The sequence below is a fragment of the Streptomyces sp. NPDC046215 genome (assembly GCF_040646215.1).
Taxonomy (GTDB): domain Bacteria; phylum Actinomycetota; class Actinomycetes; order Streptomycetales; family Streptomycetaceae; genus Streptomyces; species Streptomyces stramineus.
Window position 1 is genome coordinate 1 of record NZ_JBEYZW010000017.1, and the last position, 56,606, is coordinate 56,606.

Annotated in this window: 52 protein-coding genes (1 of these 52 running past the window's edge); 23 read left to right on the top strand and 29 right to left on the bottom strand. The window is 72.2% G+C overall.

All coding sequences use genetic code 11. The annotated features are described in order from the left end of the window. Window positions 1-156: 156 nt before the first annotated feature. The 3 genes from xseA (at window position 157) to ABZ951_RS10220 (ending at window position 2,380) form a co-directional block, all read left to right on the top strand. Window positions 157-1,392, top strand: a complete 1,236-nt coding sequence (xseA, locus tag ABZ951_RS10210; protein ID WP_344095536.1) for an exodeoxyribonuclease VII large subunit — start codon at window positions 157-159, stop codon at window positions 1,390-1,392. A gap of 10 nt (window positions 1,393-1,402) precedes the next feature. Beyond that, window positions 1,403-1,654, top strand: coding sequence for an exodeoxyribonuclease VII small subunit (locus ABZ951_RS10215; protein ID WP_344095534.1), 252 nt, complete (start codon window positions 1,403-1,405; stop codon window positions 1,652-1,654). Between the two features lie 135 nt (window positions 1,655-1,789). Then, a complete protein-coding gene (locus ABZ951_RS10220; protein WP_344095532.1) occupies window positions 1,790-2,380 on the top strand; it encodes a malonic semialdehyde reductase in 591 nt (196 codons plus the stop codon). Between the two features lie 45 nt (window positions 2,381-2,425). Here the strand turns inward: ABZ951_RS10220 and ABZ951_RS10225 are convergent, their stop codons facing one another. Further along, window positions 2,426-3,106 (bottom strand): DUF4245 domain-containing protein, encoded by a 681-nt coding sequence (locus tag ABZ951_RS10225; RefSeq protein WP_344095530.1) that lies wholly within the window; start codon window positions 3,104-3,106, stop codon window positions 2,426-2,428. A 75-nt stretch (window positions 3,107-3,181) separates the two neighbouring features. Between ABZ951_RS10225 and glpX the strand changes: the two genes are divergently transcribed. Beyond that, on the top strand, window positions 3,182-4,213 hold the full coding sequence (glpX, locus tag ABZ951_RS10230) for a class II fructose-bisphosphatase (protein WP_344095528.1): 1,032 nt from the start codon (window positions 3,182-3,184) through the stop codon (window positions 4,211-4,213). 92 nt (window positions 4,214-4,305) lie between these two features. Here the strand turns inward: glpX and ABZ951_RS10235 are convergent, their stop codons facing one another. Together ABZ951_RS10235 and ABZ951_RS10240 are read right to left on the bottom strand one after the other, a co-directional pair. After that, window positions 4,306-4,662 (bottom strand): WhiB family transcriptional regulator, encoded by a 357-nt coding sequence (locus ABZ951_RS10235; RefSeq protein WP_344095526.1) that lies wholly within the window; start codon window positions 4,660-4,662, stop codon window positions 4,306-4,308. Window positions 4,663-4,833: 171 nt separating this feature from the next. Beyond that, window positions 4,834-5,493 (bottom strand): DUF1707 domain-containing protein, encoded by a 660-nt coding sequence (locus tag ABZ951_RS10240; RefSeq protein ID WP_344095524.1) that lies wholly within the window; start codon window positions 5,491-5,493, stop codon window positions 4,834-4,836. 157 nt (window positions 5,494-5,650) lie between these two features. Here ABZ951_RS10240 and ABZ951_RS10245 point away from each other — a divergent pair, with 157 nt between their 5' ends. Beyond that, complete coding sequence (locus ABZ951_RS10245) at window positions 5,651-7,318, top strand: fumarate hydratase (protein WP_344095522.1); 1,668 nt, start codon at window positions 5,651-5,653, stop codon at window positions 7,316-7,318. Window positions 7,319-7,424: 106 nt separating this feature from the next. Here ABZ951_RS10245 and ABZ951_RS10250 read toward each other — a convergent pair whose 3' ends face one another. Beyond that, window positions 7,425-8,960: a ricin-type beta-trefoil lectin domain protein gene (locus ABZ951_RS10250; protein ID WP_344095520.1), complete on the bottom strand. Its 1,536-nt coding sequence runs from the start codon at window positions 8,958-8,960 to the stop codon at window positions 7,425-7,427. Window positions 8,961-9,067: 107 nt separating this feature from the next. Between ABZ951_RS10250 and ABZ951_RS10255 the strand changes: the two genes are divergently transcribed. From ABZ951_RS10255 to ABZ951_RS10275, 5 genes are all read left to right on the top strand, one after another. Next, window positions 9,068-10,462, top strand: a complete 1,395-nt coding sequence (locus ABZ951_RS10255; RefSeq protein WP_344095518.1) for a class II fumarate hydratase — start codon at window positions 9,068-9,070, stop codon at window positions 10,460-10,462. 131 nt (window positions 10,463-10,593) lie between these two features. Continuing rightward, window positions 10,594-11,313: a DUF402 domain-containing protein gene (locus ABZ951_RS10260; RefSeq protein WP_344095516.1), complete on the top strand. Its 720-nt coding sequence runs from the start codon at window positions 10,594-10,596 to the stop codon at window positions 11,311-11,313. A gap of 147 nt (window positions 11,314-11,460) precedes the next feature. Continuing rightward, window positions 11,461-12,135: a class I SAM-dependent methyltransferase gene (locus ABZ951_RS10265; protein WP_361279603.1), complete on the top strand. Its 675-nt coding sequence runs from the start codon at window positions 11,461-11,463 to the stop codon at window positions 12,133-12,135. Window positions 12,136-12,191: 56 nt separating this feature from the next. Beyond that, a complete protein-coding gene (locus ABZ951_RS10270; RefSeq protein WP_361279605.1) occupies window positions 12,192-14,327 on the top strand; it encodes an ATP-binding SpoIIE family protein phosphatase in 2,136 nt (711 codons plus the stop codon). A 186-nt stretch (window positions 14,328-14,513) separates the two neighbouring features. Then, window positions 14,514-15,977, top strand: a complete 1,464-nt coding sequence (locus tag ABZ951_RS10275; RefSeq protein ID WP_344095084.1) for a catalase — start codon at window positions 14,514-14,516, stop codon at window positions 15,975-15,977. A gap of 119 nt (window positions 15,978-16,096) precedes the next feature. On the opposite strand, the gene ABZ951_RS10280 is transcribed toward ABZ951_RS10275, so the two are convergent. After that, a complete protein-coding gene (locus ABZ951_RS10280; RefSeq protein WP_344095086.1) occupies window positions 16,097-18,367 on the bottom strand; it encodes a transglycosylase domain-containing protein in 2,271 nt (756 codons plus the stop codon). Window positions 18,368-18,605: 238 nt separating this feature from the next. Between ABZ951_RS10280 and ABZ951_RS10285 the strand changes: the two genes are divergently transcribed. The 5 genes from ABZ951_RS10285 to ABZ951_RS10305 all read left to right on the top strand — a co-directional run bounded on the left by ABZ951_RS10285 (window position 18,606) and on the right by ABZ951_RS10305 (window position 23,507). Then, window positions 18,606-19,562, top strand: a complete 957-nt coding sequence (locus ABZ951_RS10285; RefSeq protein ID WP_344095088.1) for an SPFH domain-containing protein — start codon at window positions 18,606-18,608, stop codon at window positions 19,560-19,562. After that, a complete protein-coding gene (locus tag ABZ951_RS10290; protein WP_344095090.1) occupies window positions 19,559-19,804 on the top strand; it encodes a hypothetical protein in 246 nt (81 codons plus the stop codon). The genes ABZ951_RS10285 and ABZ951_RS10290 overlap by 4 nt, the downstream gene beginning before the upstream one ends. A 96-nt stretch (window positions 19,805-19,900) precedes the next feature. Then, the gene (locus ABZ951_RS10295) at window positions 19,901-20,425 is read left to right on the top strand and encodes a PadR family transcriptional regulator (protein ID WP_344095092.1); all 525 of its coding nucleotides are present in this window, start codon (window positions 19,901-19,903) and stop codon (window positions 20,423-20,425) included. Continuing rightward, window positions 20,422-21,108 carry an ABC transporter ATP-binding protein gene (locus tag ABZ951_RS10300; RefSeq protein WP_344095094.1) on the top strand — a complete coding sequence of 229 codons (687 nt, stop codon included), beginning with the start codon at window positions 20,422-20,424 and terminating at the stop codon, window positions 21,106-21,108. Before ABZ951_RS10295 ends, ABZ951_RS10300 begins: the two co-directional genes overlap by 4 nt. After that, window positions 21,105-23,507, top strand: a complete 2,403-nt coding sequence (locus ABZ951_RS10305) for an FtsX-like permease family protein (protein ID WP_344095096.1) — start codon at window positions 21,105-21,107, stop codon at window positions 23,505-23,507. Before ABZ951_RS10300 ends, ABZ951_RS10305 begins: the two co-directional genes overlap by 4 nt. A 121-nt stretch (window positions 23,508-23,628) precedes the next feature. On the opposite strand, the gene ABZ951_RS10310 is transcribed toward ABZ951_RS10305, so the two are convergent. Then, on the bottom strand, window positions 23,629-24,663 hold the full coding sequence (locus ABZ951_RS10310; RefSeq protein ID WP_344095098.1) for a hydrogen peroxide-inducible genes activator: 1,035 nt from the start codon (window positions 24,661-24,663) through the stop codon (window positions 23,629-23,631). Window positions 24,664-24,796: 133 nt separating this feature from the next. On the opposite strand from ABZ951_RS10310, the gene ABZ951_RS10315 reads away from it, so the two are divergent. After that, a complete protein-coding gene (locus ABZ951_RS10315) occupies window positions 24,797-25,351 on the top strand; it encodes a peroxiredoxin (protein ID WP_344095100.1) in 555 nt (184 codons plus the stop codon). A gap of 6 nt (window positions 25,352-25,357) precedes the next feature. Further along, window positions 25,358-25,891 carry an alkyl hydroperoxide reductase gene (locus tag ABZ951_RS10320; protein WP_344095102.1) on the top strand — a complete coding sequence of 178 codons (534 nt, stop codon included), beginning with the start codon at window positions 25,358-25,360 and terminating at the stop codon, window positions 25,889-25,891. Between the two features lie 178 nt (window positions 25,892-26,069). On the opposite strand, the gene ABZ951_RS10325 is transcribed toward ABZ951_RS10320, so the two are convergent. From ABZ951_RS10325 to ABZ951_RS10340, 4 genes are all read right to left on the bottom strand, one after another. Then, on the bottom strand, window positions 26,070-27,497 hold the full coding sequence (locus tag ABZ951_RS10325; protein ID WP_344095104.1) for an AI-2E family transporter: 1,428 nt from the start codon (window positions 27,495-27,497) through the stop codon (window positions 26,070-26,072). Between the two features lie 169 nt (window positions 27,498-27,666). Continuing rightward, complete coding sequence (locus ABZ951_RS10330; protein WP_344095106.1) at window positions 27,667-28,392, bottom strand: transglycosylase SLT domain-containing protein; 726 nt, start codon at window positions 28,390-28,392, stop codon at window positions 27,667-27,669. A 487-nt stretch (window positions 28,393-28,879) separates the two neighbouring features. Then, window positions 28,880-30,202 carry a PhoH family protein gene (locus tag ABZ951_RS10335; RefSeq protein ID WP_344095108.1) on the bottom strand — a complete coding sequence of 441 codons (1,323 nt, stop codon included), beginning with the start codon at window positions 30,200-30,202 and terminating at the stop codon, window positions 28,880-28,882. A gap of 481 nt (window positions 30,203-30,683) precedes the next feature. Further along, the gene (locus tag ABZ951_RS10340; protein ID WP_344095132.1) at window positions 30,684-31,445 is read right to left on the bottom strand and encodes an isoprenyl transferase; all 762 of its coding nucleotides are present in this window, start codon (window positions 31,443-31,445) and stop codon (window positions 30,684-30,686) included. Window positions 31,446-31,556: 111 nt separating this feature from the next. On the opposite strand from ABZ951_RS10340, the gene mgrA reads away from it, so the two are divergent. Further along, window positions 31,557-32,603: an L-glyceraldehyde 3-phosphate reductase gene (gene mgrA / locus ABZ951_RS10345; protein WP_344095110.1), complete on the top strand. Its 1,047-nt coding sequence runs from the start codon at window positions 31,557-31,559 to the stop codon at window positions 32,601-32,603. Between the two features lie 409 nt (window positions 32,604-33,012). On the opposite strand, the gene ABZ951_RS10350 is transcribed toward mgrA, so the two are convergent. The 3 genes from ABZ951_RS10350 to ABZ951_RS10360 all read right to left on the bottom strand — a co-directional run bounded on the left by ABZ951_RS10350 (window position 33,013) and on the right by ABZ951_RS10360 (window position 35,761). Then, complete coding sequence (locus tag ABZ951_RS10350) at window positions 33,013-34,233, bottom strand: MFS transporter (RefSeq protein ID WP_344095112.1); 1,221 nt, start codon at window positions 34,231-34,233, stop codon at window positions 33,013-33,015. Between the two features lie 156 nt (window positions 34,234-34,389). After that, complete coding sequence (locus ABZ951_RS10355) at window positions 34,390-34,971, bottom strand: TetR/AcrR family transcriptional regulator (protein WP_344095114.1); 582 nt, start codon at window positions 34,969-34,971, stop codon at window positions 34,390-34,392. 76 nt (window positions 34,972-35,047) lie between these two features. Further along, complete coding sequence (locus ABZ951_RS10360; protein ID WP_361279611.1) at window positions 35,048-35,761, bottom strand: A24 family peptidase; 714 nt, start codon at window positions 35,759-35,761, stop codon at window positions 35,048-35,050. 113 nt (window positions 35,762-35,874) lie between these two features. On the opposite strand from ABZ951_RS10360, the gene ABZ951_RS10365 reads away from it, so the two are divergent. After that, a complete protein-coding gene (locus ABZ951_RS10365; protein ID WP_344095118.1) occupies window positions 35,875-36,237 on the top strand; it encodes a DUF192 domain-containing protein in 363 nt (120 codons plus the stop codon). Window positions 36,238-36,331: 94 nt separating this feature from the next. On the opposite strand, the gene ABZ951_RS10370 is transcribed toward ABZ951_RS10365, so the two are convergent. From ABZ951_RS10370 to ABZ951_RS10425, 12 genes are all read right to left on the bottom strand, one after another. After that, window positions 36,332-37,573, bottom strand: coding sequence for a hypothetical protein (locus tag ABZ951_RS10370; RefSeq protein WP_361279614.1), 1,242 nt, complete (start codon window positions 37,571-37,573; stop codon window positions 36,332-36,334). 99 nt (window positions 37,574-37,672) lie between these two features. After that, a complete protein-coding gene (locus ABZ951_RS10375) occupies window positions 37,673-38,290 on the bottom strand; it encodes an OmpA family protein (protein ID WP_344095122.1) in 618 nt (205 codons plus the stop codon). 9 nt (window positions 38,291-38,299) lie between these two features. Beyond that, the gene (locus tag ABZ951_RS10380; RefSeq protein ID WP_344095124.1) at window positions 38,300-38,884 is read right to left on the bottom strand and encodes a hypothetical protein; all 585 of its coding nucleotides are present in this window, start codon (window positions 38,882-38,884) and stop codon (window positions 38,300-38,302) included. Window positions 38,885-39,000: 116 nt separating this feature from the next. Then, complete coding sequence (locus tag ABZ951_RS10385) at window positions 39,001-39,681, bottom strand: pilus assembly protein TadG-related protein (protein ID WP_344095134.1); 681 nt, start codon at window positions 39,679-39,681, stop codon at window positions 39,001-39,003. Then, window positions 39,678-39,857 (bottom strand): hypothetical protein, encoded by a 180-nt coding sequence (locus tag ABZ951_RS10390; protein ID WP_344095137.1) that lies wholly within the window; start codon window positions 39,855-39,857, stop codon window positions 39,678-39,680. Before ABZ951_RS10390 ends, ABZ951_RS10385 begins: the two co-directional genes overlap by 4 nt. A gap of 279 nt (window positions 39,858-40,136) precedes the next feature. Beyond that, on the bottom strand, window positions 40,137-41,024 hold the full coding sequence (locus tag ABZ951_RS10395; protein WP_344095126.1) for a DUF5936 domain-containing protein: 888 nt from the start codon (window positions 41,022-41,024) through the stop codon (window positions 40,137-40,139). A gap of 9 nt (window positions 41,025-41,033) precedes the next feature. After that, on the bottom strand, window positions 41,034-41,972 hold the full coding sequence (locus tag ABZ951_RS10400) for a type II secretion system F family protein (protein ID WP_344095128.1): 939 nt from the start codon (window positions 41,970-41,972) through the stop codon (window positions 41,034-41,036). Between the two features lie 6 nt (window positions 41,973-41,978). Then, complete coding sequence (locus tag ABZ951_RS10405; RefSeq protein ID WP_344095130.1) at window positions 41,979-43,322, bottom strand: CpaF family protein; 1,344 nt, start codon at window positions 43,320-43,322, stop codon at window positions 41,979-41,981. Further along, window positions 43,319-43,849 carry a TadE/TadG family type IV pilus assembly protein gene (locus tag ABZ951_RS10410; protein ID WP_361279617.1) on the bottom strand — a complete coding sequence of 177 codons (531 nt, stop codon included), beginning with the start codon at window positions 43,847-43,849 and terminating at the stop codon, window positions 43,319-43,321. Before ABZ951_RS10410 ends, ABZ951_RS10405 begins: the two co-directional genes overlap by 4 nt. Window positions 43,850-43,852: 3 nt before the next feature. Further along, entirely contained in the window at window positions 43,853-45,502 is a 1,650-nt protein-coding gene (locus ABZ951_RS10415) for an AAA family ATPase (RefSeq protein WP_361279619.1), read from the bottom strand. Window positions 45,503-45,514: 12 nt separating this feature from the next. Beyond that, a complete protein-coding gene (gene cpaB, locus ABZ951_RS10420) occupies window positions 45,515-46,234 on the bottom strand; it encodes a Flp pilus assembly protein CpaB (protein ID WP_344089198.1) in 720 nt (239 codons plus the stop codon). A gap of 40 nt (window positions 46,235-46,274) precedes the next feature. Further along, the gene (locus tag ABZ951_RS10425; protein ID WP_344089195.1) at window positions 46,275-47,204 is read right to left on the bottom strand and encodes a hypothetical protein; all 930 of its coding nucleotides are present in this window, start codon (window positions 47,202-47,204) and stop codon (window positions 46,275-46,277) included. Between the two features lie 401 nt (window positions 47,205-47,605). On the opposite strand from ABZ951_RS10425, the gene ABZ951_RS10430 reads away from it, so the two are divergent. Next, a complete protein-coding gene (locus ABZ951_RS10430) occupies window positions 47,606-49,219 on the top strand; it encodes a glycoside hydrolase family 18 protein (protein ID WP_344089228.1) in 1,614 nt (537 codons plus the stop codon). A gap of 102 nt (window positions 49,220-49,321) precedes the next feature. Here the strand turns inward: ABZ951_RS10430 and ABZ951_RS10435 are convergent, their stop codons facing one another. Further along, on the bottom strand, window positions 49,322-50,209 hold the full coding sequence (locus tag ABZ951_RS10435) for a serine protease (protein ID WP_344089192.1): 888 nt from the start codon (window positions 50,207-50,209) through the stop codon (window positions 49,322-49,324). A gap of 223 nt (window positions 50,210-50,432) precedes the next feature. On the opposite strand from ABZ951_RS10435, the gene ABZ951_RS10440 reads away from it, so the two are divergent. Next, on the top strand, window positions 50,433-51,728 hold the full coding sequence (locus ABZ951_RS10440; protein WP_344089189.1) for a M14 family metallopeptidase: 1,296 nt from the start codon (window positions 50,433-50,435) through the stop codon (window positions 51,726-51,728). A gap of 92 nt (window positions 51,729-51,820) precedes the next feature. Here the strand turns inward: ABZ951_RS10440 and ABZ951_RS10445 are convergent, their stop codons facing one another. From ABZ951_RS10445 to ABZ951_RS10455, 3 genes are read right to left on the bottom strand one after another with little or no spacing between them, the layout of a single operon-like run. Further along, window positions 51,821-52,225, bottom strand: coding sequence for a RidA family protein (locus ABZ951_RS10445; protein ID WP_344089187.1), 405 nt, complete (start codon window positions 52,223-52,225; stop codon window positions 51,821-51,823). Beyond that, window positions 52,222-52,986: an IclR family transcriptional regulator gene (locus ABZ951_RS10450; RefSeq protein ID WP_344089185.1), complete on the bottom strand. Its 765-nt coding sequence runs from the start codon at window positions 52,984-52,986 to the stop codon at window positions 52,222-52,224. Before ABZ951_RS10450 ends, ABZ951_RS10445 begins: the two co-directional genes overlap by 4 nt. 43 nt (window positions 52,987-53,029) lie before the next feature. Next, window positions 53,030-54,133 (bottom strand): sugar kinase, encoded by a 1,104-nt coding sequence (locus ABZ951_RS10455; RefSeq protein ID WP_344089183.1) that lies wholly within the window; start codon window positions 54,131-54,133, stop codon window positions 53,030-53,032. A 165-nt stretch (window positions 54,134-54,298) separates the two neighbouring features. On the opposite strand from ABZ951_RS10455, the gene ABZ951_RS10460 reads away from it, so the two are divergent. Next, window positions 54,299-55,588 carry an alanine racemase gene (locus ABZ951_RS10460; protein WP_344089180.1) on the top strand — a complete coding sequence of 430 codons (1,290 nt, stop codon included), beginning with the start codon at window positions 54,299-54,301 and terminating at the stop codon, window positions 55,586-55,588. Window positions 55,589-55,681: 93 nt separating this feature from the next. Next, on the top strand, window positions 55,682-56,606 hold the 5' portion of the coding sequence (locus tag ABZ951_RS10465; protein ID WP_344089177.1) for a D-aminoacylase. The gene runs 677 nt beyond the window's last position; only the first 925 of its 1,602 coding nucleotides appear in the window; it begins with the start codon at window positions 55,682-55,684; its stop codon lies off the right edge, out of view.

Genomic DNA, 56,606 nt, shown 5'->3' on the forward strand with positions numbered 1-56,606 from the left:
GGGTTTGCTCGTGCCCCCGAGGGCCGCGGCGCGCCGTGGGGGCGCGACCACAACGGCGGGACGGGCTGATTCTGGCTGAGCTCGGCCAGGATCAGCCCGTCCGGCGTTTAGGGGGGCACCCCCAAACCAAGGCCGCCAGGCCCTAGGCTCCCTGCCATGGCTCTCCACACGTCCCCCGACGCGCCGATCCCCGTAGGGCAGGTGTCCCGGCTGATCGGCGGGTGGATCGACCGGCTGGGCGCGGTCTGGGTCGAGGGGCAGATCACCCAGCTGTCGCGGCGGCCCGGCGCCGGCGTGGTGTTCCTGACGCTGCGCGACCCGTCGCACGACATCTCCCTGTCCGTCACCTGCTACCGCGCGGTCTTCGACCAGGTCGCCGACGTGGTCTCCGAGGGAGCCCGGGTCGTCGTGCAGGCCAAGCCCGAGTGGTATGCGCCGCGCGGCTCGCTGTCGCTGCGGGCCACCGAGATCAAGCCGGTGGGCGTCGGCGAGCTGCTGGCGCGGCTGGAGCAGCTGAAGAAGTCGCTCGCGGCGGAGGGTCTGTTCGCCGCGGACCGCAAGCGGCCGCTGCCGTTCCTCCCCCAGCTCATCGGGCTGGTCTGCGGGCGCGCCTCGGCCGCCGAACGGGACGTGCTGGAGAACGCCCGGCACCGCTGGCCGGCGGTCCGCTTCGAGGTCCGCAACGTCCCCGTTCAGGGCGTGCACGCGGTCCCGCAGGTCATCGAGGCGGTCACGGAGCTGGACGCCGCCCCGGAGGTGGACGTGATCATCGTGGCGCGCGGCGGCGGCAGCGTGGAGGACCTGCTGCCGTTCTCGGACGAGCGGCTCGTCCGGGCGGTGGCCGGCTGCCGGACGCCGGTGGTGTCGGCGATCGGGCACGAGCCGGACTCCCCGCTGCTCGACCTCGTGGCCGACCTGCGCGCCTCCACCCCGACGGACGCCGCGAAGCGGGTGGTGCCGGACGTCGGCGAGGAGCTGGTGCGGGTCCGGCAGCTGCGCGAGCGGGGGCTGCGCTGCGTCACGGCCCACGTCGAGCGCGAGGAGCGCGGCCTGGCGGCGCTGCGGGCGCGCCCGAGCGTGGAGCGGCCGCAGCGGATGGTCGAGGAGCGGGAGGCCCAGGTGGCCGCGCTCGCCGACCGGGGGCGGCGCACGCTCGGCCACCTGCTGGACCGGGCGGAGTCGGAGCTGACGCACACCCGCGCGCGCGTGGTGGCCCTGTCCCCCGCGGCGACGCTGCGCCGCGGCTACGCGGTCCTCCAGCGCGCGGACGGGTCGGTGGTGCGGGTGCCCGGCGAGGTGGCGCCGGAGGAGGAGCTGCGGGCGCGGGTCGCGGAGGGCGAGTTCACGGTGCGGGCCGTCGCCGCGCCGCCGGCTGTCCCACCCCCCGCATAGGCTGGGTGCCATGGCGAAGACGGATGCGACGGCCGAGAGCAACGGCGCCGGCGAGAGCGTTCTGGGGTACGAGCAGGCGCGGGACGAGCTGATCGACGTGGTGCGCCGCCTGGAGGCGGGGGGCACCACGCTGGAGGAGTCGCTGGCGCTGTGGGAGCGCGGCGAGGAGCTGTCGAAGGTCTGCCGGCACTGGCTGGAGGGCGCGCGGGCGCGGCTGGACGCGGCGCTGGCGGAGTCCGGGGGCGGCGAGGGGACGGGCTGACCGCCCGTCGGAAGCCCCCTTACGTGAGTCGCGTCACAAGGATTTCATTTTAGTTGAAACTTCACACACTTCGCGTAGAGTGGTGTCATCACCATGACCATCCGCACGCAAAATACGCAAAAGAAGGTGTTCTCGATGACTCTCGCCCTCGACTCCGCAGCCCAGGACCTGCTCTTCCGTGAGGCGCGCACCGCCAACGCCTTCTCCGACGAGCCGGTGACCGACGAGCAGATGCAGGCCGTCTACGACCTGGTCAAGTACGCCCCCACCGCGTTCAACCAGACGCCCCTGCGCGTCGTCCTGGTCCGCTCCGAGGAGGCCCGTGAGCGCCTCGTGGCGCACATGGCCGAGGGCAACCGGCCCAAGACCCGCACCGCGCCGCTCGTCGCCATCCTCGCCGCGGACAACGAGTTCCACGAGGAGCTGCCGACGCTCTTCCCGCACTTCCCGCAGGCCAAGGACATGTTCTTCGCCGAGCGCCCGGCCCGTGAGAAGTCGGCCGCGCTCAACGGCGCCCTGCAGGCCGCGTACTTCATCGTCGGCATCCGCGCCGCCGGTCTGGCCGCCGGCCCGATGACGGGCTTCGACGCCGCGGGCGTGCAGAAGGAGTTCCTCGACGACGACCACACCCCGCTGATGGTCGTCAACATCGGCAAGCCGGGCGAGAACGCCTCGTACCCGCGCTCGCCGCGCCTGTCCTACGAGGACGTCGTCACGACCGTCTGACCGCCCCGTCCCCCATGGGGGACCAGGCGGCCCCGGCCGTCGCACTCAGGATCCGTTCCCGGCCTTCGCGGCCTTCTCGGCCTTGAGCGCGGCGGCCATTTCCGTGAGCCGCTCGAACGAGGCGGTACCGGTGACCACCGTCGTCACCCCGCGCTCCTCGCGCACCAGGGCGTCGTACTTCTCGCCCTCGTAGCGCTGCCAGGCGGCGCCGCCGATCTGCTGCGTCTGCTTCGTCTTCACCGCGCCCCGGCTCACGCTGTCGACGAAGGCGGCCACCGGGCCGTCGCTCTGCTCGACCGCGACGTACTGCCGCTGCGGGTCGAGGAAGCCCAGGTGCCAGGCGGAGCCGTCCTTGCTGCCCGGCGTGTACGAGACCGACGTCGCGCGCCAGCCCTCGCCCAGACCCTCGGGCGCCGCCACGGCGTACGGCGCGGCGCGCCGCACCGCGTCGAGCTCCACGCGGTAGCTGACGGTCCGCACCGGATCCTTGCCGCTGTCGTGCGGGATGAAGAAATAGCCGACGAAGGCGACGGGGATCACCACCGCCATCGAGAGCAACATGTTCCGTACGGTCTGCGTCTTGCCGTTCCTACCTGCCACGCCCCTATAGTCCCCCACGCCCCCGGAGATCTTGACGGCGGTGGTCCCCTGCGGTCGCGCCGCGACCTTGACGCCGCTCATGCGTGGGGCGCTCTGCTCACTCTCGCAGTAAACAGATAAAGTCATCAGCACCCTCACCCTCTGCCCCCTTCGGGGGACGAGAGGCTCCACGGCCGTCGCCGTACAGAAAGGTGCGCTCCGATGACCGATCATCATCTGCCGTCTCCGCTCGAGGTCAGCCCCGAGGCCCCCGACCGCAACCTCGCCCTGGAGCTCGTCCGGGTCACCGAGGCCGGCGCCATGGCGTCGGGCCGCTGGGTCGGCCGTGGCGACAAGGACGGCGCGGACGGCGCCGCGGTCAAGGCCATGCGCGCCCTCATCAACACCGTCTCCATGAACGGCGTGGTCGTCATCGGTGAGGGCGAGAAGGACAACGCGCCCATGCTGTACAACGGCGAGCGCGTGGGCGACGGGACCGGCGCCGAGTGCGACGTCGCCGTGGACCCCGTGGACGGCACCACCCTGACCGCCAAGGGCATGGCCAACGCGGTCTCCGTCATGGCCGTCGCCGACCGCGGCTCCATGTTCGACCCGTCCGCCGTCTTCTACATGGACAAGCTGGTCACCGGCCCCGAGGCGGCCGACTACGTCGACATCAACGCGCCCGTGGCCGTCAACATCCGCCGCGTCGCGAAGGCGAAGCACTCCTCCCCCGAGGACGTGACGGTCGTCGTCCTGGACCGCCCCCGCCACGACGGCATCGTCCGGGAGATCCGCGAGGCCGGCGCCCGCATCAAGTTCATCTCCGACGGCGACGTGGCCGGCGCGATCATGGCCGTGCGCGAGGGCACGGGCGTCGACATGCTGCTGGGCATCGGCGGCACGCCGGAGGGCATCATCGCGGCCTGTGCGATCAAGTGCCTCGGCGGCACGATCCAGACGAAGCTGTGGCCCAAGGACGCCGAGGAGCGTCAGCGGGCGCTGGACGCGGGCCACGACCTGGAGAAGGTCCTGCACACCCACGACCTCGTCAGCGGCGAGAACGTCTTCTTCGTCGCCACCGGTATCACCGACGGCGAGCTGCTGCGCGGGGTGCGCTACCGCGCGGAGACCGCGACGACGCAGTCGCTCGTCATGCGGTCGAAGTCGGGCACCATCCGGCAGATCGACTCCACGCACCGGCTGTCGAAGCTGCGCGCCTACAGCACGGTGGACTTCGAGCGCCCCAGCTGAGCCCCGGCGGCCCGGCGCCGCTCACACCACGGGCCGGGCCCCGCCGCATTGTCCGGCGGGGCCCGGCCCGGCCCGTGAAAAAGTGCGCCCGCTCAGCCGGCGGCCGCGATGTGCTGGGAGCGCTGCAGCTCCGCCTCGCGCCGGCGCCTGCGGGCCAGGACCACCCGGCGCTCGGCCGCGGTCAGCCCGCCCCACACCCCGTAGGGCTCCGGCTGGAGCAGCGCGTGCTCGCGGCATTCGACCATCACCGGGCAGCGGGCGCAGACCCGCTTGGCGGCCTCCTCGCGGGAGAGCCGCGCGGCCGTGGGTTCCTTGGATGGTGCGAAGAAGAGCCCGGCTTCATCCCGGCGGCACACCGCCTCCGAATGCCAGGGGCCGGCCTGATCCCGGGCGGCAATCCGCTGGGACGGTACGGCGGCTTCCTGCAGGGGCTGATGCGGTAGCAGCACGGTCTACTCCTGACGACGGCTTAGCTGGCCGATTGAGTCACCTTTGCCCGTCTCCACTGCGCACGGCCATTCGCACCGGCAGCCGTACGAGAGACGATGCACCAAGCTTTACCCGCTGTGCGCGCGCTTATTCACACCGTTGCCATGACCGGAACGCCGCAGGCCGCCGGGTCAGCCGCCCGCGCGGAGGTTCTTGAGCCGCTTGCCCTTCCGCGGCTTGGCCTCCACCCCGCCGAAAGCAGCGAAACCCGTGACCGAGACGACCGGGGCGTCCGGGTCGTCGGCCTCGTGGACCGCCACGTCGAAACCGCCGAAGACGCCGGTTCCGGAGCAGCGCAGGGTGACGTTCTCCGGGACCTTGACGGTGACGCCGCCGAAGAGGGCGAGGACGTTGACGACGACCTCCCGCTGTTCGAAGATCGCCTCGCTCAGGTCGATCTCCACTCCGCCGAACACCGCGAACGCGTTGGTCCGCCGCGTCACGCGCCGGCGGCCCCGGCGGACGGCGCCGCCGAAGACGGCGACCAGGTTCTCGGAGTTCTCCAGGGGCGGGCCCGAGGGGCGCACCGAGGCGTCGTACGGGCGCGCGGGCGCGCCGCCGGAGAGGGCCGTTCCGTGCGGGAGCGCGGGCGGCAGATCGCGGACGAGCGGCTCCAGCTCGCCGACCGTCCGGGCCGCGTAGACCCGGCCGACCCGCTCGGCGTGCTCCTCCGCGGTGAGGCGCCCCTCACCCAGGGCCTCGCGCAGGACGTCGGCGATCCGGTCGCGGTCGGCGTCGGAGGCGCGCAACGCGGCCTCCGGGGGGCGTTTTTCCCAGGTCTGCTCTTCCACGGACAGCAGCGTAGCGACACGCGATAGATCGCGACCAGGGGTGAGTCGAGAGGTACTGAGCCTTACCTCACATACGGGGGCCCGGGCCCGAGCCCTACGCTGTTCCTGTGCTGCCGCAGATGTCAGCCGAAGCCCAGCCGAGTGAGGAATCGCCGCAATGTCTGCCCCCTCTGAGTTCGCCTATACCGACCTCCTGCCCCTGGGCGAGGACACCACCCCGTACCGCCTGGTCACCTCCGAGGGCGTGTCGACCTTCGAGGCCGACGGCCGTACGTTCCTCAAGGTCGAGCCCGAGGCGCTGCGGAAGCTGGCCGCCGAGGCGATGCACGACATCTCGCACTACCTGCGCCCCGCCCACCTCGCTCAGCTGCGCCGGATCCTCGACGACCCCGAGGCGTCGCCGAACGACAAGTTCGTCGCCCTCGACCTGCTGAAGAACGCCAACATCGCGGCAGCCGGCGTGCTGCCGATGTGCCAGGACACCGGCACGGCGATCGTCATGGGCAAGCGCGGCCAGAACGTCCTGACGCGGGGCGAGGACGAGAAGGCCCTCTCGCACGGCATCTTCGACGCGTACACGAAGCTGAACCTGCGGTACTCGCAGATGGCCCCGCTGACGATGTGGGACGAGAAGAACACCGGCTCCAACCTGCCGGCGCAGATCGAGCTGTACGCGACCGACGGCGGCGCGTACAAGTTCCTCTTCATGGCCAAGGGCGGTGGCTCGGCCAACAAGTCCTTCCTCTACCAGGAGACGAAGGCCGTCCTCAACGAGTCCTCCATGATGACGTTCCTGGAGCAGAAGATCCGCTCGCTCGGCACGGCCGCCTGCCCGCCGTACCACCTGGCGATCGTCGTGGGCGGCACCTCCGCGGAGTTCGCGCTGAAGACCGCGAAGTACGCCTCCGCGCACTACCTGGACGAGCTGCCGGCCGAGGGCTCGCCCACGGGCCACGGCTTCCGGGACAAGGAGCTGGAGGAGAAGGTCTTCGAGCTGACGCAGAAGATCGGCATCGGCGCCCAGTTCGGCGGCAAGTACTTCTGCCACGACGTGCGCGTGGTCCGCCTGCCGCGCCACGGCGCCTCGCTGCCCGTGGCCATCGCCGTCTCCTGCTCCGCCGACCGCCAGGCGGTCGCGAAGATCACCGCGGAGGGCGTCTTCCTGGAGCAGCTGGAGACCGACCCGGCGCGCTTCCTCCCCGACACCACGGACGAGCACCTCGACGAGGCGGGCGAGGTCGTGCAGATCGACCTGACCCGCCCGATGGACGAGGTCCTCGCCGAGCTGACGAAGTACCCGGTCAAGACGCGGCTGTCGCTGACCGGCCCGCTGGTCGTGGCGCGGGACATCGCGCACGCGAAGATCAAGGAGCGGCTGGACGCGGGCGAGGAGATGCCGCAGTACCTCAAGGACCACCCGGTCTACTACGCGGGCCCGGCCAAGACCCCCGAGGGCTACGCCTCCGGTTCCTTCGGCCCGACGACGGCCGGCCGCATGGATTCCTACGTCGAGCAGTTCCAGGCCGCGGGCGGCTCCAAGGTCATGCTCGCCAAGGGCAACCGCTCCCGGCAGGTGACCGACGCGTGCGGCGCGCACGGCGGCTTCTACCTCGGCTCGATCGGCGGCCCGGCGGCGCGTCTGGCGCAGGACTGCATCAAGAAGGTCGAGGTCCTGGAGTACCCGGAGCTCGGCATGGAGGCGGTCTGGAAGATCGAGGTCGAGGATTTCCCGGCGTTCATCGTCGTGGATGACAAGGGCAACGACTTCTTCACGGACCCGGCGCCGGCGCCGACGTTCACGGCGATTCCGGTGCGGTCGGCCTAGCCGGCACTCGATCGCCGGACGGGCAGCAGTGCCGCCCGTCCGGCGTTTGAGGACCGGGGTCCGGGGCGGGGCAGGGCCCCGGTTTCGGGACGGGGCGGGGCAGGGGCTACGCGAAGCGCTGTGACGCCGAGCCGTCACACTTCTGCAGCCGCAGCGCGTCCTTCCCCGTGGCCAGCGTCAGGCACAGGTCCGGCGCGGCCGTCGGCCTGAAGCCCGCATCCGTCCGTACGAACTGCTGGTTCGTACCCCCGTGGCAGTTCCACAGCACCACCGCCGTGCCCGCGCGATACGCGCCCTGCGGCACGTCCACGCACCGGTCGTGCGTCAGCGCGGAGTGCAGGGACTTCCGCCCCGCGTCGTACCACCACTCCTGGTTGCGGGTGCCGCCGCACGGCCAGCCGCCCACCTGGGTGCCGTTGGCGGTGGCCGCGCCGTAGGCGTCCACGCAGGTGCCCGTCGCCGCGTTCTTCAGCGGCCGGTAGGCGTCGTCCCAGCCACCCGGGTAGAGCTGCGGCTCGCCCGTGCTCGCCGGGTCGGCGCAGCCGGCCTCGCGGTGGCCGGAGCGGTAGAGGTCGCTCAGGCAGGACGCGAAGGCGCCGTGGCCGCGTCGGTTGGGGTGGAAGGACTGCCGGACGGAGTTGGCGTCCGGCGGGAAGGGGTTGGCGACGTCCACGTAGAGGCCGCGCGCCCAGGTGTCTTCCATGCACGTCTCGTGGCCGTGGAAGAGGCGTGAGTTGTCGAGGTAGAGGGCGCCGGTGTTCCGGGCCGCCCGGCGCATGCCGCGTTCGAAGGCGGGCACCGCGGCGTTGCGGCCCCAGGCGGCGTCGGAGGTGTGGCCGACGCAGCCGCCGGGGAGCTTGCCGGGGAAGTCCGGGTTGTCTTCGAAGTCGGGGCCGATGGGGCTGGGGTAGCCCATGAGGACGAGCTTGTAGTCGCCGGTGGTGTAGCCCGCGTCCGCCATCACCGTCCGCAGGTCCCGGACGGTCTGTTCGACCTTGGGCACCAGGCCGTCGACGCGGGCCTGCCAGCCGGGGGCGTACTTGGGCTCGCAAGTGCCCTGGAGGGTCAGGTAGCGGGTGACGCAGTCGGTCATCACGGGACCGAACTGGAGGTCGTCGTTGGCCCCGGCGACGAGCACGATCATCTTGACCCGCGTGTTGCGGGCCTTGATCGCGAGGTTGTCGCTCTGGACGAGCTCGTCCGCGTACTGCTTGTTCCCCCCGATGCGGATGTTCGTGGTGTCCGCGCCGGAGCAGGAGACGTTGTAGGTGACGTCCGCGGGGATCGTCGTGCGGTGGATGGCGGCGTCGGGCGAGCGGTGGCACCAGTTGGCCGGGCCGTTCGTGCCGGCTTCGTAGGTGCCGACGCCCTCGCCGGAGATCTCGCTGTCGCCGAGCGAGACGAGCGAGGTCTTGCGCTGGTCCAGGGGGCGCGGGGCGGAGTCCCCGTAGAGCTTGGCGGCCTCGGCCGCGCGGATCTTCTCCAGCTCGGCCGGCAGGGGGGTGGCGGAGGTGAAGGACGGGCCAGAAGGCGTGAGCGGCCGCGCCTGGGCGGCGGGTCCGGTGAGCGCCGTGCCGCCGAGCACCGCGGTGAGCGCGGCGACGGCGGCGAGCGTACTGCGCAGGGTGGGTCTGCGTGGCATGGAGCCTCCCGGTTTCTTTTGTTACCCGCGGTATTTACTAGCCGGTAAGCACTCTTGGGAACACTGTGAACAAGACAAACGCTGTGTTTGTCAGGAGGTAAGCGACCATGACCGACAGTGAGCAGTACCGGACCGAGCACGACTCCATGGGAGAGGTCCGGGTTCCCGCGCACGCCAAGTGGCGGGCGCAGACCCAGCGGGCGGTGGAGAACTTCCCCGTCAGCGGGCAGCGGCTGGAGCGGGCGCACATCGAGGCCCTGGGCCGGATCAAGGCCGCCGCGGCCAAGGTCAACGCCGAGCTGGGCGTCGTGGAGCGGGACATCGCGGCCGCCGTGGCGGAGGCCGCCGAGGAGGTCGCCGAGGGCCGCTGGGACGAGCACTTCCCCATCGACGTCTTCCAGACCGGCTCGGGCACGTCCTCCAACATGAACACCAATGAGGTCGTCGCCACCCTCGCCACCGAGCGGCTCGGCCGCGACGTGCACCCCAACGACCACGTCAACGCCTCGCAGAGCTCTAACGACGTGTTCCCCTCCAGCATCCACATCGCCGCCACCGCGGCCGTCACCCGCGATCTGGTGCCGGCGCTGGAGCACCTCGCCGAGGCGCTGGAGCGCAAGGCCGCGGAGTTCGCCGAGGTCGTCAAGTCCGGCCGCACCCACCTGATGGACGCCACGCCCGTCACCCTCGGCCAGGAGTTCGGCGGCTACGCGGCGCAGGTCCGCTACGGCGTCGAGCGGCTGCGCGCGTCCCTGCCGCGGCTCGCCGAACTGCCCCTGGGCGGTACGGCCGTGGGCACCGGCATCAACACCCCGCCGGGGTTCGCCGCCGCCGTCATCGCCGAGGTCGCCCGCACCACCGGCCTGCCGCTGACCGAGGCCCGCGACCACTTCGAGGCGCAGGGCGCCCGCGACGGGCTGGTGGAGACCAGCGGTCAGCTGCGCACGATCGCGGTCGGCCTGACGAAGATCTGCAACGACCTGCGCTGGATGGCGTCCGGGCCGCGCACCGGACTCGCCGAGATCAACATCCCCGACCTCCAGCCGGGCTCGTCGATCATGCCGGGCAAGGTCAACCCCGTCGTCCCCGAGGCCGTCCTGATGGTGGCCGCCCAGGTCACCGGCAACGATCTGACCGTGGCCACGGCGGGCGCCGCGGGCAACTTCGAACTCAACGTGATGCTGCCGGTGATGGCGAAGAACCTCCTGGAGTCCGTGCGGCTGCTCGCCAACGTCTCCCGGCTGCTCGCCGACCGCACGGTCGACGGCATCACCGCCAACGCCGAGCGCGCCCGGGAGTACGCCGAGTCCTCGCCGTCCGTCGTCACACCCCTCAACCGCTACATCGGGTACGAGGAGGCCGCCAAGGTGGCCAAGAAGTCCCTTGCGGAGCGCAAGACGATCCGCGAGGTCGTCCTGGAATCCGGATACGTCGACCGCGGCCTGCTGACAAAGGAGCAGCTCGACGAGGCGCTGGACGTGCTGCGGATGACCCGCCCGTGAACCCCGGGCGGGCTCCGCGCGGGCCCGCCCGTCAACCCGGTCCGTCAACCGGTCGCCGCACCGGCAGCCGGTCCGGACCTTTGCGGTGCACATCACGGCGCATTCGTGGTCAGGGCACCTAAGATCTGCGCATGACAGCGGACACGGTGGACACGACGGGCACAGCCGGCGCCGCCCCCTGGGCGCCGGGGGACCACATCCTCTGGCGCTACCGGGGCAACGCCGCGGGCGACCGGGTCCACATCTGCCGCCCCGTCACCGTGGTCCAGGACACCGCCGAGCTCCTCGCCGTCTGGATGGCCCCCGGCACCGAGTGCGTCAAGCCACTGCTCACCGATGGCACACCCATCCACCAGGAGCCGCTGGCCACCCGCTACACCAAGCCGCGCACCACCGTCCGCGACCGCTGGTTCGGGGCGGGCGTGCTCAAGCTCGCCCGGCCCGGCGAGCCGTGGTCGGTCTGGCTGTTCTGGGGCCGTGACTGGCGCTTCAAGAACTGGTACGTGAACCTTGAGGAGCCGCTCGCGCGCTGGGCGGGCGGGGTGGATTCCGAGGACCACTTCCTGGACATCGCCGTCTACCCCGACCGCAGTTGGGAGTGGAAGGACGAGGACGAGTTCGCCCAGGCGCAGCAGGTGGGCTTGATGTCGGCGGCCCGCGCCCGGCGGGTGCGGGCGGCCGGGCGGGCCGCGGTGGAGCGGATCGAGGCGTGGGGGGCGCCGTTCGCCGCGGGCTGGGAGGACTGGCGGCCGGACCCCGCGTGGCGGGTGCCCGCGCTCCCGGACGACTGGGACCGCTCCCCCGCCCGGGCCGGCGCGAAGGCCCCCTCGAACGGCGTCCGGGGGCGGTGATCCGCGGATCGGCCCCGGGAACCGCTTGGCAGGGTCCCGAGGGGCAACCGTAGGATCAGGCTCCGCGATACTGCACAGCAGCACGGCACGACAGAGCACGGCATGTGACGCATGATCACAGACCACGGTCAGGGAGAGGGCGGAGCCGTGAGCGGTGACGACCAGCGGGACTACGACGGCTACGCCCGCTTAGGGCTGGACCGCACCGGGCAGGCCGAGGCGTTCGACGCGATCGGCGACCGCTACGACGAGGCGTTCCCGCACAAGGAGGGCCAGCTCGACTCCGGTGCCTGGCTGGCGCGCACGCTGCCGCCCGGCTCCCGCGTCCTGGACCTGGGCTGCGGGACGGGCATCCCGACCGCCCGGCAGCTCGCCGAGGCCGGGCACGACGTCGTCGGCGTCGACATCTCCTCCGGCATGCTCGCCCTCGCGCGCGCCAACGTGCCCGGAGCGCACTTCGTCGAGGCGGACCTGGCGACGCTGCGGGACGGCAGGCTCGGCTCCTTTGACGGAGTCGCCGCCTTCTTCACCCTGCTGATGCTGCCCCGCCCGGAGATACCGCACGCGCTGCGGATGCTGCACGGCCTGCTGAGACCGGGGGGCCTGCTGGCGCTCTCGATGGTCGAGGCCGACGTGGACGACTTCTCCATGCCGTTCCTGGGCCACTCGATCCGGGTATCCGGATACCTGCGGGACGAATTGCGCCAGGTCGTGTGCGAAGCGGGTTTTGAAGTCGCCGGGGAAAGCTCGCCGGCGTACGCCCCGGCGAGTACGGACGTACCACCCGAGATCCAGCTCTTCTTCAATCTGCGACGCGCCTGACCCACGGTGCGCCCTCTGCGACCGGGCGTGCAGCCCCGACGGATGGAACCCCACGCGTGACGGAGCATCCCAACTCCCACGGAAGCCAGCGGACCGCAGCGGTGCGGCAGTCCGCCGCGCCCGCCCCCGCGCCGGCCGTGCCCGCGCACGGCCCGGAAGCCACCGCGGCCCGCCTGCCGCGGCAGCCGTCCGGCTCCGGCACACCGGCGCAGACCCCGCGCGAGCGGAGCCGCGCCGAGGCGCACCCCGAGCCGGCCGGGCCCGAGGACTGCGCCCGGGCCGGCGGTGACGCCCACGCCGGGCCCGACGGTGCCACCCGGGCGGCCGCCCGGCAGGACGGCGACGCCCCGGCCGGGGCCGGGCCCGCTCCGGGCAGCCGCACCCGCGCGGCCCTCGACTCCGGCGCCGGGGACGGCGTGCCGGGCGGCCCGGGCCCGGCGGCGCCCGGGGCCACCGGCGGGGAGCGGCTGCGGTTCGTCGGCGCGGCGACCCGGCGGATCGCCCGGGGCATCGACCTCGACGAGATCGTGCTGGGCCTGTGCCGGGCCACCGTGCCGACGTTCGCCGACGCGATCCTGGTCTATCTGCGCGACCCGCTCCCGGTGGGCGACGAGCGGCCCGTGGGCCCGGTCGTGCTGCGGCTGCGCCGCACCGACCAGCTGCCCGAGCACGTCCGCGGGCTGGGCGAGGCGCTCGGGGTCCCCGACGCCCTCTCCCCGCCGGTCGGCGCCGAGGGCCGGAGCGATCCGGCCACCGATCTGGCGGGCGCCGCGGCCGAGCGCTGCGAGGTCCGCATAGGAGGGCCGCTCGCGGAGGTGCTGCGAGGGGTCAGACCGGTCTTCGGCGACTCCTCCGCCGCGCGGGCGGCGCTCCCGGAGCTGCTGGGCGAGGGCCGGTGCGTCCCGGACCGGCACCGCACGATCCTCGCGCCCCTGCGGGGGCGCCGGCGGGTGATCGGCGCGGCGGTGTTCATACGCCGCGCGGACCGGGCCGCGTTCGAAGGCGACGACCTCCTGGTGGCGGCGCAGCTGGCCACCCACACCGCCCTCGGTGTCGACAAGGCGGTGCTCTACGGCCGCGAGGTGTACATCGCGGACGAGCTGCAGCGCACGATGCTCCCCGACTCCCTGCCCCAGCCGACCGGCGTCCGGCTCGCCAGCCGCTACCTCCCGGCCGCCGAGACCGCCCGGGTGGGCGGCGACTGGTACGACGCGATCCCGCTGCCGGGCAACCGGGTGGCGCTCGTCGTCGGTGACGTCATGGGGCACTCCATGACCTCCGCCGCGATCATGGGCCAGCTGCGCACCACCGCCCAGACCCTCGCGGGCCTGGACCTGCCGCCGGCCGAGGTGCTGCACCACCTGGACGAGCAGGCGCAGCGGCTGGGCTCGGACCGCATGGCCACCTGCCTGTACGCGGTGTACGACCCGGTCGCGCACCGCATCGTCATCGCCAACGCCGGGCATCCGCCGCCCATACTGCTGCACCGCGGCGGCCGGGCGGAGGTGCTGCGGGTGCCGCCGGGCGCGCCGATCGGCGTGGGCGGGGTGGACTTCGAGGCCGTGGAGCTGGACGCGCCCGCCGGGGCGACCCTGCTGCTGTACACCGACGGCCTGGTGGAGTCCCGGATACGGGACGTGTGGACCGGCATAGAGCAGCTGCGGGAGCGGCTGATCGAGACGGCCCGGCTGACCGGCCCCAACCCGCCGCCGCTGGAGCCGTTGTGCGACGAGGTGCTGGGCATGCTGGGCCCCGGCGACCGGGACGACGACATCGCCCTGCTCGCGGCCCGGTTCGAGGGCATCGCGCCCAGCGACGTGGCGTACTGGTTCCTCGACCCGCGTCCCCAGACGGCCCGTCAGGCGCGCCGGCTGGCGAAGCGGGCGCTGACGCGCTGGGGCCTGGAGGAGCTGACGGACGGGGTGGAGCTGCTGGTCAGCGAGGTGATCACCAATGCCGTGCGGTACGCCGAGCGGCCGATCACGCTGCGGCTGCTGCGCACGGACGTGCTGCGCTGCGAGGTCGGCGACGACGTTCCGCAGCTGCCCAGGCTGCGGCAGGCCAGGCCCTCGGACGAGGGCGGCCGGGGTCTGTATCTGGTGAACAGGCTGGCCAGGCGGTGGGGGGCCACCCGGCTGAGCACAGGGAAGGTGGTCTGGTTCGAGCTGGCGCTGCCCGCGCACGCCCGCTGAGGCACGCACCGCCGCCGGGTCGTTACCGGCGGATACGTCCGTACGCGGTGGAATTCTGGACAGTGTCCGGGGACCTGTTGCCGACAGGGCGTCGGCGGAGTTGACTGGCCCGGGTGGAGGGTGATGCGCACGCGCCCTCACCCCTCGCCCGTGCTCTCGCCCATCGCCCGTTCCGGGAGGCGTCCCATGAGTGACTCGGCGCAACAGACCCCGTACACGACGAACAACGCCGGGATCCCGGTGGAGAGCGACGAACACTCGCTCACCATCGGTGACACCGGCCCCATCCTGCTCCAGGACCACTACCTGATCGAGAAGATGGCCCAGTTCAACCGGGAACGGGTCCCCGAGCGGGTGGTGCACGCCAAGGGCGGCGGCGCCTACGGCTTCTTCGAAGTCACCGAGGACGTCAGCCAGTTCACCAAGGCGGACCTCTTCCAGCCGGGCAGGCGCTGCGAGGTGCTGGCCCGCTTCTCGACCGTCGCCGGCGAGCAGGGCAGCCCCGACACCTGGCGCGACCCGCGCGGCTTCGCGCTGAAGTTCTACACCGAGCACGGCAACTACGACCTGGTGGGCAACAACACCCCGGTCTTCTTCGTCCGGGACCCGCAGAAGTTCCAGGACTTCATCCGCAGCCAGAAGCGCCACCCGCGCACCGGGCTGCGCAACAACGACATGCAGTGGGACTTCTGGACGCTGTCGCCGGAGTCCGCGCACATGGTCACCTGGCTGATGGGCGACCGCGGCGTCCCCAGGACGTGGCGGCACATGAACGGCTACGGCTCGCACACGTTCATGTGGGTGAACGCGGGCGGCGAGCGGTTCTGGGTGAAGTACCACATCAAGACCGACCAGGGCATCGACTTCCTCACCCAGGAGGAGGCCGACCAGCTCGCCGGGTCGGACGCCGACAAGCACCGCCGGGATCTGTTCGAGGCCATCGAGAGCGGGAACGCCCCCTCGTGGACGATGCACGTCCAGGTCATGCCGTTCGACGACGCGGCGGACTACCGCTTCAACCCGTTCGACCTCACCAAGGTCTGGCCGCACGGCGACTACCCGCTGATCGAGGTCGGCCGGATGACGCTGAACAAGAACCCCGAGGACTACTTCGTCCACATCGAGCAGGCGGCGTTCGAGCCGTCCAATCTGGTGCCGGGCATCGGCCCGTCCCCGGACAAGATGCTGCTGGGCCGGCTGTTCTCCTACCCGGACACCCACCGCTACCGCATCGGGCCGAACTACGCGCAGCTGCCGCCGAACCGGCCGCACTCGCCGGTCAACTCGTACGCGAAGGACGGCCCGATGCGCTACGAGCCGTCGCGCACGAGCGCGGTGTACGCGCCCAACTCCTACGGCGGCCCGGCGGCCGACACCGGGCGCTTCGGGTCCCCGGCGGGCTGGGCGGCGGCGGGCGAGATGGTCCGCGAGGCGTACAAGCTGCACCGCGAGGACGACGACTGGGGCCAGGCCGGGACGATGGTCCGCCAGGTCCTCGACGACGCCGCGCGCGACCGGCTGGTCGGCAACGTCTCCGGCCATCTGCGCCAGGGCGTCACCCGGCCGGTGCTGGACCGCGCGCTGGCGTACTGGCGCAATGTCGACAAGAACATCGGCGACCGCATCGCTACGGCGGTCAACGGGAGCTGACCCACGGAGAAACGGCCGCCGGCCGCGCGAGTGAGCGCGGCCGGCGGCCGTTTTGCGTGTCCCGGTGCCGGGTTTGCGTGTCCCGGTGCCGGGTTTGCGTGTCCCGGTGCCGGGCCGGGTCAGTCCTTGGGCTCCAGGCGCCCGCCGTTGGGCAGCGTTCCGCCTTCGTTCCCGCCGCCCGCGGTCGGCGAGGGCTTGTTCGTCGGCGTGGGGGGCTTCGGCGGCCGCGGGGACGGCGAGGCGGGCGGCGAGGCGGGCTGGGAGGACGGCGGCTTGGAGGCGCCGCTGGGCGACGGCGACTGGGACGTCCGCGACGGCGTGGCCGACGGGGTGTGCGACGCCTGGGGCGACGGCTGCGAGGAGGCCGGCGGGGCCGGCGGCGGGGGCACCACGGCCGCCTCGTCCGTGCGCAGGTCGAACTCGGTGTCGCCGTCCGCGGACTCGGCCATGTAGTCGGCCCAGATCTCGGCCGGGTAGCCGCCACCGTTGACGCGGCCGGTCTCGACGCCGCCGGTGTTGGTCAGCGGCACCTGCTTGCCGCCGGGCCCCTCTCCGAACATGCCGACCGTGGTGACCAGGTCGGGGGTGTAGCCCGAGAACCAGGCCGACTTGTTGTCGTCGGAGGTGCCGGTCTTGCCCGCGACCGCGAACTGGGCGTTCTGCACGGCCTTGGCCGTACCGTCGTTGACCACGCCCTTGAGGACCTGGGTCACGTTGTCGGCGTTGGTGCGGGTGAGGACCTGGTCGCCGATCGGGTCGGGCATCTCCAGCTTCTGGCCGCCGTTGCGGGTCACCGAGGCGACGAGCGTCGGGGTGACCTTCTTGCCGTGGTTGGCGAGGGTGGCGTACGCACCGGCCATCCGCAGCGGGCTGGCGCCCATGGAGCCGAGGGACATGGCCGGGACCTCTTCGAAGTTGCCGGCCTTGCCGTTCATGCCCATGTCGACGGCGGTCTTCTTGACCTTGTCGAGGCCGACGTCGACGGCCATCTGCGCGAAGGCGGAGTTGATCGACTTGTTCATCGACTCCTGGACCGTCACCGGCCCGTAGCTCACGTCGTCCTCGTTCTGCGGGGCGAAGGCCGTGGCGCTGTTGCGGATGGGCCGCTTGCTGGTGCCGTCGTAGATCGTGCCGGCCGTGATGGGACGGCCGTCCTCGTTGCGGGACTGGTTCTGCAGCGCGGAGGCGAAGATCAGCGGCTTGAAGGTGGAGGCCGGCTGGTAGTCCTCGCGCGTGGCGTTGTTGCTGAAGTGCTTGAGGTAGTCCTGGCCGCCGTACAGGGCCACGACCTTCCCCGTCTTGCGGTCCACCGACACGGCGCCGACCTGGGCGTACTCGTCGACCTTGCGGACCTTGGGGTCCAGCTTGCGGGTCACCTGCTGGTGGACCGCCTGCTCCAGGTTCTTCTGCTTCTTCGGGTCGATGCTGAGCGTGATCGTCCAGCCGCCGGCGGCCAGGTCGCTCTCGCTGCGGCCCTGCTTGCGCAGCGCCCGCTCGATCTCCTGCTCGGCCGCCTTGACCAGGTAGCCGTTCTGACCGCTCAGGCCCTTCGGGGGCTTGGGGTCCTTCGGCACCTCGAAGTTCATGCCCTTGCGCTTCTCCGCGTCGAGCCACTTCATCTCGACCATTTTGTCGAGGACGTAGTTCCAGCGGGCCTTGGCGTTGCGCTTGCCGTCGTCGGTGGCCACCGTCCAGTCGTACTGACTGGGGGCCTGCAGCAGGGCGGCGAGGTAGGCGCCCTCCTCAAGGCTGAGCTTGTCGACGTCCTTGTTGTAGTACGCGCGGGCGGCGGCCTGGATGCCGTAGGCGTTCCGGCCGTAGTAGCTCGTGTTCAGGTAGCCCGCGAGGATGTCCTTCTTGTCGACCTTCTGCTGCACCTTGAGCGAGATGATCAGCTCCTTCACCTTGCGGGTGACGGTCTGCTCCTGGCTCAGGTACGAGTTCTTCACGTACTGCTGGGTGATGGTCGAGCCACCCTGCTTGCCCCGGCCCATCACGGTGTTGAGGATGCCGCGGGCGGTGCCCTTCATGTCGACACCGGGGTCGGTCCAGAAGTTCTTGTTCTCGGCGGCGACGACGGCGTCCTGGATGTTCTTGGGGATCTTGTCCAGGGGCACCTCCTCGCGGTTGACCTGGCCCGTGCGGGCCAGCACCGTGCCGTTGCTGAGCTTGTAGATGTTGCTCTGCAGCTTGGTCGCAGTCTTGCTGTCGGGCACGTCCACGTACAGGTAGAGCGCCACGAAGGCGCCCGCGCCGAGGGCGATCAGACCCACGAAGTAGGCGAGCAGCTTCTTCCACGTGAAGAAGCGGCGTATGCCGGTCTTCTTGGGCTTCTTGCCCTTTGCAGTGCGGGTGCTGTTCTGCGCCCGTCGCGCTTCCGCTCGGCCCATCTCTCCCGTAGCTCCACTCTGTCCGCCCCCAACCCAGCTCACGAAGCTAACACCGCAACTGTCACCAAACGCCCATCGATCTGGCCTTTGAGGCACGTGACATACAGCACCCCGATCGGCGGGAACCGGGCGCGGAGCAGCGCGGAAAACCGTACAGGGCGATATTGTGCTATCACTTTGCTAGACAGTCGGCGGGACGGATCCAGCACGCCCGCCGCAAGAAACAGGGGGAGCAGCCATGCCCGACACCGCCCACACACCGGACGCGACGCCGCAGGTCAACGCGCCTGACATGCCCCGGCCACGGGTCCGCGAGGTCCCGGCCCACGACATCGGCGGCGGACTCGCCCTGCTGCTCGGGCTGGTGGGGCTGCTCGCCGGGGCCGGCGTGACCGTCCTCGGCGCCCGGTTCGGCGCCGACGGGAAGACCGGCCTCGCCGTGGCGCTCGTCGTCGGCGGCATCCTCGTCGCCCTCGCCTCGCTCATCGCGATGTGCGGGCTGAACACCGTGGCGCCCGGCCAGGCCCGGGTCGTCCAGCTGTTCGGCCGCTACCGGGGCACGATCCGCACCGAGGGCCTGCGCTGGGTGAACCCCTTCACCAGCCGCGACAAGATCTCCACCCGGGTGCGCAACCACGAGACGGCCGTCCTGAAGGTCAACGACGCCTACGGCAACCCCATCGAGCTGGCCGCCGTCGTCGTCTGGCGGGTGGAGGACACCGCCCAGGCGATGTTCGAGGTGGACGACTTCCTGGAGTTCGTCTCCACCCAGACCGAGGCCGCGGTCCGGCACATCGCCATCGAGTACCCCTATGACGCGCACGACGACGACGCGCTCTCCCTGCGCGGCAACGCCGAGGAGATCACCGAGAAGCTCGCCCTGGAGCTGCACGCCCGCGTCGAGGCCGCCGGGGTGCACATCATCGAGTCGCGCTTCACCCACCTCGCCTACGCTCCGGAGATCGCCTCCGCCATGCTCCAGCGGCAGCAGGCCGGCGCGGTGGTCGCCGCCCGCAAGCTGATCGTGGAGGGCGCGGTCGGCATGGTCGAGGAGGCGCTGACGCGGATCAACGAGCAGGGCATCGTGGAGCTGGACGAGGAGCGGAAGGCGGCCATGGTCGGCAATCTGATGGTGGTGCTGTGCGGCGACCGGGCCGCGCAGCCGGTCCTGAACACCGGCAGCCTCTACCAGTGACGGAGGACCTCCCGCAGAAGCGAGGGCCGCGGCAGCGCAAGCAGGTGCTGCTGCGGCTCGACCCGCTCGTGCACGACGCCCTGGCGCGCTGGGCCGGGGACGAGCTGCGCAGCGCCAACGCGCAGATCGAGTTCCTGCTGCGCAAGGCGCTCACGGACGCCGGCCGGATGCCCCGGGGCACGGGCTCCCTGCCGCGGCGCGGCCGCCCGCCCAAGAACGCCCCGGAGGACGCCGCCGACTGAGAGCCCCCTCAGGGCCGATCTCGTTCCGCATGATTTCGGCCAGCTGTGCCTTGCATCTATACATGCCGCGTATACACCGGGTGTATTCTCTGCGGCATGTCAATCGGACACACCCTGCTCGCCCTCCTGGAGTCCGGGCCGAGCCACGGCTACGACCTCAAGCGGGCCTTCGACGAGCGCTTCGGCCACGACCGTCCGCTCCACTACGGCCAGGTCTACTCGACCATGTCGCGCCTGCTGAAGAACGGCCTCGTCGAAGTGGACGGCATCGAACACGGCGGCGGCCCCGACCGTAAGCGCTACGCCATCACCGACGCGGGGATCACGGACGTCGAGCAGTGGCTCGGGCAGCCCGAGAAACCCGAGCCCTACTTGCAGTCGACCCTCTACACCAAGGTCGTCGTCGCCCTGCTCACCGGCCGGGACGCCGCCGACCTCCTCGACGGGCAGCGGGCGGAGCACCTGCGCCTGATGCGCGAGCTCACCCGGCGCAAGAGCACCGGCGACCTCGCCGACCAGCTCATCTGCGACCACGCCCTCTTCCACCTCGAAGCCGATCTGCGGTGGCTGGAACTGACCGCTGCCAGGCTCGATCAGCTGGCGAAGGCGGTCGGCGCATGACCCCGGCCGGTTCCCTGCTGGCCGCGACCGGTCTGCACAAGGCGTACGGGCCGACCCCCGCGCTCGTCGGCGCGGACTTCTCCGTCCACCCGGGCGAGGTCGTCGCCGTCATGGGCCCCTCGGGCTCCGGCAAGTCGACGCTGCTGCACTGCCTCGCCGGCATCGTCCGCCCGGACGCCGGCACGGTCCGCTACGGGGCGCGCACCCTGTCGGAGCTGTCGGACGGGGAGCGCAGCGCGCTGCGGCGCGGCGAGTTCGGCTTCGTCTTCCAGTTCGGGCAGCTCGTGCCGGAGCTGACGTGCGTGGAGAACGTCGCGCTGCCGCTGCGGCTGAGCGGCGTCCGCCGCAAGGACGCCGAGGCCCGCGCGCTGGAGTGGATGGAGCGCCTGGAGGTCGCCGACGTCCGGGGCCGCCGCCCCGGCGAGGTCTCCGGGGGCCAGGGCCAGCGCACCGCCGTCGCCCGCGCCCTCGTCACCGGCCCCCGGGTGATCTTCGCCGACGAGCCGACAGGTGCCCTCGACTCCCTCAACGGCGAGCGCGTGATGCAGCTGCTGACCGAGGCCGCCCGCGACACCCGGGCCGCCGTCGTCCTCGTCACGCACGAGGCGCGGGTCGCCGCCTACTCCGACCGCGAAGTGATCGTCCGGGACGGCCGCGCCCGCGACATGGCGGGCGTCGCATGAGCGCCCGCGGCACCGAGCGGGCCGGTCACGGCCCCGCCGACCGGCCCACCGGCCCCACGGGCGCGGCCGCCTGGGCGCGCGACCTCACCTCCGGCGCCCGCTTCGCCTTCACCGGCGGCCGCGAGAGCTGGCTGCGCACCGCGCTGACCGCCCTGGGCGTCGGCCTCGGGGTGACACTGCTGATGATCGCGACGGCCGTGCCGGAGATGCTCTCCGAGCGCCACGAGCGGAGCATCGCCCGGCTGGCACCCGACATGCCGGCGGCGACGATCGCCCCGGGCCCCGCCACCCTGCTCCACCGCGATGCCGCCACCGACTACCGGGACCAGCCGATCGGGGGCGCGCTCCTGCGGCCCGACGGCCCCCGCGCCCCGGCGCCGCCCGGAGTGGACCGCATACCCGGCCCCGGCGAGATGGTGGTCTCCCCCGCACTCTCCCGGCTGCTGGACTCGCCCGACGGCAAGCTGCTGCGCGAGCGGTTCCCGCAGCGCGTCGTCGGCACCATCGGCGACGCGGGACTCATCGGCCCCAGCGAGCTCTACTACTACGCCGGCAGTGACCGCATCACCACCGGCACCGGTGCCGAGCGCATCGACCACTACGGCCAGAAGTCGGACGGCTTCCTCCCGCAGGGCCCGGTCTACCTCATCTTGATGATCATGATGTGCGTCGTCCTGCTGATGCCCGTCGTCGTCTTCATCGCCACGGCCGTCCGCTTCGGCAGCGAGAACCGCGACCGCAGGCTCGCCGCGCTGCGCCTGGTCGGCGCGGACATCCGCACCGTCCGCCGGATCGCCTCCGGTGAGGCGCTGTGCGGCTCGCTGGTGGGGCTGGCCGTCGGCGTGGGGATCTTCCTGTCCGTCCGGGAGCTCGCCACCCGGGTGACGGTCAAGGACACCACCGTCTTCCCGTCCGACATGGCGCCGAGCCCCCTGCTGGGGGCGATCATCGCGATCGCCGTGCCCGCCTCGGCCGTCCTCGTCACCCTCTTCGCGCTCCGCGGGGTCGCCGTCGAACCGCTGGGCGTGGTCCGCGACGCGGTCGCCCCGCGCCGCCGGCTGTGGTGGCGGCTGCTCTTCCCGGCCGCCGGCGTGGCCCTTCTCCTGCCGCTGCTCAGCAGGGCCTCCGGGCCGTTCGGCACCTCGGCCGACCCGTTCCAGCTCACGGCGAGCGCGGTGCTGATCCTCGTCGGTGTGGCGGCCGTGCTGCCGTGGCTGGTGGAGACCTGCGTCGCCCGGCTCCGGGGCGGCCCGCCCTCCTGGCAGCTGGCCGTCCGGCGGCTGCAACTGCACAGCGGCGCCGCGGCCCGCACGGTCAGCGGCATCACCGTCGCCATGGCGGGGGCGATCGCGGTGCAGATGCTCTTCGCCGGGACCCAGGGCTTCACGGAGGACACCGACGGCGTGCCGCCGACCCACTCCCAGATGAGGGCCTCCTACCGGCCGGTTCCGGCGGCGGAGGTGCGCGGCTACACCGAGCGCTTCCGCGCGACCCCGGGCGTGGTGGGGGCGCTGGGCGTGGTGACCACGTACGCCGACAGGACCGATAAAGCGGCGGACGAACGGGGGGTCACCTCCGTCAGCGTCGGCGACTGCGCGACGCTGCGGGAGATGGCCCGGCTGGACTCCTGCGCGGACGGGGACGTGTTCGTCGCCCGGAAGGACGGCGGTTTCGACACCGCCCGCGCGTTCCCGCCCGGCACCGGCCTGACGATGGAGGAGTACGCCGAGAGCGCCCGGGACAGGATCCCGCGCGTCTACCGGTGGACCGTTCCCGCCTCGGCCCGGGTGGTGGCGACCCGCCCCGACCCGGCCGGTGAGCACCACGACGGCATCCTGGCCACACCGTCCGCCGTCGACATCACCAAGATGCCCGAGGCGGAGACCGTGCTGATGGTCAAGTCCCGCCCCGGCGACCTGGACGCCCTCGAACGGGTCCGCAACACCGCGGCCGGCATCGATCCGGGGATGCACATCCGCCGCATGGGCGGCGTGGTCAAGGTGGACCACTACACCGCCATCGAGCGGGGCCTGCTGATCGGATCCGCCCTCACGCTCGCCGTCATCGGCGCGAGCATGCTCGTCTCCATGCTGGAACAACTGCGGGACCGCAGGCGGATGCTGTCCGTCCTCGTCGCCTTCGGCACCCGCCGCTCCACCGTCGCCTGGTCGGTGCTGTGGCAGACGGCGATACCCGTCGCGCTCGGCCTGGTGCTCGCCGTGCTCGGCGGTCTCGGCCTCGGCTGGGCGATGCTCGAACTGGCCGGCGGGAGCGTCAAGGACTGGCTGGTCTTCCTGCCCGTCATCGGCGGCGGCGCGGCGGTCACCTTGCTGGTGACGCTCGTCAGCCTGCCGTTGCTGTGGCGGCTGATGAGAGCGGACGGCCTGCGGGAGGAGTGACGCCCCGCCCGGCGGAGCACCGCCGGGCGAGCCACAGGTCACAGGTATCGGATATCAAGTAGCAGGTAAGGGGCGACGACACGGGGCGTCGCCCCTTACCTGTTCCTACCCGGCCCTTTTTCTACCCGGTGCGGTCGCTGACGATGCGGACCGGCAGGCTGCGGAGCTCCGCGCGCAGCGCGTCCGCGAACTGCTCGAACTCCCCCTGCCGCGCCGCCCCGGAGCGCATGGCCAGGGCGACCCGGCGCGCGGGCGCGGGGTCGGCGAAGTAGCCCGTGGCGAGCTGTTCGCTGCGGCCGGTCTCGACGCGCAGGGCGGTGCGCGGCAGCAGGGTGACGCCCATGCCGCCACCGACCAGCTGCACGAGGGTGGAGAGACCGGCGGCGCTGGTCGTCACCGGCGCCCCGGTGGTGCGCCCCGCCTCCCGGCAGATGTCGAGCGCCTGGTCGCGCAGACAGTGGCCCTCGTCCAGCAGCAGCAGGTCCAGCTCGCGCAGGGCCTCGCGCGGGATGTCGCCCCGGCCGGCCAGCCAGTGGTCACTCGGAGTGACCAGGACGAAGTCCTCGTCGAAGAGCGGCAGCTCGGTGACGCCGGGCGCGCCGAGGGGGACGGCGAGCAGCAGCAGATCGAGCCGCCCCTGGGACAGCCCGTCCAGCAGGGAGAAGGTCTGCTCCTCGTGCACCTGGAGATCGAGGTCGGGATACTTCCCGTGGACCAGCCGCAGGACCGTCGGGAGCAGATAGGGCGCGACGGTCGGGATCACCCCCAGACGGAGCACTCCCGTGAAGGGCGCGCGGGCCGCGTCGGCCTCCTCCAGCAGAGCGCCGACGGCGTCGAGCACCGTGCGGGCCCGGGCCGCGAGCCGCTCCCCCGCGGCACTGAGCAGCACCTTTCTCGTCGTACGCTCGAGGAGCTGCACATCGAGGACCTCCTCCAGCGCCGAGACGGCGCCGGAGAGCGCGGGCTGGCTCATGCCGATCGCGGTAGCCGCGTCCCGGAAATGCAGGTGCTCCGCCACGGCCACGAAGGCGCGGAGCTGCGCCAGGCTGGGCTGGCGGGGCCGGGGCGGGGAGACCTTCGCGGCCCCCGCCGCGGGGTCGGGCGAGCGGCCCGCCGGGCTCTTGCCGGGGTCCGCCCCCGGGGTTATGGGCGACATAACTGATAACCACCTCCGATCAACTCCACTCAGTCTAGCTATTTCCGTTATCAATGCCTCCTGTGGCAGGGTGGCTCTCGTCCAACCCGAAGGAAACTCCCATCAGGGACTACCTCGTTTGCAAGGAGAGCGCGTGCTCACTGTCGGTGACAAGTTCCCCGAGTTCGACCTGACCGCCTGCGTCGACCTTGACGCGGACAAGGCCTTCGCCCAGATCGACAACAAGACCTACGAAGGCAAGTGGAAGGTCGTCTTCTTCTGGCCGAAGGACTTCACCTTCGTCTGCCCGACCGAGATCGCCGCGTTCGGCAAGCTGAACGACGAGTTCGCCGACCGCGACGCCCAGATCCTCGGCGTCTCCGGCGACTCCGAGTTCGTGCACCACGCCTGGCGCAAGGACCACGCCGACCTGCGTGACCTGCCCTTCCCGATGCTGGCCGACGCCAAGCACGAGCTCATGCGCGACTGCGGCGTCGAGGGCGAGGACGGCTACGCCCAGCGCGCCGTCTTCATCGTGGACCCGAACAACGAGATCCAGTTCACCATGGTGACCGCCGGTTCCGTGGGCCGTAACCCCAAGGAGGTCCTGCGGGTCCTCGACGCCCTGCAGACCGACGAGCTGTGCCCCTGCAACTGGACCAAGGGCGAGACGACCCTCGACCCGGTCGCGCTTCTCGCGGGCGAGTGACCTGATATGTCGCTCGACGATCTGAAGTCCGCCGTACCGGACTTCGCCAAGGACCTCAAGCTCAACCTCGGCTCGGTCATCGGCAACTCCGAGCTCCCGCAGCAGCAGCTGTGGGGCACCGTGCTCGCCTGCGCGATCGCCTCGCGCTCGCCGCGCGTGCTCACGGAGCTGGAGCCGGAGGCCAAGGCCAACCTCTCCCCCGAGGCGTACAACGCGGCGAAGGCCGCCGCGGCCGTCATGGCGATGAACAACGTCTACTACCGCACCCGGCACCTGCTGTCGGACCCGGAGTACGGCAATCTGCGGGCGGGCCTGCGGATGAACGTCATCGGCAACCCGGGCGTGGACAAGGTCGACTTCGAGCTGTGGTCGCTGGCGGTCTCCGCCATCAACGGCTGCGGCATGTGCCTCGACTCCCACGAGCAGGTGCTGCGCAAGGCCGGCGTGAGCCGCGAGACGATCCAGGAAGCGTTCAAGATCGCCGCCGTCCTGCAGGCGGTCGGCGCGACGCTCGACTCCGAGGCCGTGCTCAACGGCTGACGCCTCACCCCCATGCGAAACGGTCCGCCGGCTACTGCCGGCGGACCGTTTCGTCGTGTGGCGGCCCACCCCGGCGGGACCGCTCCCGCGCGGACGCCTCCGTCAGGATCCGTCCGCCGGGGCTCGTCCGCGTCGGGGCCCGTGCGTGTCGGGGCCCGTGCGTGTCGGGCGGAGCGGGTCAGTCCGCCCGGGTCTCACCCGGTGGTGCCCCGGCCCCGCCCGCCGGAACGCTCGGCTCCGGGCCGGGCCGCTTCACGGGAACGGCCGCTTGCAGGGCCTTCTCCTTGGCGTGCGCCCGCAGATAGCCGACCACCGTATTGGTGACGGCGGCCAGCGGAACGGCGACCACCGCACCGCCGATGCCCGCGACCAGCGAGCCCGCGGCCACCGAGAGCACCACCGCGAGCGGGTGGACGCGCACGGCCCGGCCGAGGATGAACGGCTGGAGGACGTGGCCCTCGATCTGCTGCACCGAGAGCACCACGACCAGCACCATCGTGGCCGTGAACACATCCCTCGTCACCAGCGCCACGACCACCGCGAGCGCCCCGGAGACCACGGCTCCGACCAGCGGGATGAAGGCGAAGAGGAAGATGAAGACGGCCAGCGGCACGGCCAGCGGCACATCGAGGAAGAACAGCCCCACACCGATGAAGATCGCGTCGATCAGGGCCACTATCACCGTGCCGCGCACATAGGCGGTCAGCGTCGCCCACGCGCGCGGGCCCGCGCCCGCGACGCCTTCCCGGGCGGCCGCCGGGAACAGCTTGAGCAGCCACTCCCAGATCTTGGGGCCGTCGTAGAGCAGGAAGAGCGTGCTGAACATGGCCAGCAGGATGCCCGTCAGCACCTCGATGATCACCTGGACGCCCTCTATGCCAGCGGAGGTGATGTCCTTGGTGTTGGTGCCGATCGCCTGACTGAGATTGTCGGCGATGTTGTTGATCTGGTCCTCGGTGACGTGGAACGGGCTGTCGAGCAGCCACTGCTTCAGGTCGTTGATGCCGTGCTGCACCTTGTTGGACAGATCGTCGAGGTTCTCGGTGACCTGCCAGACCACGAACCAGCCGACCAGGCCCATCACGATGAAGCCGGAGATGAAGGTCATCGCGGTGGCGAGCCCTCGCGGCACGCCGTGCCGCTTGAGCATCGCGACGGTGGGCTGCAGCAGCGCCGTGATCAGCAGGGCGGCGGTGAAGGCCAGCACCACCAGTTGGACGGCACTGATCACCCGCATCAGCACCCATACGGTGCCGGCGAGGATCAGCAGCCGCCAGCCGACCTCGGCCGCGACCCGCACCCCCCAGGGAACCGTCGCCACGGGATCGGGGAGCGCGGAGACCGCCGGCGCGTAGTCGGGCGGCGGCGGGACGTGCTCGGCCTGCGGCCCGGCTGCCGCCTCCGGCTCGGATACGGGCTCGTGCGTGGGCTCGGGCGTGGGTGCGGGCGCGGCGGCGCGTACCGGCTCGGGGCCGAAGGCCGAGTCGCTCCCGGGCGCCGGCGGTGGCGCCGTGCCCTGCTCCTCGGGCTTTTGGCCCTCGAGTCGTTCGGCGAGACGGGTCAGACCCGCCCCCACGCCTCCGACCCATCGTGGCAATCTGGACATTTTTCTTCCTCTACCCCACTCCCCCGTGGCCATCGTCATGACGTTACCCGTGCCCACTGTCATCGGGACCGACAGGTGTCGTCGGGGAAGACACACATGGCCCCCGACCGGTTGAGGTCGGGGGCCATGTGGAGGCATGGAGTTACCGGCGGTATCGCCTAGCGGCGGCCTAGTACCACTGGTTGGCCTGCCAGAACGACCAAGCGCCGCAGGGGCTGCCGTAGCGCTCGTTCATATAGCCCAGGCCCCACTTGATCTGGGTGGCCGGGTTGGTCCGCCAGTCGGCACCGGCGGAGGACATCTTGCTGGCGGGCAGCGACTGCACCAGGCCGTAGGCGCCCGAGGAGGGGTTGGTCGCGGTGTAGTCCCAGGTGCTCTCGTTGTTCACGATGTTGCTGAAGCACTGGAACTGGTCGCCCGGGATCATCTGCCGGGCCATGGCCTGGACCTCGGCCACGGAGTAGGAGCTCTTGACCGCGAAGTCGGAGGCGTCGCGCGAGGCGGACCGGCTGCTGACCTCGTCCTTCTTCTCGCGCTCGGCAGCGGCGGCCTTCTCCTTCTCCTCCGCCTCCTTCTTGGCGGCGGCGTCCGCGGATTCCTTCTTCGCGGTGGCGTCCTCGGCCGCCTGCTTGCGCGCGGCCTCCTCGACGTCCTTCTTGGCGGCCGTCTCGGCCACCTCGGACTGGGTGTCCGCCTGCTGCGTCAGGGAAGCGGTCTGTGCGCGGACGTTCTGTCCCGCGGGGAGGTCCGCGAGGATCGTCGCGTCGGCTGCGGTGGCCTCGACCTGACCGGTCGTGCCCTGATCGCTGCCCGAGGCGACACCTACGACGGCGCCGACGGTGGTGACCGCGGTGGCGGACGCCACGGCGAATCCCCGGACCGAAATCCGGCTCACACGGTTTCCTTCCAGCATCGTCCGCTTAGGTGACCTCGCGGGCGCAATCGTGCCCCTGGCACTGGCCTCCGCTTACCCGCACCGCGCGAACGCGGAGCGGCTGGTCACAGAAGGCACTGACCCGGTGGGCCCTCCCGCGAAGGAGGTCCGCGTGATGCTCGGGCGGCATACGGCGACGCTGTTCAGTTCTGTGGTGCGGAACCCCTGAGGGTGCCGAGGTGCCGTATGCGGGGCCTGACAGGACCCAGACTTTGCCCGACGGGGACGCCCCGAGGCAATTCCGCGTTGCGTGGGAAAGCTCACACGCCGTTTACTCCTGCGGTTTTACGGAAACCCCCGCGCCGCACAACAGCGCACGGCTAAGCTCCTTGGCTTTGCCGCGCGCTGTCCGCGATCCGCCGCTGGGCGGCGGGTGTTCTGTTCACTTGTCTGTGGGCTGTCCGAACCGACCGGGCGGATACGGCGGCCCGTATCCGCCCTTACGGCCTCAGATGCGGCCGTCCTCCAGCATTTCGGTCACCAGCGCCGCGATGGGCGAGCGCTCCGAACGGGTCAGCGTGACGTGCGAGAAGAGCGGGTGTCCCTTCAACTTCTCGACCACGGCGACCACTCCGTCGTACCGTCCGACGCGGAGGTTGTCGCGCTGTGCCACATCGTGGGTGAGAACCACCCGCGAATTGGCGCCGATACGCGACAGAACGGTCAGCAGGACATTCCGCTCCAGGGACTGCGCCTCGTCCACGATCACAAATGCGTCGTGCAATGACCGGCCCCGGATATGGGTGAGCGGCAGCACCTCCAGCATGCCGCGCCCGACGACCTCCTCGATCACCTCGGCGCTCGTCACCGCCGAGAGGGTGTCGAAGACCGCCTGGGCCCACGGGCTCATCTTCTCGGACTCGCTGCCCGGCAGATATCCCAACTCCTGCCCGCCGACCGCGTACAGCGGCCGGAAGACCATCACCTTGCGGTGCTGCTGCCGCTCCAGGACGGCCTCCAGGCCCGCGCACAGCGCCAGGGCCGACTTTCCGGTGCCGGCCCGGCCGCCCAGCGACACGATCCCCACGTCCGGGTCGAGGAGCAGATCGAGCGCCACCCGCTGCTCGGCGCTGCGGCCGTGGATCCCGAACGCCTCCCGGTCGCCCCGCACCAGCCGCACCGACCCGTCGGCCGTGACCCGGCCGAGCGCCTTGCCCCGCTCGGACTGCAGCACCAGTCCCGTGTGCACGGGCAGTTCCGCGGCCTCGGGCACCTCGGCGGCCTCGGCGGCGAACAGCTCGTCGACGAGCTCGGCGGTGACGGTGAGCTCCGCCATTCCCGTCCAGCCGGAGTCGGTGATGGCGAGCTCGGCGCGGTATTCCTCCGCGAGGAGGCCCACCGCGGACGCCTTGATGCGCAGCGGCAGGTCCTTGGACACGACGGTGACGTCGTATCCCTCCGCCTGCAGATTGCGGGCGACCGCGAGAATGCGCGAGTCGTTGTCACCGAGCCGGAACCCCGCGGGCAGTATGCCCGGATCCGAGTGATTGAGCTCGACCCTGAGCGACCCGCCCAACTCCCCGATCGGAATCGGTGAGTCGAGACGGCCGAATTGCACCCGGTATCCGTCGAGCAGACGCAGGGCCTGCCGGGCGAAATAGCCGAGCTCGGGGTGGTGCCTCTTGGCCTCCAACTCCGTGACCACCACGACGGGCAGCACGACCTCGTGCTCCTCGAAGCGGGACATGGCGCCTGGGTCGGCCAGCAGGACGCTGGTGTCGAGAACATAGGTGCGCCGGTCGTTATCACGGCGCTTCTTGCTGGTCACCACGGGTGGACGAACCCCCTCGGGGAGAGGTCGGGGCGCGACGGCGTCGCCGGGGAATGGGCCGGGTGCATGCCCTTCGAGGGCCGGACGCCGGCCCTCCGCGTCGTCCGCGCGACCTGTCGGGTCCGCACGGTCCGCACGGTCGTCGTCCGTGTGCAAAGGGCCTCCCGGGCGGACGGCCCCATGCCGCCCGCTGGCAGAGCGACGGTCTTTGGACAGACCGTCGGCCTGGAGGGGATATTCCCGCTAGACAGCTTGACCATGCAACGGCATATGCGACGGGAAGGTGAACCCTCGGTCCGTCAGCGGCCGTACCGGGGACGCTGCCCCGCCGCTCCGCTATCCGTGCGGGCCGCCGCCGGGTCCGGCCGCGCCGTCCCCGCCGTTACCGCCGCGCCCGCCGCGGCACCCCGTGCCGGGAAATACGCACCGGGTGCGGGAGGCGACTGCCGGCGCCGGCCGGAAGGCCCGCCGGGTTCCTGCGTCAGAATCCGTAGCGGCGATGCCGGGCGGCATAATCGCGCAGCGCGCGGAGGAAGTCGACCTTTCGGAAGGCCGGCCAGAAGACCTCGCAGAAGTAGTACTCCGAGTGCGCGCTCTGCCAGAGCATGAAACCGGACAGCCGCTGTTCACCGCTGGTGCGGATCACCAGGTCCGGGTCGGGCTGGCCACGGGTGTAGAGGTGCTTGGAGATGTGCTCGACGTCCACGGTCTCGGCCAGCTCCTCGAAGGAGCTCCCGTTCTCGGCGGCTTCGAGGACCAGCGACCGGACCGCGTCGGCGATCTCCTGCCGACCGCCGTAGCCGACCGCGACATTGACCAGTATTCCGCCGATACCGACCGTGTCCTGCTCGGCCTCTTTGAGCACCGACTGGGTGCGGGCGGGCAGCAGGTCGAGGGTGCCCACGTGGTGGACGCGCCACCGGCCGTCGGCGGCGAGGCCGCGGACGGTGTTCTCGATGATCCCGAGCAGCGGGTTGAGCTCGGCGGCGGGCCGGTCGAGGTTGTCGGTGGAGAGCATCCAGAGCGTCACGACCTCGACGTCGGTCTCGGCGCACCAGCCGAGCAGCTCCTGGATCTTGTCGGCGCCGGCCTGGTGGCCCTGCTCGGGCGTCCGGCCGTCCGCGCGCGCCCAGCGGCGGTTGCCGTCGAGGATGACGCCGATGTGCTTGGGCACCTGGGCGTGGTCGAGGCGGCCTTCCACCCGGCGTGCATAGAGCCTGTACACCAGGTCGCGCAACTTCACGTCTTCCAGCCCCTCCATGCCACGGCGGTCGCCCCGAGGGCGCCACACTACTGCCCGCGTGTCACGAGGACCCAACTCGGTCTGTCACAGGTCCGTGATAGTCAGGTACGCATGACCGATTCCACTCATTCCACTCACTACCGAGCGGCCGCGGCGCGCTACGACGCGATGGAGTACCGGCGCACGGGCCGCAGCGGGCTCAAGCTGCCGGCCGTCTCCCTGGGGCTGTGGCACAACTTCGGCGACGACCGCTCGCTGGAGTCCCAGCGCGCCATCCTGCGCCGCGCCTTCGACCTGGGCGTCACCCACTTCGACCTGGCCAACAACTACGGCCCGCCGCCCGGCTCCGCGGAGCTGAACTTCGGCAAGATCTTCGCCCAGGACTTCCGGCCGTACCGGGACGAGCTCGTCCTCTCCACCAAGGCCGGCTACCTCATGCACCCCGGCCCGTACGGGGAGTGGGGCTCGCGGAAGTACCTGCTCTCCTCGCTGGACGCGTCGCTGGGCCGAATGGGTGTGGACTACGTCGACATCTTCTACTCCCACCGCTTCGACCCGGAGACGCCGCTGGAGGAGACGATGGGCGCGCTGGCGTCCGCCGTCCGGCAGGGCAAGGCGCTGTACGCCGGCGTGTCCTCGTACAACGCCGAGCAGACCCGTGAAGCCGCCGGTCTGCTGCGCGAGATGGGGGTCCCCGCCCTCATCCACCAGCCCTCGTACTCGATGATCAACCGCTGGACGGAGGACGACGGCCTGCTCGACACCCTGGAGGAGGAGGGCATGGGCTGCATCTCCTTCGCGCCGCTCGCGCAGGGGCTGCTGACCGACAAGTACCTGCACGGCGTCCCGGAGGGCTCCCGGGCCTCGCAGGGCAAGTCGCTGGACCCCGGGCTGCTGACCGAGGACGTCGTACGGCGCCTGCGGGGGCTCAACGCGATCGCCGAGCGGCGCGGCCAGTCCCTCGCCCAGCTCGCCCTGACCTGGGTGCTGCGCGACGCGCGGATGACCTCGGCGCTGATCGGCGCGTCCAGCGTGCGCCAGCTGGAGGCGAACATCGCCGCGCTCGGCTCGCCGAAGCTGACCGAGGAGGAGCTGGCGGAGATCGATTCCCTGGCGGTAAGCACCGAGGGCGTGAACATCTGGGCCCGGCGCGGCTGACCGCCGGATCGGTTTCCCGCATCCCGCACGATTCGTCACACAGAGTGACAATCGCCAAAGAAAACGGGCCGGTCCGTGGGGGGGATACGGACCGGCCCGAGGGGGGGTTTCCACCTTAACCGGTCTGAGGCCGTGCTCGATGCACCGAGGAGGGTGACGGCGCGCGGCGTGCTGACACTGGGTGACTTTTTTGATCTTGAAACTCCCTGCCCCCCGTGCCGGCCGGGGGCCCGGGAAGCCCTGTGAGCACTGGCCTTACGGCGTGGAACCAGCCATGCGACCCCAAACGGAATACCAGCTGCCACGTTTTTTCAAAACGTGCTGAAAAGTCATCATCAGCTTGACGTCTTTGCTCTCATCGGCGCGACAAAGCGCAGCTCACCAGCACATTCAGGGCATTTCCTTGCTTTCATGCCACTTCTGAATGAACTGGCACATTCTGATCGTCCTGTCGGGCGTGTCGCACGACCCTGGACGGCTCGGCGGGCCCGGGCGACGGGCGCCGGAGGAGCTCGGGCACGAGCGTGCCGACGCCGATCGCGGCCATGGAGACCCCGATCCACAGCGGAGCCCGCAGCCCGAAGGCGTCGATGGCCACTCCCCCGGCCGACGAGCCGATGATGATGCCGAGGGTGATGAAGGACGAGTGGATGGTGTTGACCAGCGGCCGGGCGTTGCCGGCGCGCTGGACGCGGGCCGCCATGGCCGGGTTCATGGTGACGCCGACCAGACCGATCCCCAGCATGAACCCCACGGCCGGCACCGGCACATGGGCCAGCAGCGCGAACCCGGCGAGGAAGAACGCGTTCAGGACCAGGCCGCACAGCAGGACCCGCAGGGTGTACCGGTCGGCGAGCCGTCCCACGACGAAGTTGCCGATCACCGTGGCGCCGCCGTAGGCGACGAGCAGCAGCGGGACCGTACCGGTGCCGAAGCCGGTGACCTCGGTGAGGATCGGGTTGAAGTAGCTGAACGCGGAGAACGTCGCGCCGATGATGAAGGTGCTGGTGGAGAGCGCCAGCCACAGCCCGGGCCGCCGGAACACGGCCAGCTCCTGCCGGAAGCTCCCGCTGCCCTCGGCGTGCTCGACCGGCGGGACGCCGACGAGCGTGCACAGCGCGGCCACCACCGTCAGGCCGGCGATGACCCAGAAGGCGGCGCGCCAGCCCAGGTGCGCCCCGATCAGGGTGGCCAGCGGCAGCCCCAGCAGGGTGCCCAGCATCAGGCCGTTCATGGCGACGGACATGGCGCGGCCGCGGGCCTCGGGGCGGGTGAGCTGGGCGCAGATCGAGAGGGAGACCCCGAAGAACGCCTGGGAGGCGACGCCGGTGACGATGCGCGCGGCCAGCATGACCTCATAGGCCGGCGCGGTCGCGGCCAGCACGTTGCCCGCGAAGGAGATCGCGAACAGCAGCATCAGCGCCTGCTTCTGGCGCATCCTCAGCAGGGCCACGGTCAGGACGGGGCCGCCGAAGGCCATCGCCATGGCGAAGGCGGTGATGAGATAGCCGATCTCGGGCACGGTGGCGTCCAGCCCCTCGGCCATCTGCGGCATCAGGCCCGCGACGACGAATTCGCTGGTCACGAGGGCGAAGATGCCCAGGGCCAGCACATAGATGGCGCGTGGCATGGCAGGTGTGCTCCTGTGGTTCTCGTTCCGGACTGCTCCGGACTGTTCCTGTTTTGGACTATGCAGTACATAACGTGGCCACGAAAAAACACCCGGGCGTGGGCCCGGGGGTTTCCGGTGGGTGGTGTGCGGCTGGGTGGTGTGCGGCCCGGGGGCTCAGAGCGCGTCGAGCGTGGCGCGGGCGATGCCTTGCAGCGCCTCACGCCCGATGCCGACGCGCGCGGAGACCCGCATGCCGCCGATGGCCGCGATCACGAAGTGCGCGAGGTCGCGGGCGTCCTTGGCGCTGTCGATGTCGCCGTCGCGCTGCCCCGCCTCGATGACGGCCCGCAGCGCCTCGAACCGGCGTCCGTAGTCCTGCTCCAGCTCGCGCGCCACGTCGGCGTCCCGCGCGGCCAGCTCGACGGCGGTGTTGACGACCATGCACCCGCGGGCGGCGTCCGCGGGCGCGCACTCCTCCTCGATGATGACGTCCAGGAGGGCGCGGAGCCTCTCCCGTGCCGGCAGGTCGCCCTCCAGCAGCTCGCCCAGCGTGTCGCTCTTGCGCTCCATGTAGCGCAGCAGCGCCCTGTGGAACAGGTCGTGCTTGCTCTTGAAGGTGTTGTAGATGCTGCTTCGGCCCAGGCCGGTGGCGTCACACAGATCCTGGGTCGAGGTCGCCTCGTACCCGGCGGCCCAGAACGCCTGCATCGCCGCGTCGACCGCCCGCTCCTCGTCGAACTTCCTCGGTCGGGCCATGACCTGAACGTAACACGTTTTGGATCACCCGGTCCAATAGTGTGCGGGGCGGCTCGGCGAGCCTCCCGCGCCGGATTCAGGCACCCCCCAGCAGCCCCAGCCAGGCCCCCAGGATCATGAACGGGCCGAAGGCCATCGCCGTGCCCCGCCCGGCCCGCCGCGTCACCAGCAGGGCCGTCCCGTACAGCGAGCCCAGCAGCAGCCCGGCGAGGGCTCCCCAGCCCAGCACCGGCCAGCCGTACCACCCCAGCGCGCAGCCCAGCCCGACCGCCAGCTTCACATCGCCGAAGCCCATGCCCGCCGGGTGGATCAGGAAGAGCAGGAGATAGCCGCCTCCGAGCGCCAGCCCGCCCAGCAGCGCCCGCGGCCACGAGCCGGCGGCGCCGGGTATGAGCGCCGCCGCCCCCAGCAGCACCGCCATCCCGCCCGCCAGCGGCAGCGTGAGGACATCGGGAAGCCGCCGCACCGAGCGGTCGACCGCCGCCAGCAGCACCGCCACCGGCGCCGCGGCCAGCCACACCCCCAGCTCGGGCCGCGCCCCCACCCCGGCCGCCAGGGCCGCGCACACCAGGGCCGTCACCGCCGCGGGCCACCGCGCCCCCGGCCCGTACGCCTCCCCGCACGCGCCGCACCGGGCGCGGCCCAGCCAGCCCCGGAGCCCGTGGCCGCAGGGGCCCGCCGACCGCCACGGCTCATCCGGCTCGACGCTCAGGCGGTAGCGCGCCCGCGGCAACGAGGCCCCGGCCAGGGCCCCGTACACAGCGGCGAGAACGGTCAACAGCACATCCATGCCCCGAGGTTACGGACATCCGCCGCACCCTGCCGGGGCCTGTGGATAAAGTGCGCGCGAGCGCCTCCCGCCCGGCGGGCGCACCGCCGCAAGGACCGGAAGGGACCACGGACATGGCCCGCAGACAGGACGGCGCCGCCCGCCTCGGCGTCCCCGGCCCGGCCTCCGGCCCCACGCTGGTGCCGCTGGAGATCGCCGCCTCCTACCGCGCGCGCACCCGCGGCCTCCTCGGCCGCGACACCGTCGAGGGGGCCCTGCTCCTCACGCCGGCGTCCAGCGTGCACACCTTCGGGATGCGCATTCCCATCGACGTGGCCTACCTGGACCGGCACTTGACCGTCCTGGCCGTGCGGACCATGCCGCCCGGCCGGCTGGGGGCCCCGCGCATCCGGTCGCGGCACGTCCTGGAGGCGGCGGCGGGCGCCATGGCCGGGTGGGGCCTGCGGCCGGGGGTGCGGGTCCGCATCGACCCCTGACGCAGCCGACGTCCTGGACACCGCCCTCACCGACTCCGCCCTCACCGACACCGCTCTCCTCGACACTGCTCTCCTCGACACCGCCGCCCGGGCGTCAGCCGTCCTCGCGGCGTGCGGCCAGTGCCCAGCCCCCGAGCCCGGCCAGCAGGAGCGACCCGGTGCCGACGCCGGCGTAGCCGATGGCCCGCAGCCGTTCGTCCGGGTGGCTCCCGGCGGTCTCCGTCCGCCGCGCCGCACCCCGCTCGCCCCGGCCGGCCTGCTGGGCCGCCGCCACATCGACGGTGAGCGTGACCGGCACCCCGCCGGACCCCTCCCGGCCCACCTTGGAGTTCAGGCTGACCTGCAGGTAGTACCACCCGGGCCGGCGCATGCCCCGGCCCGCCTCGCCGCCCGCGCCGGACGCCGCCGGGGGCGTGGCCAGCGAGACGGTCGCGGTGCGGCCCTGGTAGCCGGCGATCCTGTTCGTCACGTAGCCGCGCGCGGCGTTGTTCATGCCCAGGCGGATCCCGTTGGTCACGAACGGCCCGGCCGCGGCGGCCTGTTCGGCCCCGAACCGGGCACTGGCGAAGAGCTGTTGGCCGGCCTCGACCGCCACCCGGTAGAAGCGCGTCTCCCCGGGCCGGAGCTCGTCCTTCCATCCGCCGGGCCGGATCATCGCGGCGTCGTTGAAGCCGGAGCCCCCCGTGACGGGTTCCGCCGGGCCCGCGGGGCGCGACGGCGGCCGCGAACTCCAGCCGCCCGACGGCCCGGCCGGCGCGGCCTCCGCCCCTGCCGGCTCCGGCGCTTCGGCCGCGTACGCCAGCTCGACGGGCACGGCCGCGCCGTCCCCGCCCGCCGCCTCGCCCCGCTGCACGGCGAACCGGTAGGTACCCGCCGCCTTGCAGGCCCCGCCCGCCGCCACGACGCGCTCCGCGTAGTCGGCGACGGGGTAGGCGCCCCCGGCCGAGAGGAACGTCCGGTGCCGCCCGACCCCGCAGCGGGTGCCGTCCGCGGTCTCCAGCGCCACGTCGATGCCGTCCCGCGCCCCCATCGTGCTGCCGGGGCGCGGCACGGCCACGGCGGAGACGTACGCGCTGGACCGCGCGTCCAACTCGACCGTGTAGTACTTGCGTTCACCGGGCTTGACGCTGTCGGTGTACACGTGCGCGCCGGGCTTCAGCAGCGGGCCCCCGGCGCTGCTCGCGGAGCCCCGCACCTCCTGGGCGCCGGGGGCCGTCCGGTACGGGACCGCCCCTCCGGCCCGCCCGGTCGCCGCGGCGTTCCCGGCCGCGGCCAGCAGCACCCCCAGCAACGCCACTCCGGTCAGCCCGTCCCTCGCCGTCCCGCGGCCCCTCATCGCACGCCTCCCAGCAGTCCCCGGTCTCAGCGGTGCCCCATCCTGCCCTGCGGTGGCGGGGTGCGCGAGGGAAACGCACGGGTGTCCGGGGCGGGGGCGTCAGTTCCCGGCACGGGGGAAACTGACCTCGACCCGGCGGTTCTTCTTGCGGCCCGCCTCGGTGGAGTTGTCGGCGATGGGGCTCTGCTCCCCGTAGCCGCGGGTGTCGTACTCGACCTTCGAGGAGTCGATGCTCCTGGCCAGTTGTCGCTGTACCGCGTTGGCGCGTTCCTTGGAGAGGGCGAGGCCGTGGGCGTCGGAGCCGAGGTCGTCGGTGAAGCCGAAGACCCGGATGCTGGTGGCGTTCTGCCGCCCGGCCTCGCCGGCGATGGCCCGGATGCGGGCGTGGGCCTCGGGGCTGAGCTCGGCGCTGTCCTTCCCGAAGAGGACCTCGGCCTGCAGGGCGAACGTGACCCGGACGTTGGTGTCCTCGCGGCGCTCGCTGCCGTCGCCCGTCTCGACGACGGACTTGATGTCGAGGACCCGCCCCGGTGCGAGCTTCGCGCCGGGGCGCAGCCTCAGGCCGGAGTCCTTGCTGTCGATCCGCACGGGCGGGGTGGTGTCGGGGGGGCTGCCGGGCCCGCCGTCCGCGGGGGCCGGAAGGGGGCCGGTGACCGCGAGGACGGCGGCCAGGGCGGCGGCCAGGGTGGTGCCGCGACGCATCCGCGGAGTAGGCATGGGCGGCCCTCAGCCCGAGATCTTGACGCGGACGGACGGCATGGTCGGGACCTGGAAGTCGACCTCCGTCACCCCGGCCGGCGGCGCGGGGAACTGCGCGAAGACGGGGCGGCTGTCCTGCGGCTTGATGTTGGACAGCCCGGTGGTGCACAGGCATTCGCCGTCCGTGTCCCGCAGCACCAGATAGCGCTTCTTGCTCGTGCTGTCGACCAGGGAGGCGCCGGAGATGGACGAGCGGGACTTCACGTCCTTCTCCTGCGACAGCCACTTGATCGCGTGGAACGCCTTCGACCCGCGGTTGGTCAGCGTGCCGTTGACGGTCACGAAGCCCCCGGAGTCCCGGACCGCGGAGGTGAGCGTGATGACGACGCCGTCCGCGCCCTTCATCTCGCCTATGACCGTGTCCGGCTTCGCCTCGCCCCCGCCCTTCGCTCTGCCCTGCGGTGTGGCGGACTTCCCGCCGGGTGCGGGGCCCTTCCCGCCGCCGTCGTCACCGTCGTCACCCCCGCACCCGCCGATCGTCAGGGCCGTCACGGCCGCGAGTGCCGCCACGGCAGCGCCCCGGCGGGCCTTCGTCGTGTGCCGCATCCTCATGGGTCGCGTGTCCTTTACTGGTCGAAGTGCTCGTCGAAGTATTCGTCGATGTGCTCGTCCATCTCGTCGGCTCCTGCTGTCCGGCGACCCCGGGACGCCGGCCGGGCCGCGGGCCGTCAGTCGGCGAGGCGGACGGCGAACAGGGCTCTGACCGCCCGCCGCAGGTCCTCCGGGTGCCCGGGGTCGATCGAGACCTCCTGTCCGGCGCAGACGACCTCGATGGGCGGCTTCTGCTCCCGGGGCGACTTCGCGGCGCAGCGCGGTTCGACGACGGCCCGGGCGCTCGCCGTGGGGTAGGTGTTCTCGGTGCCGGGCACGACCGACCGGCCGACGGGCTCGGAGGAGCGGACCGTGACGCTGAACGAGACGGGCAGCGGCCCGCCGCTCACCCGGCACGGGCCCGTGAGGCCGGCGCCGTTGGCGTCCGCGTACGCGGCGGCCTCGCCGCAGGCCGCGTCGGGGCTGCCCACGCGGCCGGTCAGCCAGTCCTCCCAGCCACCGGCCGGCAGGACCGGCCCGGACGGCCCGGACGGCGGCCCGGACGGCTCCGCCGGCCCTGCCTGCCCGGCCGGCCCTCCCAGGGCCGCCAGGAGGCCCGTACGGAGCTGGTCGCGGTAGCTCTGGGCCGCGGCCAGGGCGGCGGCGTCGGCGGCGGTCTGGGTGCCGTTCTTGCCGGCCCCCGCCCGGCCGACGGTGAACAGCGCCAGGGCGAGGAAGAGCAGGCCCGCCACCGCGGTGATGTAGAGGGGGAACGCCTGCCCCGCGTCACGGCGCGGGCGGGCGGCGGTCCCGGTCAGCCGCCGGTCACCTCGGTGATCTTGTCCGAGATCGCGCTGGCGATCGCGCTGCCGAAGTCGGTGCGGGTCAGCACGAGGACGATCGCCACGACGACGGCGATGATGCCCAGATACTCGATCGCGGTCTGGCCGCGGTCGTTTCCCGAGAAGCGCTTGCCCATCGTCTTCCTCTCCATCGACGGCCGGTGTCCGGCCGTGTGGGTGAGTCCCCGTGGTGCCGCTCACGACACGGGAAACGTACGCCGGAACAGGGGCCCCGGAACAGGGTGTCCGGCACCCTTGCCTTCCCTGGAACGGGAGTTGGGACACCATCGAACTCATGCGCCTCACCCAACCCGCGCGGCCCATGGATCTCACCTCCCATCCGCCACGCCCACGCCGAGGAGCCTCGGGAGGACGACTGTCCCATAGCCGATTGCACGCGCGAAGGAACTTCACAGGACTCGGCCACCGCCTCAATCCCCCGTGAGCGAGCCGAAGTCCGTGCCCGAGCCGAGGAAGAACCCGGCCACCAGCAGGATCATCGTGCCCGGCACCATGAACGTGGTGATCACGACCGTCGCCTTCGGCACCGCGCGCGCCGCCCGCCGCCGGGCCTGCTGCGCGTCGGTGCGCCGCATGTCCCCGGCGATGGCGATCAGGGTGTCCACGATGGGCGCGCCCAGCTCCTCTCCCTGCTGCAAAGCCGTGACGAACTGGGCCACTTGTTCGGAGTCGTTCCGCTTGCGCAGTTCCTCGAACGCCTGCCGGCGGCTGACGCCCATGTCCATCTGGCGCAGGGTGATGCGCAGTTCGTCGGCCCAGGGCCCTTCGTACCGCTCCGAGACCCGGTCCAGCGCCTGCCGGAAGCTCAGCCCGGCGCTCACGACGACCGCGAGGACGTCCAGGAAGTCCGGCAGGGTGCGGTCGATGGCGTCCTTGCGTTCGCGAACGGCCGCCCAGATGCCGACCTCGATCCAGAACAGCCCGAAGGCGACCAGCAGGAGCGCGAGGACCGGCCGGCCGTCCAGGAGCATGACCAGCGCGCCCACGAAACCCAGGAAGCCGTAGACCGCGCGCCGCGCCGCGTACCGGTCCACCGTGAGGCCGCCGGGGTTGCCGGCCCGGTCGATCCGGGTACGGACCTTCGCCACCCGCTTCTCGCCCATCATCCGCAGCACCAGCGGCGCGTACCGCATGCCCAGCCGGTCGACGGCCGACCCCATGACCGTCGTGCGGGTCGCCCCGACCTCCAGGGCCAGGGCCAGGTCCGGGGGCAGCTTCAGCTCCGCGCGGTAGAGCGCGATGCCCCCGCACACACCGGCCACGGCCAGCGCGGCCAGCAGGCCCAGCAGGAAGCCCATGCCGCCCCCTCAGACGTCGATCTTGGACAGGCGGCGGATCACGAGGAACCCGAGCGCGTACAGGACGAAGGCGGCGACCACGGCCGCCTGCCCCAGGAACGAGGACGTCATCCGGTCGATCGAGCCCGGGGCGATGCGGTCCATCAGCAGCAGGGTGCCGATGCCCATCAGGGGGACGACATAGGCCGTGACGGTGACCTGCGACAGCTGGGTGCGCACCTCCCGCCGGGTCTCCTTGCGCTCCTCCAGCGTCTGGGTGAGGTTGCGCAGCGAACTGACGACCGCACCGCCCGCTCTGTTCGACAGAACCAGCGTCGTCACCAGGACGACCAGTTCGCGTGAGGGAAGCCGGTCGGCCAGCTCGCCCAGGGCGTCGTCGACGGAGTGGCCGACCGCGAGCTTGTCGGCGACCTTCCCGAGCTCCTCGCCCGCCGGGGCCTCCATCTCCTCCGCCGCCATGCTCAGGGCCGTGCGCAGGGCCAGGCCGGCCTGGGTGGCGTTGGCGAGGATGCGGGAGAGCTCGGGGAGCTGCCCGATGAACTTCTCGATGCGCTGCCGGCGCTGCCGGCCCAGGAGGGCGAACGCGGACCAGACCGCGACGAGCCCGGCCAGCGGCCCGAAGAAGGGGGCGAGGGCCGCGGCCGCGACCAGCCACAGCCCGGCCGCCGTTGCGGCCGTGCAGACGGTGAACTCGGCGGGGGTGACGCTCAGCCCGGTCGAGGCCAGCCGCAGCTCCAGCCACCGGCCCGCCCGGGTGCCGCGCAGCCGCCGGTCCAGGCCGGAGAAGTGGCGCCGGCGGCCGGCGGGGGGCAGGGCGGGGGCGTCGGAGAGCCGGTCGACCAGCGACCGCCGCTGCGCCCTGCCGGCCGCGTACACCTGCGCGCCCACGATGCCGAGCGCACAGCACAGCACGGTGGCGCCGGCGGTCAGCGTGACGAGAGTGTCCATGGGCGGTTACCTCTGCCTCGCCTCTCGGGTGGTGAGCTCGGTGGGGAACGCGGCGACGCCGAAGGCCGGCGGCACGGACTCGTCGGCCAGCCGGAGCCGTTCGGCGACACGCCCGGGGACGGGGAAGCAGACGAACTCCCCGCGCACGATGCGGTCCGCGTCCACCGGCCGGGCGTCGAAACGGCAGACGGTGGCCAGGCGGTAGTCCTCGCGGCCGTGCGAGTCGAGGAGGGCGATCTCGGCGACGCGCCGGGTGCCGTCGGTGTGCCGGGCGAGCTGGATGATGCAGTCGACGGCGCTGTTGATCTGGTCCCGCAGCGCCTCGTAGGGGATCTTGACCTCGGACATGGAGGCCAGGGTCTGGAGGCGCATCAGCGCGTCCTCCGCGCTGTTGGCGTGGACGGTGGCCAGCGAGCCGTCGTGGCCGGTGGACATGGCCTGGAGCATGTCGAGCGTCTCGCCGCCGCGCACCTCGCCGACGATGATCCGGTCGGGGCGCATGCGCAGGGAGTTGCGGACGAGGTCGCGGATGGTGATGCGGCCGTTGCCCTCGACGTTGGGCGGGCGGGATTCGAGGCGGATGACGTGGGCCTGCTGGAGCTGCAGCTCGGCGGCGTCCTCGACGGTGATGATGCGCTCGCCTTCGGGGATCAGACCGGAGAGGGCGTTCAGCAACGTCGTCTTGCCGGAGCCGGTGGGCCCGGAGACGACCACGTTCAGCTTCGCCCGGACGAGCGCGGACAGCAGCATCAGCATCCGCTCGTCCAGCGTCCCCATGCCGATGAGCTCGGGCAGCGTGTAGGCGCGGGGGAAGCGGCGGATGGTCAGGGTCGCGCCGTTGAGCGCGAGCGGCGGGATGATGACGTTGACGCGCTCGCCGCTCGGCAGCCGGGCGTCGACCATCGGATTGGACTCGTCCACCCGGCGGTTGACCGTGGAGACGATGCGCTCGATGGTCTGCATCAGCTGCTCGTTGGACGCGAACCGCACGGGGACCAGCTCGACGCGCCCGGCGCGCTCCACGAAGATCTGGTCCGGCCCGTTGACCATGATCTCGGTGACGGTCGGGTCCTCCAGGAGGGGTTCGAGGACGCCGAGACCCAGCGCCTCGTCCACGACCCGCCGGATGAGCCGGTCGCGCTCGGCGGTGGAGAGGACCGGGCCCTCGCGGCTGATGATGTGGCCGAGGACGCGCTCCAGGCGCGTGCGGCGCTCGCCGGCCGCGAGCGCCGACATCTCGGCGAGGTCGATCTCCTCCAGGAGCTTCGCGCGGTAGACGGGGACGAGGTGGCTGGACTCCCGGCCGTCGGCGGGCGCTTCCGGGGCGGCGATCCGTGCCCGCAGGCTCATCGCACGCTCCTGACGTGGAGGCCGGGGACCAGGCCGGCCGGGTCGGCGGGACACGCCATGGTCGCCCGGCGGGTGACCGTCCGGTCGCCGAGGAAGGGGAGGACGGAGGGGATCGTGACGGTGACGGTGGCCGTAGTCCGCGCGCCGCCGTCGCAGCGGGAGGCGTCCGCCGCGGCCGCCGCCCGCAGCCAGCCGCTCATCGCCGCCCGGCCGGCCTCGCCGGGCGAGGTTCGCGGGTCGTCCAGCGAGGCGGTCCGGGCCGCCGCCCGCGCCGCGCTGCCCGCCTGCTGGGTGGCGTAGGCGGCGAGGCCGAGCTGGATCGCGGCGAGTCCGACGACGAGCAGCACCGGCAGGAAGCCGATCAGCTCGATGGAGACGGAGCCGCGGTCCTGGCCGCCCGGGGCGCCGCCACCGTCCGCACGGCCCGCCTCGTGGTCACCGCGCCGTCCGCGGCGGCGGGAGCCGGGGCCGCCGGCGGCAGCGCGTTCCTCTCGCCGGTGGCCGTCGCACCAACAGGGCGTCTTCATCGTTCAGTCCTCCCTGGCCGAGCCCGCGGAGCCCTCCACCGCCCAGGGCCAGTCGACCGCCCCCGGCAGGAGCAGGGGCACGGCCAGCGACACCCGCGCCCGGTAGACGCCGCCCTCCTCGCCGCAGCCGATGCCCTCGCTCCCCCACGCCCCGGGCACGTCCGCCCGGGCCGCCGCCACGCAGTCGCCGCCCACCGCGCCCGCCCGGGCGCCCTTGTCGGCCGCGTTCCCGGCGAGGGAGTAGGTATAGCCGATCAGGACGCACTGCCAGACGACGGCCAGCACCACGAGGATCAGCGGCAGCAGCCCGGTGAACTCCACCGCGATCTGCCCCCGGTCGCCTCCCCCTCGTCTGCGGAAGCGGCCGGCCGGCAGGGCGGCCGGGCGGTCCGCGCCGGTGCCGCCGGGCCCCAGGGCGCGGCGCCTGCGCGAGCCGCCGAGGGCCGGGCGGCCCGCGTCCTGCCCGCGCCCGGCAGGGGCGGCCAGCCCGAGCTCCCCGGCGAGGGCCCACAGGGCCTGCCGGACGGGCGACTTGGGGTCGAGGTCCTGCATGCGGCCCGCGTCGACGGCGGGCTGGAGCTCCTTGTAGCCGGCGGGGATCGTGGTGCGGGCGGCCTTGGTGCCGGTGGTGCGTTCGACGAGGGGCGGCTGGATCTCCGCGTGACGGGTGTGGCGGTTGACGACGGTGGTGGTCTCCTCGGCCTTGCGGATCTGGAGCCGGTCCCAGAGCCGGACCATCCGCTTGGCGGCCCGCACGGACACCACGTCCGGGGTGGTGACGAGCAGCGCCACGTCCGCAGTCTCGACGACGGCGGCGCCGGCGGCCGTGATCTGTGTCCCGCAGTCCACGACGACGACCTCGTAGCGGCTGCGCAGCGCGCCGACGATCTGGCGGGAGACGAGGTCGCCGACCTCCTCGCCGCGCTCCCCCTCGGCGGGTGCCAGCAGCAGGCCGAGCCCGGTGGGATGGGGGAAGACGGCGTCCTGGAGGACCCGAGGGGAGAGGTCGCCGATGCCCGCCAGGTCGGCGATGGACCGCCGGAACTGGACGTCCAGGTAGGAGGCGACGTCACCGGACTGGAGGTCCATGTCGACCAGGGCGACGCCGCGCCCGGCGGCGGAGGCGGCCAGGGCCAGCTGGACGGCGGTCACGGTGGTGCCGACCCCTCCCTTCGCGCCGACGACGGCGACGAGCCGGCCCGCTTCGGACGGCGCCCCGCCGGCCGGGCCCCCGTCGCCGCCCAGGTGGCGGCGGACGCCGGTGGCCCACTGGGCGGCCGCCTGGACGCGGGCGCCGAGCTCGTCGTAGGACAGCGGCAGCCCGGCCAGCCCGCGGGCGCCGGAGTCCATGGCCGCGGCGTACAGGGCGGGCCCGGTGTCGGCGGTGACCAGGACGACGCCGGTGGCGGGGAAGCGGAGGGCGACTTCGCGGATGAGTTCGAGGGCCGGTACGGGCCCGAGCCGCTCGTGGACGAGGACGACCTCCGGGAGCTCCTCGACCGAGGTCGCGGCCAGGGCGGCGAGGGTGTCCAGGAGCCGGGTGGAGTCGACGGCGGTCCGCAGGGGTTCGACGCCGGGGAGCTGGCCGAGCAGCCCGCAGATGGCGCGGGCGGCGTCGGGGTCCCCGATGGCCGGGAGGATTCTGATCGTCACCGTGTCCCCGCCTTACTTGTCGCCGTCGAGCGTGTAGATGCGGTCACCGTCGCTGACCGCGCCGTCCCCGCCGGGGGCGACGAGGGCGAGCCGCACATGGGTGGCGAACGACTCCGCGAACGCGACCCGCTGGGCGTCCTTGGTGCCGAGGGCGAAGGTGATCGGCACGGCCTCGCCCGCGCGCCGCCCCGTGGCGGGACTGCCGCCGTCCCGGTCGAGGGCCTTGAGCTTGCCGACGGCGAGGACCTGGGCATTGCTGACGATGACCCGGGAGTCGGGCTTGCCGCCCTGGCTCTTGCCGTCGAAGGTGGCGTAGATGTTGACCCGCGAACCGGCGTTGATCTTCCCGGCCACGCCCGTCGACGCGTCGATCATGATCGCGATCTCCTGCTGCCCGGGGCGCAGTTCGGGCTGGGCGACGATCATGTCCTGCTGGAGCAGCGACCCCTTGCGCAGCGGGGTGACGGCGATCTTCCCGGCGAGGTCGCCCAGGTCGGTGACGGCGGTCGGGGGCAGCCAGCGCTCGGGCATCGCGACCTTCTCGAACCGGTCCGCGGCCGCTTCCAGTGACTGGTAGGCGGGAATGTCGGCCTTCAGCCGGTACGCGGTGGTCTCGGGGCCGACCTTGGACTCCACGTCGTGAATGACCGAGAACACTCCGGCGAACACGCCGAGGGCACAGAGGACCGACAGGAGCAGCAGGATGGTCCCGCGGCGCTGACGTGAATTCATGGGGCGGCGAACCTCGTTCGGGGATGTGGCCGGATAGGGCTCAGCGGCTGGTGAGGGCCGCGCCGGCGCGGCCGGGCGGAGCGAGCGCGTGCCGGCCCCGCCCCGGCTGCGCCCGGGGGGCGGCCACGGCGCCGGGCAGGGGACCGGCACAGAAGGCGCAGCGGTCACCGATGAGTTCGAGCCCGCACCAGTGGCACTTCTCCCTCCGGACGGACGCGACGAGCTGGTAGAGGACGGAGGGATCGGGGATGGCGGCGGCGAACTCCACGGCCCGGGGCGTGCCCCACCAGTGCCGGGAGGCGGCGGGCAGGGCCGCTTCCTCGGCGCCCTGGACGCGCCAGTGGGGGGCGAGGGTGTCCAGCACCCAGTCTCCGGCCTTGGCGGGGGTGCCGCGGGCGACGGTCAGCCGGGTGCCGAAGCCGGGCCCGTCGGGGACGGCGCCCTTGCCGGCCCCGGCGGCTCCGCTGATCCGGACGAGCCGCGGCACGGGGTTGACGAGGACCGCGAACCGGGCTCCGGGCACCAGGGAGGCGACGTGGTCGCCGAGCCCCACGTCCACCCGGTCGAGGCGGGTGACGGTGGAGAGGTGGGCGCCCGCGTAGATGTAGTGGGCGAGCAGCCGGGCCGCGGAGGCCAGGACGCCGGGGCTCAGGTCGGAGACGGACAGCTGGCGCAGCTGGCGGGCCAGCACGCCGACGGCCAGGGGCGGCAGGGCGACGGGCAGGAGGGCGATCCGGTCGCTCTCCAGGACGGCGCGGACCGTGTGCAGGCGCCGGACGTAGGCCGCCGGCAGCGAGTCGGGGTAGAGCGCGACCACATAGCCGCACTGGTCGAGGAGGATGGCCGTCTGGGTGACGGCGGTGTCCAGCGGCTGCGCCTCGGGGGGCTGGAAGACCGCGGCGTCGGGGGTCTGCCCATCGGTCGGTGAGATCACCAGGTCGGTGCTGGTGACTGCTATCGCAATGGGCACGTCGGCTTCCCCGTTCACTCCGGCCGCGGGGGCGGCGGCGGACGCAGATCGATACTGCCCTGTGCTGAATCGCCCTGTACTGAACTGCCCTGTGCTGACGCCTCCGCACCTTATCCACGAATGGGGCGGCTGAGAACCGCTCCTGGGCGTTTACCCCACCCGTCCCCGTGGTGACGTGGGACGTCCGCTCGTCAACCCTTGACGGATGCATTGGTCCGGACCATCTTTACGCGCAAGCGGCATGCGCCGTCCCCCACCTCCTTTCTTGCTGAACCCCTCAAACACTTCCAACTCCCTTCCCACCGGAGGCAGTAGTGGAACGCGCCTTGAAGAGGCATCCCACCGGTCACAGACGTCGCTTCGGCGGCCTTCTCACCACCCTCGCCCTCGCGGCCGGCGCCCTGGTCGCCCTGGGTGGGGCGCCGGCCGCGGCGGCGGACGGCAACCTCGCCCGGAATCCCGGCTTCGAGTCGGGCCTGTCCTACTGGAGTTGTTCCGGAGGCAGCGGTTCCGTCGTCGACTCGCCCGTGCGCACCGGGGCCGGCGCGCTCAGGGCCGCGCCCGCCGGGTCCGGCAACGCCCGGTGCGCCCAGACGGTGAGCGTCCGGCCGGGGTCCGCGTACACCTTGAGCGCGTGGGTGCAGGGTTCGTACGTGTACCTGGGCGCCGACGGCACGGGCACCACGGACGTGTCGGCCTGGACGCCGTCCGCGAGCGGCTGGCAGCAGCTGAGCACCTCCTTCACCACCGGACCGGCCACCACGTCCGTCACGGTCTACACCCACGGCTGGTACGGGCAGCCCGCCTACTCCGTCGACGACATCACCCTCACGGGCCCCGGCGGCGGTGACCCCGGTGAGCCGGTACCGGGCGCCCCCGGCGGCCTCCGGGCGGGGGCGGTCACCGCCTCGTCCGTCACCCTGTCGTGGGACGCCGTGTCCGGGGCGACGGGTTACACCGTCTACCGGGACGGCGCCAAGGGGCAGAGCACGGCCGGGAATTCGGTGACCGTCACCGGACTCATGCCTGCCACGTCCTACCGCTTCCAGGTGGCCGCGTCCAACAGCGCCGGGGAGTCGCCGAAGTCCGCCGAGATCACGGCCACGACCGCCGCGGGCGGCGGCGAGGGGCCCGCCGTGCCCAAGCACGCGGTCACCGGCTACTGGCAGAACTTCGACAACGGCGCGACGGTCCAGCGGATCAGCGACGTCCAGAGCCAGTACGACATCATCGCCGTCGCCTTCGCGGACGCGACGGCCACGCCCGGCGCGGTCGACTTCCGTCTCGACCCCGCCCTGAAGTACACCGAGGCGCAGTTCAAGGCCGACATCGCCGCCAAGCGGGCGGCGGGGAAGAGCGTCATCATCTCCATCGGCGGGGAGCGGGGCACGGTCACCGTCAACGACGCCTCCTCCGCCCGCAACTTCGCCGACAGCGTGTACACCCTGATGCAGAAGTACGGCTTCGACGGCGTCGACATCGACCTGGAGAACGGGCTCAACGCCACGTACATGACGCAGGCGCTGCGGTCCCTGTCGGCGAAGGCGGGCAGCGGGCTCGTCATCACCATGGCACCGCAGACCATCGACATGCAGTCGACGTCGGCCGGTTACTTCAAAACCGCGCTGAACATCAAGGACATCCTGACGGTAGTCAATATGCAGTACTACAACAGCGGTTCGATGAACGGCTGTGACGGCAAGGTCTACTCCCAGGGATCGGTGGACTTCCTCACCGCTCTGGCCTGCATCCAGCTCGAAGGCGGCCTGGACCCCTCGCAGGTCGGCCTGGGCCTGCCCGCCTCGCCCCGCGGGGCGGGCAGCGGGTACGTGTCGCCCGCCGTCGTCAACAACGCCCTCGACTGCCTGGCCAAGGGCACCGGCTGCGGCTCGTTCAAGCCCGCCAAGACCTACCCGGGCATCCGGGGCGCGATGACCTGGTCGACCAACTGGGACGCGAGCAACGGCAACGCGTGGTCGAACGCGGTCGGGCCGCACGTCCACGGCCTGCCGTAGCCTGCCGCGCTTTGCCCTCAAGCGCCGGGCGGGCTTTCCAGCCCGTCCGGCGCTTGAGGACGCGCCCGCAGGGCACCCGCCGCCGCAGGCGGCACAGTCGGCCTACCGCCGCGCGCCGGCGCCCGGCTTCGGCAGCTCACAGCCCGGCAGACCGAGGTCTATCTTGTTGCCGATGCCGACGCACTTGGCTATGCCGTACGTCTGCTGGGCGTAGTTGATGCCCTTGCGGACGGTGACCTGGCCGTTCTCGTCGACCTCACAGGGGTTGTTGACCGTGCAGCGCCCACCGCTCTCGTTGCCGGTGTTGTTGACGGCTATGACCTTGCCGGTGTTCGCGTCGACGACGGGCGACCCGGACGTGCCGCCTATGAGCTGGCACGCGGACGTGTAGCGCGGCGAGTCCTTCCAGGTCCAGTCGCCCTCGCGGAGGCGGTGGGCGAAGCCGTCGATGTTGCAGCTGTAGATGCGCTTCCAGTAGCCGGAGACGACCTTCACCGGCGTCCCGGCGGCCGGCCGGTCGGCCGAGAGGGTGAGGGCGTTGATGCTGTAGCGCTGCTTGATCTGCGCGTAGGTGGTGTTCAGCTCGTACAGGCTGACGTCGGTGTCGGTCATGGTCGCGTAGGAGATCTTCGTGGCGCGCAGGGTGGCGACCTTGCCGGCGGTCGAGTTCAGCAGGCTGAACGTGCGGCTGGAGGGCTGGTCGGTGACGACCTCACCGGCGCCGGGCATGCCGCTCTCCAGGCAGTGGCCGTTGCTCATGACCAGCGCGGGGTCGGTGTCCGCGGAGCCGGCCAGGCGGACCAGCGAGCCGGAGCAGTTGCTGAGGGCGACCGTGCCGGCGAAGTCGACGGCCTTGGGCTTGGTCTGCGGGGCGGCCGAGGCGGGTGCGGCGCCGGTGCCGGCGAGGGTGGCGCCGGCGAGCAGCGCGGTCGTGAGGGCGCCGAGGAGCGGTCGCCTGACCGGGGACACGCGGGGCGGGGAAGAGACCATGGGGGGTGGGTCCTCTCAAGCCGAACGGAACCGAACGCACGTCGGTTTGTCATGCGCATTGTTGGTGCAGGTGGGGGCGCGCGCAATCAACCGGACGGAAGTGAAAGCCAAGTTGGCTTGATTCGCCCGCACCGGAGAGATTGACCGGTGCATGCCATAACTCGACACTGGCCACGGCTCACACCCCCCACCCGTCGCACGACCGGACCCTTGAGGAGACCGCATGCGACCGCGACTGCACGGCAGATGGGCCACCGCCCTGGCTGCCGTGGTCACCCTGGCCCTGGCCTACCCCGCCGCCTCGTCCTCCGGCGGCGAGCCGCCGGCCTCCACCACGTACGAGGTCGTCGGCCCCCGCACCGCCACCGAACGGACCGCCGTCGCCGCGACCGGCGCCGCCATCGACGCCGTGCGGCGCGGCTCCGTGGTCGTCACGGCGGACGGCGCGCAGGCCGCGCTCATCCGCCGCATGGGCTGGACGGTACGCGTCCTGCCCGGGCCGCCGGACCGCACCCGCGGGGAACGGAAACCGCACGACTTCCCGTCCGCCGACGCCAAGTACCACAACTACAAGGAGGCGATGGCGGAGATCGACGCCGGCGTCGCCCGGTACCCGGCCATCATGAGCAAGAAGGTGATCGGCAAGTCCTACGAGGGCCGGGACATCGTCGCCGTCAAGATCAGCAAGAACGTGGCTGCCGACGAGAGCGAGCCGGAGGTCCTCTTCACCGCCCACCAGCACGCGCGCGAGCACCTGACCGTGGAGATGGCCCTCTACCTCCTCAAGGAGTTCGGCTCGAAGTACGGCAGCGACCCGCGCGTGACGAAGATGGTCGACAGCCGCGAGATCTGGGTCGTGCCCGACGTCAACCCCGACGGCGGCGAATACGACATCGCGACCGGTTCCTACCGCAGCTGGCGCAAGAACCGCCAGCCCAACTCCGGCGGCTCGACCGGCACCGACCCCAACCGCAACTGGAACTTCAAGTGGGCCTGCTGCGGCGGCTCCTCGGGCAGCACCGGCTCCGAGACCTACCGGGGCACCGCCCCCGAGTCCGCCCCCGAGGTGAAGGTCGTCGCCGACTTCGTGCGCGGCCGGGTCGTCGGCGGCAAGCAGCAGATCACGTCCGCCATCGACTTCCACACCTACAGCGAGCTGGTGCTGTGGCCGTTCGGCTACACCTACAGCGACACCGGCCCCGGGATGACACAGGACGAGCACGACGTCTTCGCCACCGTCGGCAGGTCCATGGCGGCCACCAACCGCTACACCCCCGAGCAGTCGAGCGACCTCTACATCACCGACGGGTCGATCGACGACTGGCTGTGGGGCAACCAGCGGATCTTCGCCTACACCTTCGAGATGTACCCCGGCCCCGGCGGCTCCGGCGGCTTCTACCCGCCCGACGAGGTGATCGACCGGGAGACCGCGCGCAACCGTGAGGCCGTGCTCAGGCTCCTGGAGACCTCCGACTGCATGTACCGGGCGATCGGCAAGGAGCAGCAGTACTGCACGTGAACCCCGCGGGCGCCCCCGGCTTGCCGGGGGCGCCCGCCGGTGCCCGGCCCGGCCGGTCCCGGACGCGAGTGGCCCCCCGGCCGAGTCGGTCCTCAGCTCAGGACGGCGAGGGCGTCGATCTCGATGAGCAGCCCCTCGGGCAGCCCGACGTAGACGGTCGTGCGGGCCGCGGGGGCCTCCTTCAGCCCGGCGAACCACTCGTCGTAGAGCGCGTTCATCTCGGCGAAGTGGGCGGTGTCGGTGAGGTAGACGCGCAGCATCATCACGTCCTCCCACGTCGCGCCGCCCGCTTCCAGGACCGCCCCGACGTTGGCGAGGGTCTGGAGGGTCTGCTCGCGCAGCGTGGGGCCGGCCACGGCGGGCACGCCGTCCGGCCCGGCGGGCAGGAAGCCGACCTGACCGGCGACCTGGAGGATGTTGCCCTTGCGCACACCGTGCGAGAACTTCGCGGGCGGCGTGCTGTGCCCGGCGGGGGTGATCGCGGTCTTCTCGGTCATGACTCTGCCTTCTCGGGTGGGGTGTTTCCGGAGTACTCCGCGCTGATGGCCGCGGCGGTGCGGCGCAGCAGCGGGAGGAGCGCGAGGAGTTCCTCTGCGGTGACGACGACGTTCGGAGCGGAAATCGAACATGCGGCGACGACCCGTCCGTCGGTGCCGAGGACCGGCGCGCCCACGCAGTTGATGGACTCCTCGTGACCGCCGAGGTCGGTGGCCCAGCCCTGCGCGCGCACGGTCGCCAGCTCCTTGAGGAAGGCGGCGGCGTTCGGCGTCGAACGGGCGGTGTACGCCGGGTAGTCCAGCCGTTCGGCGACGGCCCGCCGCTCGGGCTCGGGGAGGTCGGCGAGGAGCAGCTTGGCGACGGCGGCCACGGTGATGGCGACGGGCTTGCCGATGCGGGAGTACATCCGTACGGGGTAGCGGCTCTCGACCTTGTCGATGTACAGCACCTCGCCGTCCTCGTACACGGCGAGGTGCACGGTGTGGCCGCACCGCTCGTTGAGGGCGACGAGGTGGGGGTGGGCGATCTCCCGGACGTCGAGGGTCTCGACGGCCTGCTGGGCGAGGGCGAACAGGCGGGCGCCGAGGCGGTAGCGCTGGTCCTGCTGGCGGTAGACGTAGCCGTGCTCGCGCAGGGTGCGCAGGAGGCGCAGCGCGGTCGACTTGTGGACCTGCAGGTGTCCGGCGACCTGCTCCAGGTTGGCCGGGCCTTCGGCGAGGAGGGGGAGGATGCGCAGGGCGCGGTCGACGGTCTGGCTCATGCGGGGGCCTCGCTTCGCGTGCTGCGCGGGTGTCCGGGGTGGTTCATGGGGCGGGCTCCTCCGGGGTGTTCTCGTCCACGCCGTCGTACGGGGGGTGCCCGGTCCAGCCGGGGCCGAGGCGCAGTCTTCCCCACGCGCCGGCGTCGAGGGCGGCGAGCCGGTCGGCGTGGGCGCGCTCCGGCGGCCGGGCGAGGTCGGCGTCGGTGGTGAGGGCCGCGGCGGCCATGAGGTGCCCGTGCCGCAGCCGCGTGCGGACGTCCAGCCCGCGCAGGCCGGCGGAGAGGAACCCGGCGGCGAAGGCGTCCCCCGCGCCGACGGGGGCGACGACGTCGACGGTGAGGGCGGGGGCGGACACGACGCGGTCGGCGCTCGCGTCGCCCGTACGCCCCGGGCCACCGCGTACGTACGCGGTGGCGCCGCCGGCGCCCTGTTTGACGACGAGGATGTCCGGCTCGGGCAGGGCGGCCCGGATCGCGGCGCCGCCGCGCAACCCCCAGGCCGCCTCCGCCTCGTCCTCACCGACGAAGACGATGTCGCAGCGGCGCGCGAGGCCGGCGAGGAGGGCGGGGCTGCGGTCCCGCCACAGGCCCACCCGGTAGTTGACGTCGAAGGAGACGAGGGGCCGCCCGGGTCCGGCCGCCGTCAGCCCGCGGACCAGGGCCAGGCAGCCCGCGGAGAGCGCGGGGGTGATGCCGGTGAGGTGCAGGACGCGCCCGGACCAGGCCGTCTCGCGCGCGATCAGCTCCGGGGACATGGCGGAGGCGGCGGATCCCGTGCGGTGGTAGACGACTTCGGCGAAGGGCTGCCCGTCCGCTGCGGTGCTCACCGCCCGCTCCCCCGCCGTGCGGAAGTAGACGCCCGTCGGGCGGCGGGGGTCGCGCTGCACGGCGGAGACGTCCACCCCGTACGCGGCGAGCGCCGCCACGACGTGGTCGCCGAACCCGTCCGCGCCGACCCGTCCGATCCAGCGCGCGCGGTGGCCGGCGGCCGCGAGCGCGCAGGCGACGTTGGCCTCCGCGCCGCCGACGCCCCGCTCGAAGGACGGTACGTCGGCGAGGCGGCCGGGCCGTGAGGGGCGGAAGGCGACCATGGCCTCGCCCAGGCACACGACATCGGTGTCGGGGGGCCGCGGGGCGGTGGCGGTCACGGTCGGCACTCGCTCCTTGATCCGCGCGGTGTACGCACTCGGTGACGGTCTGCCGGGGAGCTCCGGACAACCGTTGACCCGGCGCTTGTCAGGATGTTAGACAGCCGTGAGCGTGACACGCAATGAATGTTGCACACAGTGCAACCGACTTTCCCTGGAGGCTCCATGGCCGCCGCTCCTTTCGCCGACGACGCCGTCACCCGCCTCGCCGAGGAACGCGTCGACCACCGCTTCAAGGGCCTGCCCCCGGACGCGGAGGGGCTGACCGTCGGCGCCCTGGCGGCCGAGCGCCGTTCGCTGTTCACCGGCGGCTTCACCACCCCGGTGCTCGCCCTCTCCGACGAGGCGCTCACCCACAACCTCTCCCTCATGGAGCACTACTCCGCCCAGCACGGCCTCGCCTTCGCCCCGCACGGCAAGACCTCCCTGGCCCCCCAGCTCCTCGCCCGCCAGCTCGCCCACGGCGCGTGGGGGATCACCGCCGCGGTCCCCACCCAGGTGCGCGTCTACCGCGCCTTCGGCATCCGCCGGATCTTCCTCGCCAACGAGGTGGTGGACGCGCCCGCGCTGCGCTGGATCGCCGGCGAACTGGCCGCCGACCCGGACTTCCGCCTCATCACCTACGTCGACTCCGTGCGCGGGGTCGAGCTGATGGACGCGGCCCTGCGCGAGGCGGCGGCCGGCCGGCCGCTCGACGTCGTCGTCGAACTGGGCGCGGAGGGCGGCCGTACGGGCGCCCGCACCCAGGCCGACTGCACGGCGGTGGCCGACGCCGTGGCGGCCACGGACACCCTGCGCCTGGTCGGTGTCGCCGGGTACGAGGCGGAGATCCCGGGGGTCGACGGGGACCTCGTCCGCGCCTGGCTGCGGCGGCTCACCGCGCTCGCGGTCGCGTTCGACGAGGCAGGCCGGTTCGAGGGGGTGGAGGAGATCGTCGTCAGCGCGGGCGGCAGCGCGTGGTTCGACGCGGTCACCGACGTCTTCGCGGACGTACCGCCGCTGTCCGCGCCGGTGCTCAAGCTGCTGCGCTCCGGCGCGTACGTCACCCATGACGACGGCGCGTACCGCCGCAAGACCCCGTTCAACCGGCTCCCGGAGGAGGGATCCCTGCGGCCCGCCTTCCGGCTGTGGGCCCAGGTCGTCTCGCGCCCCGAACCGGGCCGGGCCTACCTCAACGCGGGCAGGCGCGACGCCCCCTACGACCTCGACCTGCCCGAGCCGCAGGTCGTCCGGTCCGCCCGCGACGGCTCGGTGCGCCCGGCCGAGGGCATGACCGTCACGGCGCTCGCCGACCAGCACGCGTTCGTGGAACTCGCCGACGGCACGGAGCTGGAGGTCGGGGACTGGGTCGGGCTGGGCCTGTCACACCCCTGCACGGTTTTCGACAAGTGGCAGCTGATCCCGCTGACCACGGCGGACGGCACGGTGACGGAATACATCCGCACGTTCTTCTAGCCCGGCGGGCGAGTCAGCACGCCGCCTGGCCGGGTCGGCAAGGGAGGACATCGGCACAGCACGCCCCTCCCCCAGTGAGAAAGGCACGCGCCCATGGACTTAGTCATCCGCGACGCCCGCGTCATCGACGGCACCGGCGGCCCGTCCTACCGGGCCGACGTGGCCCTGGCCGGCGGCCGCATCGCCGAGATCCGCCGTGAGGGCGAGCCCCGCCCGCCGGGCCGCCGCAGCCTCGACGCGCACGGCCTCGCCCTGGCACCCGGTTTCATCGACATGCACGCCCACAGCGACCTCGCCCTGCTGCGCGACCCGGCCCACGAGGCGAAGGCCGCCCAGGGAGTGACGCTCGAAGTCATCGGCCAGGACGGCCTGTCCTACGCGCCGGTCGACGACCGCACCCTGGCGGAGGTGCGCACCCAGATCACGGGGTGGAACGGTGACGGCTCCGACATCGACTTCGACTGGCGCACCGTCGGCGAGTACCTGGACCGGCTCGACCGGCAGGGCATCGCCGTCAACGCCGCCTACCTCGTCCCGCAGGGCAGCGTGCGGATGCTCGTCACCGGCTGGGAGGACCGGCGGGCCACGGCGGACGAGATACGGCGGATGCGACGGCTGGTCGCCGAGGGGCTCGAACAGGGGGCGGTCGGCCTGTCGTCCGGGCTGACCTACACGCCGGGCATGTACGCCACCGGCGCGGAGCTGACCGAGCTGTGCCGGGTCGTGGCCTCCTACGGCGGTTACTACTGCCCCCACCACCGCTCGTACGGGGCGGGCGCGCTCGCGGCGTACGCGGAGATGGTGGAGCTGACCCGGGCGGCGGGCTGCGCCCTGCACCTCGCCCACGCCACCTTGAACTTCGACGTGAACAAGGGGCGCGCGCCCGAGCTGCTCGCCCTCCTGGACGCGGCGCTGGCCGGTGGCGCCGACATCTCCCTGGACACCTACCCGTACACGCCCGGCTGCACGACGCTCGTGGCGATGCTGCCGAGCTGGGCGAGCGAGGGCGGGCCGGAGG

Coding starts and splice junctions, on each gene's coding strand:
- xseA (WP_344095536.1), top strand. CDS start 157: ATGGCTCTCCACACGTCCCCCGACGCGCCGATCCCCGTAGGGCAGGTG.
- ABZ951_RS10215 (WP_344095534.1), top strand. CDS start 1,403: ATGGCGAAGACGGATGCGACGGCCGAGAGCAACGGCGCCGGCGAGAGC.
- ABZ951_RS10220 (WP_344095532.1), top strand. CDS start 1,790: ATGACTCTCGCCCTCGACTCCGCAGCCCAGGACCTGCTCTTCCGTGAG.
- ABZ951_RS10225 (WP_344095530.1), bottom strand. CDS start 3,106: ATGACTTTATCTGTTTACTGCGAGAGTGAGCAGAGCGCCCCACGCATG.
- glpX (WP_344095528.1), top strand. CDS start 3,182: ATGACCGATCATCATCTGCCGTCTCCGCTCGAGGTCAGCCCCGAGGCC.
- ABZ951_RS10245 (WP_344095522.1), top strand. CDS start 5,651: ATGTCTGCCCCCTCTGAGTTCGCCTATACCGACCTCCTGCCCCTGGGC.
- ABZ951_RS10250 (WP_344095520.1), bottom strand. CDS start 8,960: ATGCCACGCAGACCCACCCTGCGCAGTACGCTCGCCGCCGTCGCCGCG.
- ABZ951_RS10255 (WP_344095518.1), top strand. CDS start 9,068: ATGACCGACAGTGAGCAGTACCGGACCGAGCACGACTCCATGGGAGAG.
- ABZ951_RS10260 (WP_344095516.1), top strand. CDS start 10,594: ATGACAGCGGACACGGTGGACACGACGGGCACAGCCGGCGCCGCCCCC.
- ABZ951_RS10275 (WP_344095084.1), top strand. CDS start 14,514: ATGAGTGACTCGGCGCAACAGACCCCGTACACGACGAACAACGCCGGG.
- ABZ951_RS10280 (WP_344095086.1), bottom strand. CDS start 18,367: ATGGGCCGAGCGGAAGCGCGACGGGCGCAGAACAGCACCCGCACTGCA.
- ABZ951_RS10285 (WP_344095088.1), top strand. CDS start 18,606: ATGCCCGACACCGCCCACACACCGGACGCGACGCCGCAGGTCAACGCG.
- ABZ951_RS10295 (WP_344095092.1), top strand. CDS start 19,901: ATGTCAATCGGACACACCCTGCTCGCCCTCCTGGAGTCCGGGCCGAGC.
- ABZ951_RS10300 (WP_344095094.1), top strand. CDS start 20,422: ATGACCCCGGCCGGTTCCCTGCTGGCCGCGACCGGTCTGCACAAGGCG.
- ABZ951_RS10305 (WP_344095096.1), top strand. CDS start 21,105: ATGAGCGCCCGCGGCACCGAGCGGGCCGGTCACGGCCCCGCCGACCGG.
- ABZ951_RS10310 (WP_344095098.1), bottom strand. CDS start 24,663: ATGTCGCCCATAACCCCGGGGGCGGACCCCGGCAAGAGCCCGGCGGGC.
- ABZ951_RS10320 (WP_344095102.1), top strand. CDS start 25,358: ATGTCGCTCGACGATCTGAAGTCCGCCGTACCGGACTTCGCCAAGGAC.
- ABZ951_RS10325 (WP_344095104.1), bottom strand. CDS start 27,497: ATGTCCAGATTGCCACGATGGGTCGGAGGCGTGGGGGCGGGTCTGACC.
- mgrA (WP_344095110.1), top strand. CDS start 31,557: ATGACCGATTCCACTCATTCCACTCACTACCGAGCGGCCGCGGCGCGC.
- ABZ951_RS10350 (WP_344095112.1), bottom strand. CDS start 34,233: ATGCCACGCGCCATCTATGTGCTGGCCCTGGGCATCTTCGCCCTCGTG.
- ABZ951_RS10355 (WP_344095114.1), bottom strand. CDS start 34,971: ATGGCCCGACCGAGGAAGTTCGACGAGGAGCGGGCGGTCGACGCGGCG.
- ABZ951_RS10360 (WP_361279611.1), bottom strand. CDS start 35,761: ATGGATGTGCTGTTGACCGTTCTCGCCGCTGTGTACGGGGCCCTGGCC.
- ABZ951_RS10365 (WP_344095118.1), top strand. CDS start 35,875: ATGGCCCGCAGACAGGACGGCGCCGCCCGCCTCGGCGTCCCCGGCCCG.
- ABZ951_RS10370 (WP_361279614.1), bottom strand. CDS start 37,573: ATGAGGGGCCGCGGGACGGCGAGGGACGGGCTGACCGGAGTGGCGTTG.
- ABZ951_RS10375 (WP_344095122.1), bottom strand. CDS start 38,290: ATGCCTACTCCGCGGATGCGTCGCGGCACCACCCTGGCCGCCGCCCTG.
- ABZ951_RS10380 (WP_344095124.1), bottom strand. CDS start 38,884: ATGAGGATGCGGCACACGACGAAGGCCCGCCGGGGCGCTGCCGTGGCG.
- ABZ951_RS10390 (WP_344095137.1), bottom strand. CDS start 39,857: ATGGAGAGGAAGACGATGGGCAAGCGCTTCTCGGGAAACGACCGCGGC.
- ABZ951_RS10395 (WP_344095126.1), bottom strand. CDS start 41,024: ATGGGCTTCCTGCTGGGCCTGCTGGCCGCGCTGGCCGTGGCCGGTGTG.
- ABZ951_RS10400 (WP_344095128.1), bottom strand. CDS start 41,972: ATGGACACTCTCGTCACGCTGACCGCCGGCGCCACCGTGCTGTGCTGT.
- ABZ951_RS10405 (WP_344095130.1), bottom strand. CDS start 43,322: ATGAGCCTGCGGGCACGGATCGCCGCCCCGGAAGCGCCCGCCGACGGC.
- ABZ951_RS10410 (WP_361279617.1), bottom strand. CDS start 43,849: ATGAAGACGCCCTGTTGGTGCGACGGCCACCGGCGAGAGGAACGCGCT.
- cpaB (WP_344089198.1), bottom strand. CDS start 46,234: ATGAATTCACGTCAGCGCCGCGGGACCATCCTGCTGCTCCTGTCGGTC.
- ABZ951_RS10435 (WP_344089192.1), bottom strand. CDS start 50,209: ATGGTCTCTTCCCCGCCCCGCGTGTCCCCGGTCAGGCGACCGCTCCTC.
- ABZ951_RS10440 (WP_344089189.1), top strand. CDS start 50,433: ATGCGACCGCGACTGCACGGCAGATGGGCCACCGCCCTGGCTGCCGTG.
- ABZ951_RS10445 (WP_344089187.1), bottom strand. CDS start 52,225: ATGACCGAGAAGACCGCGATCACCCCCGCCGGGCACAGCACGCCGCCC.
- ABZ951_RS10450 (WP_344089185.1), bottom strand. CDS start 52,986: ATGAGCCAGACCGTCGACCGCGCCCTGCGCATCCTCCCCCTCCTCGCC.
- ABZ951_RS10460 (WP_344089180.1), top strand. CDS start 54,299: ATGGCCGCCGCTCCTTTCGCCGACGACGCCGTCACCCGCCTCGCCGAG.